Source organism: Janthinobacterium sp. GW823-FHT01H08 (genome assembly GCF_058797855.1).
Genome location: NZ_CM179504.1, coordinates 4,322,878 through 4,379,660 on the forward strand (window position 1 = coordinate 4,322,878; position 56,783 = coordinate 4,379,660).

52 protein-coding genes and 7 tRNA genes (2 of these 59 only partly in view) are annotated in these 56,783 nt (G+C 62.2%); 15 read left to right on the top strand and 44 right to left on the bottom strand.

Annotation, left to right across the window (positions count from 1 at the left end):
* From fur to AC3RCG_RS19345, 7 genes are all read left to right on the top strand, one after another.
* On the top strand, positions 1-399 hold the 3' portion of the coding sequence (fur, locus tag AC3RCG_RS19315) for a ferric iron uptake transcriptional regulator (protein ID WP_034756687.1). Its footprint begins 42 nt before the window's first position; only the last 399 of its 441 coding nucleotides appear in the window; the start codon falls outside the window, past its left edge; the stop codon is at positions 397-399.
* A 74-nt stretch (positions 400-473) separates the two neighbouring features.
* Positions 474-836 carry a MerR family transcriptional regulator gene (locus tag AC3RCG_RS19320; RefSeq protein ID WP_070222296.1) on the top strand — a complete coding sequence of 121 codons (363 nt, stop codon included), beginning with the start codon at positions 474-476 and terminating at the stop codon, positions 834-836.
* Between the two features lie 73 nt (positions 837-909).
* Complete coding sequence (locus tag AC3RCG_RS19325; RefSeq protein WP_205602263.1) at positions 910-1,500, top strand: NAD(P)H-dependent oxidoreductase; 591 nt, start codon at positions 910-912, stop codon at positions 1,498-1,500.
* A 240-nt stretch (positions 1,501-1,740) separates the two neighbouring features.
* Positions 1,741-2,898 carry a SpoIIE family protein phosphatase gene (locus AC3RCG_RS19330; protein ID WP_492403303.1) on the top strand — a complete coding sequence of 386 codons (1,158 nt, stop codon included), beginning with the start codon at positions 1,741-1,743 and terminating at the stop codon, positions 2,896-2,898.
* 65 nt (positions 2,899-2,963) lie between these two features.
* Positions 2,964-3,521 carry a SiaB family protein kinase gene (locus tag AC3RCG_RS19335; protein WP_070222302.1) on the top strand — a complete coding sequence of 186 codons (558 nt, stop codon included), beginning with the start codon at positions 2,964-2,966 and terminating at the stop codon, positions 3,519-3,521.
* A 22-nt stretch (positions 3,522-3,543) separates the two neighbouring features.
* On the top strand, positions 3,544-3,942 hold the full coding sequence (locus AC3RCG_RS19340; RefSeq protein WP_070222304.1) for a DUF1987 domain-containing protein: 399 nt from the start codon (positions 3,544-3,546) through the stop codon (positions 3,940-3,942).
* A gap of 3 nt (positions 3,943-3,945) precedes the next feature.
* Positions 3,946-4,686 carry a GGDEF domain-containing protein gene (locus AC3RCG_RS19345; protein ID WP_070222307.1) on the top strand — a complete coding sequence of 247 codons (741 nt, stop codon included), beginning with the start codon at positions 3,946-3,948 and terminating at the stop codon, positions 4,684-4,686.
* A 14-nt stretch (positions 4,687-4,700) separates the two neighbouring features.
* Here the strand turns inward: AC3RCG_RS19345 and AC3RCG_RS19350 are convergent, their stop codons facing one another.
* The 9 genes from AC3RCG_RS19350 to AC3RCG_RS19390 all read right to left on the bottom strand — a co-directional run bounded on the left by AC3RCG_RS19350 (position 4,701) and on the right by AC3RCG_RS19390 (position 17,399).
* Complete coding sequence (locus AC3RCG_RS19350; RefSeq protein WP_230491961.1) at positions 4,701-5,411, bottom strand: substrate-binding periplasmic protein; 711 nt, start codon at positions 5,409-5,411, stop codon at positions 4,701-4,703.
* A 171-nt stretch (positions 5,412-5,582) separates the two neighbouring features.
* Positions 5,583-5,678: transfer RNA gene (locus AC3RCG_RS19355), tRNA-Sec, on the bottom strand.
* Complete coding sequence (selB, locus tag AC3RCG_RS19360) at positions 5,657-7,642, bottom strand: selenocysteine-specific translation elongation factor (RefSeq protein ID WP_492403040.1); 1,986 nt, start codon at positions 7,640-7,642, stop codon at positions 5,657-5,659. The genes AC3RCG_RS19355 and selB overlap by 22 nt, the downstream gene beginning before the upstream one ends.
* Positions 7,639-9,060, bottom strand: coding sequence for an L-seryl-tRNA(Sec) selenium transferase (gene selA, locus AC3RCG_RS19365; RefSeq protein WP_492403042.1), 1,422 nt, complete (start codon positions 9,058-9,060; stop codon positions 7,639-7,641). The genes selB and selA overlap by 4 nt, the downstream gene beginning before the upstream one ends.
* On the bottom strand, positions 9,057-10,112 hold the full coding sequence (gene fdhE, locus AC3RCG_RS19370; RefSeq protein ID WP_070313214.1) for a formate dehydrogenase accessory protein FdhE: 1,056 nt from the start codon (positions 10,110-10,112) through the stop codon (positions 9,057-9,059). The genes selA and fdhE overlap by 4 nt, the downstream gene beginning before the upstream one ends.
* Before the next feature lie 185 nt (positions 10,113-10,297).
* The gene (locus AC3RCG_RS19375; RefSeq protein ID WP_070313215.1) at positions 10,298-10,969 is read right to left on the bottom strand and encodes a formate dehydrogenase subunit gamma; all 672 of its coding nucleotides are present in this window, start codon (positions 10,967-10,969) and stop codon (positions 10,298-10,300) included.
* Positions 10,959-11,879 carry a formate dehydrogenase subunit beta gene (gene fdxH, locus AC3RCG_RS19380; RefSeq protein WP_070313216.1) on the bottom strand — a complete coding sequence of 307 codons (921 nt, stop codon included), beginning with the start codon at positions 11,877-11,879 and terminating at the stop codon, positions 10,959-10,961. Before fdxH ends, AC3RCG_RS19375 begins: the two co-directional genes overlap by 11 nt.
* Before the next feature lie 13 nt (positions 11,880-11,892).
* Positions 11,893-14,964 (bottom strand): formate dehydrogenase-N subunit alpha, encoded by a 3,072-nt coding sequence (gene fdnG / locus AC3RCG_RS19385; RefSeq protein WP_492403045.1) that lies wholly within the window; start codon positions 14,962-14,964, stop codon positions 11,893-11,895.
* Positions 14,965-15,248: 284 nt separating this feature from the next.
* Positions 15,249-17,399, bottom strand: coding sequence for a TonB-dependent receptor (locus tag AC3RCG_RS19390; protein ID WP_492403047.1), 2,151 nt, complete (start codon positions 17,397-17,399; stop codon positions 15,249-15,251).
* Between the two features lie 382 nt (positions 17,400-17,781).
* On the opposite strand from AC3RCG_RS19390, the gene AC3RCG_RS19395 reads away from it, so the two are divergent.
* Positions 17,782-19,488, top strand: a complete 1,707-nt coding sequence (locus AC3RCG_RS19395; protein WP_070222325.1) for a methyl-accepting chemotaxis protein — start codon at positions 17,782-17,784, stop codon at positions 19,486-19,488.
* A 25-nt stretch (positions 19,489-19,513) separates the two neighbouring features.
* Here AC3RCG_RS19395 and AC3RCG_RS19400 read toward each other — a convergent pair whose 3' ends face one another.
* Together AC3RCG_RS19400 and AC3RCG_RS19405 are read right to left on the bottom strand one after the other, a co-directional pair.
* The gene (locus AC3RCG_RS19400; RefSeq protein WP_070222327.1) at positions 19,514-19,966 is read right to left on the bottom strand and encodes a hypothetical protein; all 453 of its coding nucleotides are present in this window, start codon (positions 19,964-19,966) and stop codon (positions 19,514-19,516) included.
* Between the two features lie 69 nt (positions 19,967-20,035).
* Positions 20,036-21,523: a SulP family inorganic anion transporter gene (locus AC3RCG_RS19405; RefSeq protein WP_492403050.1), complete on the bottom strand. Its 1,488-nt coding sequence runs from the start codon at positions 21,521-21,523 to the stop codon at positions 20,036-20,038.
* A gap of 444 nt (positions 21,524-21,967) precedes the next feature.
* Between AC3RCG_RS19405 and AC3RCG_RS19410 the strand changes: the two genes are divergently transcribed.
* Entirely contained in the window at positions 21,968-22,522 is a 555-nt protein-coding gene (locus AC3RCG_RS19410) for an inclusion body family protein (protein ID WP_070222332.1), read from the top strand.
* A 130-nt stretch (positions 22,523-22,652) separates the two neighbouring features.
* On the opposite strand, the gene AC3RCG_RS19415 is transcribed toward AC3RCG_RS19410, so the two are convergent.
* The 28 genes from AC3RCG_RS19415 to AC3RCG_RS19550 all read right to left on the bottom strand — a co-directional run bounded on the left by AC3RCG_RS19415 (position 22,653) and on the right by AC3RCG_RS19550 (position 43,845).
* A tRNA-Cys gene (locus AC3RCG_RS19415) sits at positions 22,653-22,726 on the bottom strand.
* 42 nt (positions 22,727-22,768) lie between these two features.
* Positions 22,769-22,844: transfer RNA gene (locus AC3RCG_RS19420), tRNA-Gly, on the bottom strand.
* An 89-nt stretch (positions 22,845-22,933) separates the two neighbouring features.
* Positions 22,934-23,009, bottom strand: a tRNA-Gly gene (locus AC3RCG_RS19425).
* Positions 23,010-23,065: 56 nt separating this feature from the next.
* Positions 23,066-23,141 (bottom strand) — tRNA-Gly (locus AC3RCG_RS19430).
* A 71-nt stretch (positions 23,142-23,212) separates the two neighbouring features.
* A tRNA-Gly gene (locus AC3RCG_RS19435) sits at positions 23,213-23,288 on the bottom strand.
* 92 nt (positions 23,289-23,380) lie between these two features.
* A tRNA-Gly gene (locus AC3RCG_RS19440) sits at positions 23,381-23,456 on the bottom strand.
* Between the two features lie 162 nt (positions 23,457-23,618).
* Positions 23,619-24,203: a CDP-diacylglycerol--glycerol-3-phosphate 3-phosphatidyltransferase gene (gene pgsA / locus AC3RCG_RS19445; protein WP_034749601.1), complete on the bottom strand. Its 585-nt coding sequence runs from the start codon at positions 24,201-24,203 to the stop codon at positions 23,619-23,621.
* Between the two features lie 126 nt (positions 24,204-24,329).
* Positions 24,330-26,210: an excinuclease ABC subunit UvrC gene (gene uvrC, locus AC3RCG_RS19450; RefSeq protein ID WP_099411204.1), complete on the bottom strand. Its 1,881-nt coding sequence runs from the start codon at positions 26,208-26,210 to the stop codon at positions 24,330-24,332.
* Positions 26,211-26,303: 93 nt separating this feature from the next.
* The gene (gene acpS, locus AC3RCG_RS19455) at positions 26,304-26,699 is read right to left on the bottom strand and encodes a holo-ACP synthase (RefSeq protein ID WP_070223854.1); all 396 of its coding nucleotides are present in this window, start codon (positions 26,697-26,699) and stop codon (positions 26,304-26,306) included.
* A gap of 14 nt (positions 26,700-26,713) precedes the next feature.
* On the bottom strand, positions 26,714-27,475 hold the full coding sequence (pdxJ, locus tag AC3RCG_RS19460) for a pyridoxine 5'-phosphate synthase (protein ID WP_409028274.1): 762 nt from the start codon (positions 27,473-27,475) through the stop codon (positions 26,714-26,716).
* A gap of 35 nt (positions 27,476-27,510) precedes the next feature.
* On the bottom strand, positions 27,511-28,347 hold the full coding sequence (gene recO / locus AC3RCG_RS19465; RefSeq protein ID WP_070223858.1) for a DNA repair protein RecO: 837 nt from the start codon (positions 28,345-28,347) through the stop codon (positions 27,511-27,513).
* 28 nt (positions 28,348-28,375) lie between these two features.
* Complete coding sequence (era, locus tag AC3RCG_RS19470; RefSeq protein WP_034749612.1) at positions 28,376-29,278, bottom strand: GTPase Era; 903 nt, start codon at positions 29,276-29,278, stop codon at positions 28,376-28,378.
* Between the two features lies 1 nt (position 29,279).
* Positions 29,280-30,095 (bottom strand): ribonuclease III, encoded by an 816-nt coding sequence (rnc, locus tag AC3RCG_RS19475; protein ID WP_070223860.1) that lies wholly within the window; start codon positions 30,093-30,095, stop codon positions 29,280-29,282.
* 92 nt (positions 30,096-30,187) lie between these two features.
* Positions 30,188-31,108, bottom strand: coding sequence for a signal peptidase I (lepB, locus tag AC3RCG_RS19480; protein WP_070288654.1), 921 nt, complete (start codon positions 31,106-31,108; stop codon positions 30,188-30,190).
* 3 nt (positions 31,109-31,111) lie between these two features.
* Entirely contained in the window at positions 31,112-32,902 is a 1,791-nt protein-coding gene (gene lepA / locus AC3RCG_RS19485) for a translation elongation factor 4 (protein WP_070223864.1), read from the bottom strand.
* 317 nt (positions 32,903-33,219) lie between these two features.
* Positions 33,220-33,465 carry a glutaredoxin family protein gene (locus AC3RCG_RS19490; protein WP_070223866.1) on the bottom strand — a complete coding sequence of 82 codons (246 nt, stop codon included), beginning with the start codon at positions 33,463-33,465 and terminating at the stop codon, positions 33,220-33,222.
* Between the two features lie 54 nt (positions 33,466-33,519).
* The gene (locus AC3RCG_RS19495) at positions 33,520-35,016 is read right to left on the bottom strand and encodes a DegQ family serine endoprotease (protein WP_492403057.1); all 1,497 of its coding nucleotides are present in this window, start codon (positions 35,014-35,016) and stop codon (positions 33,520-33,522) included.
* Positions 35,017-35,250: 234 nt separating this feature from the next.
* Positions 35,251-35,574, bottom strand: a complete 324-nt coding sequence (locus AC3RCG_RS19500) for a sigma-E factor negative regulatory protein (protein WP_070288657.1) — start codon at positions 35,572-35,574, stop codon at positions 35,251-35,253.
* 72 nt (positions 35,575-35,646) lie between these two features.
* Positions 35,647-36,270: an RNA polymerase sigma factor RpoE gene (gene rpoE / locus AC3RCG_RS19505; protein WP_070223871.1), complete on the bottom strand. Its 624-nt coding sequence runs from the start codon at positions 36,268-36,270 to the stop codon at positions 35,647-35,649.
* Positions 36,271-36,336: 66 nt separating this feature from the next.
* Entirely contained in the window at positions 36,337-36,867 is a 531-nt protein-coding gene (locus AC3RCG_RS19510; protein WP_492403060.1) for a hypothetical protein, read from the bottom strand.
* A 121-nt stretch (positions 36,868-36,988) separates the two neighbouring features.
* On the bottom strand, positions 36,989-38,239 hold the full coding sequence (fabF, locus tag AC3RCG_RS19515; protein WP_070223875.1) for a beta-ketoacyl-ACP synthase II: 1,251 nt from the start codon (positions 38,237-38,239) through the stop codon (positions 36,989-36,991).
* A 29-nt stretch (positions 38,240-38,268) separates the two neighbouring features.
* Positions 38,269-38,508, bottom strand: a complete 240-nt coding sequence (gene acpP / locus AC3RCG_RS19520) for an acyl carrier protein (protein ID WP_008449912.1) — start codon at positions 38,506-38,508, stop codon at positions 38,269-38,271.
* Positions 38,509-38,686: 178 nt separating this feature from the next.
* Positions 38,687-39,430, bottom strand: a complete 744-nt coding sequence (fabG, locus tag AC3RCG_RS19525; protein ID WP_070223877.1) for a 3-oxoacyl-ACP reductase FabG — start codon at positions 39,428-39,430, stop codon at positions 38,687-38,689.
* A 49-nt stretch (positions 39,431-39,479) separates the two neighbouring features.
* Positions 39,480-40,421, bottom strand: coding sequence for an ACP S-malonyltransferase (gene fabD / locus AC3RCG_RS19530; RefSeq protein ID WP_070223879.1), 942 nt, complete (start codon positions 40,419-40,421; stop codon positions 39,480-39,482).
* Positions 40,422-40,558: 137 nt separating this feature from the next.
* Positions 40,559-41,557 (bottom strand): beta-ketoacyl-ACP synthase III, encoded by a 999-nt coding sequence (locus AC3RCG_RS19535; RefSeq protein ID WP_492403066.1) that lies wholly within the window; start codon positions 41,555-41,557, stop codon positions 40,559-40,561.
* A 15-nt stretch (positions 41,558-41,572) separates the two neighbouring features.
* Positions 41,573-42,640 (bottom strand): phosphate acyltransferase PlsX, encoded by a 1,068-nt coding sequence (gene plsX / locus AC3RCG_RS19540; protein WP_035820253.1) that lies wholly within the window; start codon positions 42,638-42,640, stop codon positions 41,573-41,575.
* Positions 42,641-42,850: 210 nt separating this feature from the next.
* A complete protein-coding gene (gene rpmF / locus AC3RCG_RS19545) occupies positions 42,851-43,033 on the bottom strand; it encodes a 50S ribosomal protein L32 (protein WP_034749653.1) in 183 nt (60 codons plus the stop codon).
* 314 nt (positions 43,034-43,347) lie between these two features.
* On the bottom strand, positions 43,348-43,845 hold the full coding sequence (locus AC3RCG_RS19550; RefSeq protein ID WP_070311438.1) for a YceD family protein: 498 nt from the start codon (positions 43,843-43,845) through the stop codon (positions 43,348-43,350).
* A gap of 223 nt (positions 43,846-44,068) precedes the next feature.
* On the opposite strand from AC3RCG_RS19550, the gene AC3RCG_RS19555 reads away from it, so the two are divergent.
* Both AC3RCG_RS19555 and AC3RCG_RS19560 read left to right on the top strand, forming a co-directional pair.
* Positions 44,069-44,677 carry a Maf-like protein gene (locus tag AC3RCG_RS19555; RefSeq protein WP_070224171.1) on the top strand — a complete coding sequence of 203 codons (609 nt, stop codon included), beginning with the start codon at positions 44,069-44,071 and terminating at the stop codon, positions 44,675-44,677.
* A 91-nt stretch (positions 44,678-44,768) separates the two neighbouring features.
* Positions 44,769-45,518, top strand: a complete 750-nt coding sequence (locus tag AC3RCG_RS19560; RefSeq protein ID WP_492403069.1) for an SAM-dependent methyltransferase — start codon at positions 44,769-44,771, stop codon at positions 45,516-45,518.
* A 61-nt stretch (positions 45,519-45,579) separates the two neighbouring features.
* Here AC3RCG_RS19560 and AC3RCG_RS19565 read toward each other — a convergent pair whose 3' ends face one another.
* Positions 45,580-46,497, bottom strand: a complete 918-nt coding sequence (locus AC3RCG_RS19565; RefSeq protein WP_070288661.1) for a 23S rRNA (adenine(2030)-N(6))-methyltransferase RlmJ — start codon at positions 46,495-46,497, stop codon at positions 45,580-45,582.
* Positions 46,498-46,773: 276 nt separating this feature from the next.
* On the opposite strand from AC3RCG_RS19565, the gene AC3RCG_RS19570 reads away from it, so the two are divergent.
* Entirely contained in the window at positions 46,774-47,202 is a 429-nt protein-coding gene (locus tag AC3RCG_RS19570) for a thioredoxin family protein (RefSeq protein WP_492403070.1), read from the top strand.
* Between the two features lie 6 nt (positions 47,203-47,208).
* On the opposite strand, the gene AC3RCG_RS19575 is transcribed toward AC3RCG_RS19570, so the two are convergent.
* Positions 47,209-49,482: a xanthine dehydrogenase family protein molybdopterin-binding subunit gene (locus AC3RCG_RS19575; protein WP_492403072.1), complete on the bottom strand. Its 2,274-nt coding sequence runs from the start codon at positions 49,480-49,482 to the stop codon at positions 47,209-47,211.
* A 10-nt stretch (positions 49,483-49,492) separates the two neighbouring features.
* On the bottom strand, positions 49,493-52,618 hold the full coding sequence (locus tag AC3RCG_RS19580) for a bifunctional diguanylate cyclase/phosphodiesterase (protein ID WP_409028268.1): 3,126 nt from the start codon (positions 52,616-52,618) through the stop codon (positions 49,493-49,495).
* Positions 52,619-52,879: 261 nt separating this feature from the next.
* On the opposite strand from AC3RCG_RS19580, the gene AC3RCG_RS19585 reads away from it, so the two are divergent.
* Complete coding sequence (locus AC3RCG_RS19585; protein WP_034779265.1) at positions 52,880-53,386, top strand: DUF1993 domain-containing protein; 507 nt, start codon at positions 52,880-52,882, stop codon at positions 53,384-53,386.
* Between the two features lie 104 nt (positions 53,387-53,490).
* On the opposite strand, the gene AC3RCG_RS19590 is transcribed toward AC3RCG_RS19585, so the two are convergent.
* Positions 53,491-53,685, bottom strand: a complete 195-nt coding sequence (locus tag AC3RCG_RS19590; RefSeq protein WP_034749680.1) for a DUF1289 domain-containing protein — start codon at positions 53,683-53,685, stop codon at positions 53,491-53,493.
* Positions 53,685-54,257 carry a DUF1415 domain-containing protein gene (locus AC3RCG_RS19595; protein WP_070311434.1) on the bottom strand — a complete coding sequence of 191 codons (573 nt, stop codon included), beginning with the start codon at positions 54,255-54,257 and terminating at the stop codon, positions 53,685-53,687. The genes AC3RCG_RS19590 and AC3RCG_RS19595 overlap by 1 nt, the downstream gene beginning before the upstream one ends.
* Positions 54,258-54,584: 327 nt before the next feature.
* On the opposite strand from AC3RCG_RS19595, the gene AC3RCG_RS19600 reads away from it, so the two are divergent.
* Together AC3RCG_RS19600 and fabI are read left to right on the top strand one after the other, a co-directional pair.
* Positions 54,585-55,997 carry a transglycosylase SLT domain-containing protein gene (locus tag AC3RCG_RS19600; RefSeq protein ID WP_070288666.1) on the top strand — a complete coding sequence of 471 codons (1,413 nt, stop codon included), beginning with the start codon at positions 54,585-54,587 and terminating at the stop codon, positions 55,995-55,997.
* 99 nt (positions 55,998-56,096) lie between these two features.
* On the top strand, positions 56,097-56,783 hold the 5' portion of the coding sequence (gene fabI / locus AC3RCG_RS19605) for an enoyl-ACP reductase FabI (protein WP_070223906.1). 102 nt of this gene lie beyond the right edge of the window; only the first 687 of its 789 coding nucleotides appear in the window; it begins with the start codon at positions 56,097-56,099; its stop codon lies off the right edge, out of view.

Below are 56,783 nucleotides of genomic sequence, written 5' to 3' on the forward strand. Positions count from 1 at the left end.
ACCATCCCCCGCTTGCGGATTCTGCAGCTGTTCCAGGAAGGCACGATCAAGCACCTGAGTGCGGACGATGTCTACAAACTCTTGCTGGCTGAAAAGATCGACGTGGGCCTGGCCACCATCTACCGCGTACTGATGCAGTTTGCCGAGGCCGGCATTCTGTTTCGCCGGCACTTCGAATCGGGCCACGCCGTGTTCGAACTCAATGAAGGCCAGCACCACGACCACCTGGTCTGCACGGGTTGCGGCAAGGTCGATGAATTCGTCGACGAAGGCATCGAACTGCGCCAGAACGAGATCGCCGCCGAACGGGGCTTCGTGCTGCACGAGCACGCGCTGTCGCTGTACGGCACCTGCGCCGAGTGCACGGCGAAGAAAGTCCCGCCGCGCAAAGCCTCCTGAGGCAGCGCGGAAGGTAGCGCCTGGCAAGCCACCTGCGCTACACTGCGTGCGCCGCAGCTCAACAAGGGACAAGCATGTACATCGGAGAAATCGCCCGCCTGGCGGGCACCTCGCCCAAGGCCTTGCGCCACTATGAAGCGCTGGGCTTGCTGGGCGACGTGCGCCGTTCCGGCGCCTATCGCGTCTACACGCAGCAAGACCTGGCGCAGGTCAAACTGATACGCCAGGCGCAGGTCCTGGGCTTCCGCCTGGCCGAACTGCTGCCCGTCCTGGCCGGCGACGATACGGACTGGGCCGCCCTGTCGCGACACATCGACGCCAAGCGCGCGCAGGTGCGGCAGGATATCGCCCGCCTGCGCCAGCTCGACGCGCAGCTGGCCGACATCGATACGGAAATCCGCGACTGCCTGGCGCGCCAGCAACTGCAGGCAGCCTGACACTGCGCGCTTGACTCTGCCCCCAGGGGCAGGCTTTAGCATGCAAGCTCTTCTTTAACGGAAAGCCTGCAGCATGAGCAAAATTACACCGAAGCGCATTTTAATTCTCCTCGGCCACCCGTCCAGCGACAGTTTCTGCGCCGCCCTGGCCGAGGCCTACGCCGCCACGGCCCGCAGCGCAGGCCATACCGTGCGCGAACTGCGCCTGGGCCAGCTGGACTTCGACCAGAACCTGCATGAAGGCTACCGCCAGGTGCAGCCGCTGGAGCCAGACTTGCTGGCCGCGCAGGAAGCCATCAGCTGGGCCGAACACCTGGTGTTCGCCTACCCGATCTGGTGGGGCGGCGCGCCGGCCCTGCTGAAAGGTTTTGTCGACCGTATCTTCCTGCCCGGCTTTGCCTTCAAATACCGCCCGGGCAAGGCCTTTCCCGCCCAGCTGCTGAAGGGCCGCACGGCGCAGCTGCTGGTGGCGATGGACACGCCGCCCTGGTATTTCCGCTGGGTCTACCACATGCCCGGCATTCACCAGCTGCGCAAGACGACCCTGGAATTTTGCGGCGTCAAGCCGGTCAAGGTGGCCTGCTTCGGCCCCATGATCGATTCCACCGGCACGCAGCGCGCGCGCTGGCTGGAGCAGGCACAGGCGCTGGCCAGGCGTCTGTAAGCCCGGCAACGGATTGCCATGCAGCCATCTTGCATACGGTTTTGACAAGCCGGTAATCAAGCCGTCATATTCAGCGGCTACCATGATGATATTGCCTGTTTGTCAGTCGCCTTGCTCTCGCGACAACAAAGGTCCGATCGTCATGTAAAGGTAGCCGCTGTGGAGTTCAACGCTTCTCGATTGCATCTTCCCCGTTATCGCACGTCCGTGGCGCTTGATCTGTGCGTTCCCACGGAATCCGTGCAGGCCGACGCCAGCAACTTCGCCGTGCTGGAATTGTTCACGGAACGGCGTGACATGATGAGCCTGCCCGTCACGGAGCAGCAGAAGCCGATCGGCTTAATCAGCCGCAATATCTTCATGTCGCAGATGTCCAAGCCCTTTTATCACGAGGTGTACGGCAAGAAGAGCTGCATCGCCTTCATGGACAAGGAACCGCTGATCGTCGATGGCGCCATGAGCATCGAAGACCTCACCTTCCGCGCCGTGGAAGCGGGAGAGAAGGCGCTGGCCGACGGCTTCATCATCACCGAGGATGGCGCGCTGGCCGGCGTGGGCTTCGGCCTGCAGCTGATGAACGTGGTGGCCACCATGCAGGCGGAAAAGAACCGGCAGATCATGCACAGCATCGATTACGCCAGCGTGATCCAGCGCGCGCTGCTGCGCACCTCCGATGCGGAATTGCGCGCCACCCTGCCCGACGCGCACCTGGAATGGCAGCCGCGCGACGTCGTCGGCGGCGACTTCTACTTTTTCGAACGCCACGAAGGGGGCTGGTTCGCCGCCATCGCCGACTGCACGGGCCACGGCGTGCCCGGCGCCTTCATGACCCTGATCGCCTCGTCGGCCCTGAGCCAGTCCTTGCGCGAACGGGGGCCGCGCGATCCGGCCGCTCTGATCGGCGCCGTCAGCCGCGCCATCAAGACCCTGCTGGGCCAGGACGGCGCCGACAGCGGCGCGGCCACCGGCCACGCCGGCTCGAACGACGGCATGGATTGCGCCTTTTTATGCTACGACACGGCCAGCGCCAGCCTGCGTTTCGCAGGGGCGAAACTGGCGCTCTACGTGGTGGCGCCGGGCGAAGAAGCCGTGCGCGCCATCGATGGCGCGCGCATGGGCGTGGGCTACGTTGACACGCCGGCCGGCTACTGCTGGCACAACGAGACACCCGACATTCCCGCCGGCAGCCTGCTGTTCCTCACCACCGACGGCTTGCTCGACCAGATCGGCGGCGCGCGCGACATCGCCTACGGCAAGCGGCGCATGCGCGAACAGCTGCTGGCGCGGCGCGACGCGCCGGCCGGCGACGTGGCGGCGGCCCTGCTGCAGGACAGCGCCGCCTGGCAGGGAAAACAGCCACGCCGCGACGACCTGACCTTTTTCTGTTTCCGCCTGTAGTCTGGGCGCCATCGAGCCACCTTATCAACAAGACACCGGGTCACCGGCTAGCCAGGAGCACGCACGTGCTGTACGAAGAATTCAACGAGTTTTGGGATGTGGCCCGCAAGCGCAACATCATCTTTTTTTACGTGGGCTATTTCTCGCAGCACGTGGTGAGCGCCATTTCCGAAACCATCAAGGCGCGCCTCGATACGGCCGGCGCGGCCGGGCCCACCCGGCGGCGCATCTTTTCCTCGTTCATCGAGATGTCGCAAAACATCATGCATTATTCGGCCGACAGCCTGACGCCCGATGCGCAGCTGGACCAGCAGATGCGGCGCGGCTCGTTTTGCATCGGCACGCGCGGCGACAGCTTTTTTCTGCTGTGCGCCAACCCCGTCTCGACCGACAACGTGGCGCAGATCCGCGCCCGCCTGGAACCGCTGCACACGATGACGATGGAAGAAATCCGCCTCGCCTACAAGAAGGCCCTGCGCGAGGAAGCGCCATCGGACAGCAAGGGCGCGGGCCTGGGTTTTCTCACCATGGCGCGCGACGCCAGCGAGCCGCTGGAATTCGAATTCGTCCAGGACCCACAGGAACCTGGCCACACCATCTTCTGCATCAAAGCCATCATTTGAAAGAGCCGACTCAGGAAAGCATATGCAATTACCGTCACCACTGTTCATCGCCGCGACCCCGAGTTCGCCCGAAATCGACTTCCGTTTCGAGCAGCACACCCTGTCGATCAAGGGCGAGTCGTATCCGGAAAACGCGGCCGCCTTCTATGGTCCGCTGATCGCCGCCGTGCGCGCCTATCTGGAAGGCTGCCGCGAAGCTGCCATCACCGTCAACGTCTCGCTGGCCTACTTCAACAGCTCCAGCACGAAGATGCTGTTTACCCTGTTCGACACCCTGAACCAGGCGGCCGTGGACGGCAACCAGGTGCGCCTGAACTGGTATCACGACGAGGACGACGACACCATCCTGGAATTCGGCCAGGAGCTGCAGCAGGATTTTACGGCCCTCGACTTCCACGACCATCCCGTGCAGGGCAGCTAGGGCATGCGCGCCGCCATCTCCGAGTCCGGCCTGGAACCCGACCTGTTCACCGTGGAAGCGGCAGCGCTGGCCGCCGCGCGCCGCATGCACGCCGACGCCAACGCCTCGGGCGCGGAACAACGGCGCGTGCTCGGTGAACTGATCGTTCACTACGAGCGGCTGATGCGCGAGACGCGCCGCCTGATCGGCCGCAGCGACCGCGCCGAGCGCGACATGCATCTGCTGAACCGGCAATTGCAAACCCTGGCCGGCCAGCTCGAATACCGCGCCACGCACGACCCGCTGACGGGGGCCCTGAACCGCGGCGCCGTGATCGACCATGCCTCGCGCTGCCTGGCGCAGGGTGACATGGCGCTGATCGTGCTCGATATCGACCTGTTCAAGCAGGTCAACGACGACTTCGGCCACCCGGCCGGCGACGGCGTGATCCAGGCCGTGGTCGACTGTTTGAAAGGGTTACTGGGACAGGAGACGGCCATCGGCCGGGTCGGCGGCGAAGAGTTTTCCGTCGTCTGGCCCACCTCCTCGCGCGACGAGGCGGCGCAAGTGGCGCAGCGCATCTGCGAGACGGTCGGCCGCCAGCGCCATGCGGCGCCCATCACGCGCGCCATCACCATCAGCGTGGGCCTGAGCTGGAACCGCGCCGGCACGCCGTTCGAAACGGCCTACAGCCATGCGGACCAGGCCCTGTACCAGGCCAAGCGCGAAGGACGCAACTGCGTGCGCCAGTGGCTGGAGAGTTAAGTCGATGCGCTGAATCAGCGCAGCTGTTCGCGCGCCATGCTGCCGTCGCGGCGCATAGCCGCTGCCGCGCGCTGCATCGCCGCCACCTGCGCCTCGGGCACCTTGAGGTTGCAGGCCAGGTAAGTCTGCACGCGGTTGAAAGTCAGCAGGGGCACCACCTTGCCTTCCCATTCCTTGCCGACGAAAGGCTTGCTGCCCACCGCCAGGCCGACTGCCCACAGGTCGATGCGCCCGAGCAGCAGCTTTTGCGGATTGATCCACTCCTGCGTGACAGGCGCCACGTTCATGCCGTGCTGGCGCAGGTAGTCGTCGCGCGCGTCGCCCAGCACCGTGCCGATCACCAGGCCGCGCGCATCGGCCAGGGTGCGCAGCGCCAGATGCCGCTCGGCCAGGCCATACAATATCCATTCCGCTTCGTTGAGGGGGCCGATCCAGCGAAATTGCGCTTCGCGCTCTTGCGTGCGCGTGGTGGAAAAGATGCAGGTGTCAGGCTCGCGCAGCGCCTGCGCATACGCGCGTTTCCACGGCAGCAGTTCCATCGTATAGCCGATGCCGGCGCGCGCCATGATGTCGCGCACCTTCAGCGTTTCGCGTCCCACGACGACATTGCCTTCCATCATGCTCGACGGCGGCAAATGCTCGCCGACGATGCGCAGGCCCGCCGCCCCGGCCGCCGCCGGCAGCAACAGCGCCGCCAGCAGCCATGCCATGCTTGCTTGTTTCATGCTTGCCTTCTTCTACCACAGGGGATACGCAGCCCTGCACCTGCAGGATGGTACCATCGGCCCCCGCCGGCCATGGCCAAAGGTTGCCAGTTAAACCATTATTTTTCCGTAACGTGGCTCAGGGCCAACGCCGGGATCATCATGCGAGGGGAGGATGGCGGGAAAAACAAGTGGCGGAAAACAGTAGGAGTCGAACCTACGGGAGAACGTCTGACGCCCTCCACCGGGTTTGAAGCCCGGCCACATCACCGGATGAGTGTGCTTTCCGCGGTGCCTGAGCTAGCTGTTGGGGCTGCGGTGTAGGACCACAACGCCTGCGGGCGCAATAGATGCCCATTGCCAACACGGCGAGTATAACCGACGCGGTCGAAGAATTCCAAGACCTGGATCGCCCGCTTGCGGCCCAAGCCGCTGGCGTCGCGGAAAGTGGCCGCGCCCACAGCGCCGGAACCGGGCGCCAGACTTTCGTCCAGCTCCGCTTTTCCGGCCAGGGTGCGCACCAGTTGCGCCAGCCCGGCCAGCGCCGCCTGGTGATAGAACAGGTCATGCACGACCTGGCTGATCTGCCCCGCCTTGGCAAGCTTGCGCAACAGCCGGCGCGTTTCGTCCTCGGCCAGGCCGAAACCGCGCGCCAGGTCGCGCGTCCACGGCGGATCGGCACGCCCCTGCTCCAGCGCGGCCAGCAAGGGCTCGGCCATCGCCTGCTCCTGCGACGTCAGTTCCACGCTGTGCGTCGGCAAGTGCAGGCTGGCGCCGCGCGCCAGGATGCCGCCCTGCGCCAGCAAGCCTTCGACCAGGTGGCTCCACAAGGCGTCTTCCATCTCCGCGTCGACGATGCGTTTCAGGCGCCACAGCTCCGGCCCCGCCTCGTCGGGCGCGCGCGCATGGAAGACGGCCAGCGCGGCCAGCACCCGCTCTTGCAGCGCCAGCAACGCCGCCGGCGCCAGCAGCAGGGCGTCGCCGCCGCGCAGGGCGATGCGCCGCGTGTCGGGCGGCAGCGCCAGGGCATGCGCCGGCAGCAGGGACAGGCGCACCAGCAGCGACTCGCGCAGCCCCAGCGGGCTTTGCGCCAGCAGGGCCGCATAGTCGCCGTGCGCGACAAACGCCGCCAGCGCATCGAGCCACGCCAGCCTGGCCGGGCTGCGCCGCTTGCGCGCCGGGCCGAACGGATCGAGCACCATGCCGCCGCCCACCGTCTGCGTCGCCTGCGCATTGCGCACGACGAAGCGGTCGCCCGGCACGCCATGCATGGGAGCGTCGAACACCAGTTGCACCCTGCCCGTCTGGCCCGGCGACAGGGTTTCGCCATCGAGCATGACGACGCGCGCCAGCTGGTGCGCCGCCCCCAGATGCACGTGCAGCGGCGACCAGGCTTTCAGCTGCACGCCGGCGTCGGGCAGCAGGGTCAGTTCCACGTCCAGGCGCTCGGAACACTGCGCCAGCTCGGGCGCGACGATCCAGTTGCCCCTTTCGATGCGCTCGCGGTCGATGCCGGCGAGGTTCAGCGCCAGACGCTGCCCCGCCATGCCCGTCTCGGCCGCGCGGTTCTGCGCATGGATGCTGCGCACGCGCGCAGGCGCGCCGCCGGGCGCCAGCTGCAGCATGTCGCCCACCTGCGCGCGTCCCGCCAGCGCCGTGCCGGTGACGATGGTGCCCTGCCCCGACAAGGTGAACACGCGGTCCACGCCCAGGCGGAACAGCCGGCGCTCGTCGCGTTGCGGCAAGCTGCGCGCCACCTGCGTCAGGTGCGCCAGCAAGGCGGCCACGCCCGCATCGTTGTCGCGATGGGCGGCGGTGGGGAAGACCGGGCTGCCCGCCAGCGGCGTGCCGGCCAGCAGCGCCTCGATGTCCGCTTCCACCTGCGCCACGCGGGCGCTGTCTGCGCGGTCGATCTTGGTCAATGCCACGGCGCCGCGCGTCACGCCCAGCAGCTGCAAGATGGCCAGGTGCTCGTGCGTCTGCGGCATGACGCCGTCGTCGGCCGCCACCACGAGCAGGGCGAAGTCGATGCCCGTCACGCCGGACGCCATGGTGCGGATGAATTTTTCGTGGCCTGGCACGTCGATCACGCCCAGCACCGTGCCGTCGGCCAGCGGCAGATAGGCGTAACCGAGTTCAATCGAGATGCCGCGCGCCTGCTCTTCCTTGAGGCGGTCCGTGTGCACACCGGTCAATGCGCGCGTGAGTGTCGTCTTGCCATGGTCGATATGGCCTGCGGTGCCGACGATCATGCGGACAACTCGGCGAGCTGCGCGATGAAAGCCGTCTCGTGCACCGCTTCCAGGCAGCGCAAATCGAGCCACAACGTGTCCTGGCCGATGCGGCCAATGACGGGACGCGGCAAGGCGCGCAAACGCTGTTCCAGCGCGCCCAGCGGATTGCTCAGGCGCGAACCGGGGGCGCTGCGGACGGCCAGGCCAAAGCTGGGCAGCTGGTCGACGGGCAAGGCGCCGCTGCCGATCTGGCTGGTCACGGTTTCGGCGCTGACCACATAGGCGGCACCGAGTACGCTTTGCAGCAGCGGCAGCAGGGTTTGCGCCTGCGCGCGCATGGCGCAAGCGGGACGCGTCAGCAGGCGCAAGGAGGTCAGGCGTTCGGCCAGCAAGTCCGGTGCGCGGTACAGCTGCAGCACGGGGGCCAGGGCCGCCAGGGTGAGTTTGCCCACGCGCAGCGCGCGTTTCAGAGGATTGCGCTTGATCTTCGCGATCAAATCGGCACGCCCGACGATGACGCCGCATTGCGGGCCACCCAGCAATTTATCGCCGCTGAAGGTCACCAGGTCGGCGCCCGCCGCTATCGTCTCGCGCACCGTCGTTTCATGCGGCAGCCCGTATTGCGCCAGGTCGACCAGGGTACCGCTGCCCAGGTCCACGGCCGTGGGAATCGCGTGTTGCGCCGCCAGCGGCACCAGTTCGTCGAGCTCCACGCTTTTCGTGAAACCGGTGATCGCGTAATTGCTGCAATGGACCTTCATCAGCAGGCTTGTCTGCGCGTTGATCGCGTCCGCATAATCGGCCAGGTGCGTGCGGTTGGTGCTGCCCACTTCGCGCAGCACGGCGCCTGCGCGCGTCATCACGTCGGGAATGCGGAAGGCGCCGCCGATTTCCACCAGCTCGCCGCGCGAGACGACGACCTCTTTATTCTGCGCCAGGGTGTTGAGCATCAGCAGCACGGCGGCCGCATTGTTGTTGACGATGGTGGCCGCTTCGGCCCCCGTCAGTTCGCGCAGCAGTTCCTCGACCAGGTCGTCGCGGTCGCCGCGCTTGCCCGTTTCCAGGTCAAATTCCAGGTTCATCGGCCACTGCAGCGCTTCCACCACGGCTTGCACGGCGGCGTCGGGCAGCAAGGCGCGGCCCAGGTTCGTGTGCAGCACGGTGCCCGTCAGGTTGAACACGGGGCGCAGCCGCGGGTGCGCTTGCGATTGCAGCCGTTCGTCCACTTGCGCGACAATGGCGGCGATCGACGCGCCCTCTTCGCCGAAGTTACCAAAACCCGCACCGGCCAGCATGGCGGTGCGCAGTTCGGCCAGCACGGCGCGCGCGCAGGCCAGGGTCTGCACGCGGCCGTAGTGCGCAATCAGGGCCAGGCAAGCCGCGTCGCCCAGGATGCGGTCTACCGATGGCAGGCGCACGGTCTGCCCCGTCGTCATGCTGGCTGGCCCTCGCCGCTTTCGCTCTTCCCCAGCCACAGCAGCGGATTGCCGCTGGCGCGCTGGTAGCCCGCTTCGCCCACCAGCAGGTCGAGCATCAGGCTGGCCAGGTCGTCGGCCAGGGGCTCGACGTTGTAATCGTGTTCCTGGTTGAAGACTTTTCGATAGGTATGGCAATCGTCGCAGGTTTCCGCGCGCGCCACCTTTTTCGGGTCATTCGCCTTGTTCGGCAATTTGTCGTCCTTCGCCGTCACGGGGTCGAACGGGGCGGCATCGGCCGCATCGAGGCCCTGGTAGGCGATCTTGCCGTTCTGTTCGCAGGTCGAGCATTTCACGCGCACCATATGCCATTCGCTTTCGCAGATGCCGCAATGCAGGTAGCGGTAGCCCTGCGACTGGCCGCCGATGCGGATCACGCTGGCGACCGGGTGCGAACCGCAGACGGGGCACAGGGTGCCCGTTTCCAGGTCCGGCACGCGCGCGGCGCGCAATTCGCTGGCCGATACCGACCACAGGATTTGCAGGGCGGCCGCGACGAACGGCGCGTGCATGGGATTGAGGTTGTCGCCGTTTTCATCGAGCACGGCATCGGCGCAGGCGTCCAGCGCTGTCGCGTCGAGCGCGCGCAGCTGGGCCAGCACCTGCGTCAGGCCGCCGGACAGGGCCGGCTGGCGTGCCGCCGTGGCGGCCAGTTCATCGAGCAGGCTGGCAAAGATGTCGCGCCAGACGGGCGGACGGGCGCCGCTGACGGGCAGCACTGGCATGCGGTGCTGGATCGCGCGGCGCAGTGCGTCGGGGTCGGCGGCAGGCACGGCGCCGGGCGCCAGTTTTCCCACCACGGCGGCCTGCGCATCGGCCAGCGCGGCCATCAGCACCAGGTAGCCCTGCATGCCCGCGTCGACGGGGATGCCCTTGATATTGCCCTGCGCCAGTTCGCGCAAGCGCTGTGCGCGCGCCGTAAACAGGCTGACTGGCTGCGGCAGCAGCAGGCGCGGAATCGCGTTATGGTCCAGGCCTTCGATTTCGCCTGGCTGGAGTATGCGTTGTACCAATGGAGTTTTCCCATCAAAAAAAGCACAACACGGCCAGCGGAGTTGGCTGTGCTGTAAAAGTATTTTAATCGATAAAAAGAAAGGGGCCAGTCCTGGGGGACTGGCCCTGGCTGTCGCTGGCAGAGAAAAACGCCGGCGGCGGAGCGGGTCGGCTTACGCGAAGCTAAGCCGACCTACCCTTCTGCCTACTTTTCCGTATGACGGATCACGGCCTCAAACCACTTCGGATGGTGCTTGCGCGCCCAGCCGTAGGTGACGGTGCCGCGCACCATGGCGCCGATCGAGCCCTTGACCCACAAGGCCGCATAGATGTGCACGATGATGGCGCAGATGATGCCAAACGCGCAACCGGCATGCAGCAAAGCGGCAAAGCGCACGATGTCGATCGGGAAGTAGAACGCGAAGTACGCGCGCCAGATCACGATGCCCGACAACAGCAAGCCCACCATGCAGAACAGCAGCACGAAGAACAGGATCTTCTGGCCGGCATTGTATTTGCCGATCTTCGGAAGCTTGTCTTCGCGGTTGTTGAGCACGTCGTCCATCTGTTTCAGCCACTGCTTGTCGCCGTCCTCGAACTTGTTGTGGTGCCAGAAGCGCACCACGAGGATGGCGAACGAGACGAACATCACCAGGCCGGCAAACGGATGCAAAATGCGCGTCCATTGCCCGCCGCCGAACAGGTTCGCCAGCCACGCCATCGAGGGATGGAACATGGCCAGCCCGGACAAGGCCAGCATGACGAAGGTGATGGCCGTGACCCAGTGATTCGTGCGCTCATTGGGGTTGTAGCGCTCGATCAAGGGATTGCCATCCTTGTCGCGCAGCTTGCCATCGTGAAGGTCACTATGCTTCATGCTGTTCCTCCCGGATGCGCTTGGCCTCTTCCAGCGCCTCGTGCTCTTCGTCCTTGCTCACTTCGTTCGGGCCGACACGCGTGTAATGGAAGAAGCCTGCCAGTGCCGTGGCGGCCATGCCGGCCACCGCCAGCGGCTTGGACCAGCCCTTCCAGAAGCCCACCATCGGGCTGATGCGCGGGCGTTCCGGCAAGTTCGAATACAGCTTCGGCTTGTCGGCATGGTGCAGCACGTACATCACGTGCGTGCCGCCCACGCCCAGCGGATCGTACAGGCCCGCATTCTCGAAACCGCGCGACTTCAGGTCGACGATGCGCTCTTCCGCATGCACCTTCATGTCTTCCTTGGTGCCGAAGACGATGGCGCCCGTCGGGCAGGTCTTCACGCAGGCCGGTTCCTGGCCCACGGCCACGCGGTCCGAGCACAAGGTGCACTTGTAGGCGCGGTCGTCCTTTTTCGAAATGCGGGGCACGTCGAAAGGACAGCCGGCCACGCAGTAACCGCAGCCGATGCAGTTTTCCTGGTGGAAATCCACGATGCCGTTCGTGTATTGCACGATGGCGCCCGGCGCCGGACAGGCTTTCAAACAGCCCGGGTCCTCGCAGTGCATGCAGCCATCCTTGCGGATCAGCCACTCGAGGTTGCCGTCGTTGTTTTCGTGTTCGGCAAAACGCATCACCGTCCACGATTGCGGCGTCAGGTCCGTCGGATTGTCATAGGTGCCATGGTTTTCGCCGACTTCGTCACGCAAGTCGTTCCATTCCATGCACGCCGTCTGGCAAGCCTTGCAGCCGATGCATTTCGACACATCGATCAGCTTGGCCACGGTGCCCGTCACCGGGCTGCGCCCTTGCGGCGGCGTTACCGTGGTCGCCGACAGGCGCCGGATATCTAAGGATTGCAATGCCATTATTGAGCTCCCATCATGCTTTTTCCACCTTCACGAGGAAGGACTTGAATTCCGGCGTTTGCGAATTCGCATCCCCCACGCCCGGCGTCAGGGTATTGATCAGATACCCCGGCTTGGCCACGCCCGTAAAGCCCCAGTGCAGCGGCAGGCCCACGGTATGCACCGGCTTGCCTTCGATCATCAAAGCCTTGATGCGCTTGGTGACGACGGCCTTGGCGATGATGTGCCCGCGCTTGGAACTGACGCGCACTTCGCCGCCAGCCACCACGCCGATGCTCTTGGCCAGCTCTTCGCCGATTTCAACGAATTGCTGCGGCTGGATGATGGCATTCAGGCGCGCATGCTTGGTCCAGTAATGGAAATGCTCGGTCAAACGGTAACTGGTCGCCACATGCGGATATTCCTCGTGCGTGCCGAACATTTTCCGGTCATCGGCAAACACGCGCGCGGCCGGATTGCTGGTCGCCTGCGGGTTTTTCGGATGCATGGGGTTGTAGCCCAGCGGATTTTCGAACGGCTCGTAATGCTCGGGGAACGGTCCTTCGGCCATGGCGCCGCGCGCAAAGAAGCGCGCCACACCCTCGCCCAGCATGATGAACGGCCCCATGCCGTTTTCCGGCGGTTCGTCGACCTTGAAGTCGGGAATGTCGGCCCCGCTCCAGTTCGTGCCATTCCATTCGATCAACTTGCGGGTCGGATCGAAGGCCTTGCCCTTCAAGTCGCACGAGGCGCGGTTGTACAGCACGCGGCGGTTCGCCGGCCACGCCCAGGCCCAGCCCAGAGTCTGGCCGATGCCGGTCGGGTCGCTGTTGTCGCGCCGTCCCATCTGGTTGCCCGCCTGCGTCCAGCTGCCGGCGAAGATCCAGCAACCGCTGGTGGTCGTGCCATCGTCGCGCAATTGCGCAAACGAGGCCAGCTGCTCGCCCTTTTTCACCAGCAGCTTGGTCGGATCTTTCGGATCGTACAAGTCGGCCAGCGCCTTGCCGTTGAATTCGCGGGCGATTTCTTCCGGCTGCGGGTTATGCGGCTGCGCATAATTCCACGTCAGGTTGACGATAGGATCGGGGAACTTGCCGCCCTCTTTCTTGTACATGTTGCGCATGCGCAAGAACAGGCCCGACATGATCTCCAGGTCGCTGCGCGCCTGGCCCGGCGGTTCGGCTGCCTGCCAGTGCCACTGCAGCACACGCGAGGAACTGACCAGCGAACCGCGTTCTTCGGCGAAGCAGCTGGTCGGCAAGCGGAACACTTCCGTCATGATCTTGGTGGGATCGACTTCGTGGTATTGCCCGTGGGCCTTCCAGAATTCGCCCGTTTCCACGGCCAGCGGGTCCATGATGACGAGGAACTTCAGCTTGGCCAGCGCTTCCGTGACCTTCTGCTTGTTCGGCGCGGACGCCAGCACATTGAAGCCCTGGCAGATATAGCCCGTCATCTTGCCTTGGTGCATGTTCTCGATGGCTTGCATCAAGTCATACGGCTTGTCCAGCTTCGGCAGGTAGTCGAAGGCGTAGTTGTTGTCCGCAGTGGCAAAGTCGCCCCACCACGTCTTCATGAAGCTGACGTGGAATTTGCGGTAATTGCTCCAGTAGCTGAGCTGGTTCGGCCGCAGCGGCTTGGTGGCGCGCGCGGCGATGTAACCGTCGAAATCCTGCTCGGCTTCGTTCGGCAAGGTCATGTAACCTGGCAACAGGTTCGACATCAGGCCCAGGTCGGTCAGACCCTGGATGTTCGAGTGGCCGCGCAAGGCGTTCATGCCACCGCCCGCGATACCCATGTTACCCAGCAGCAACTGCACCATGGCGCCCGTGCGGATGGTCTGCGCGCCCGTCGAGTGGTGCGTCCAGCCCAGCGCGTACAGGATGGTACCGGCGCGCCCAGGCACGGCGGTCGAAGCCAAAGCTTCCGCCACCTTGTGGAACTTGTCGGCCGACACGCCGCACGTCCGCTCGACCATCTCGGTCGTGTAGCGCGCGTAGTGCTTCTTCATCATCTGGTAGACGCAGCGCGGGTGTTCCAGGGTCGGGTCGACCTTGGCGTAGCCGTCGTCGCCGATCTCGTAATCCCAGGTGGCCTTGTCGGTGTACTTGCCTTTTTCCTTGTCGAAACCCGAGAACAGGCCGTCCTCGAACGCATAGTCTTCGCGCACGATGAAAGGCATGTCCGTGTAGTTGCGCACGTACTCATGCTGGATCTTGTCGTTCGTCAGCAGATAATTGATGATCGCGCCGAGGAAGACGATGTCCGTGCCGGTACGCGTGGCGCAGTAGTAATCTGCCACGGATGCGGTACGGGTAAAACGCGGATCGACAACGATCAGCTTGGCCTTGTTATGCGCCTTCGCTTCCGTGACCCATTTGAATCCGCAAGGATGTGCTTCTGCTGCATTGCCGCCCATGACCAGGATCACGTCGGCATTCTTGATATCGACCCAATGATTCGTCATCGCGCCACGGCCAAACGTCGGGGCAAGACCTGCCACCGTCGGTCCGTGTCATACACGCGCCTGATTATCAAAGGTCAGCATCCCCATGCTGCGCACTGTCTTGTGGGTCAGATACCCGACCTCGTTGCTGCCGGCAGAGGCGGCAAGCATGCCGGTGGAGAGCCAGCGGTTGACGGTCTTGCCGTCGGCATTCTTTTCGATCAGGTTGGCGTCGCGGTCATCCTTCATCAGGCGCGCGATCTTGTCGAGCGCCACATCCCAGGAGATCGGTTGCCATTCCGTGCCGCCCGGTGCGCGGTATTCGGGCACTTTCAGGCGGTTCGGGCTGTGGATGAAGTCGACCAGGCTGGCGCCTTTCGGGCACAGCGTGCCGCGGTTCACCGGGTGATCGGCATCGCCTTCCACGTGGATGATGCTGGAGACGGCATTTTTCGCGCCATCGCCCAGGCCATACAGCAGGACGCCGCAGCCAACGGAACAGTAAGGACAGGTATTGCGGGTCTCGGTCGTGCGAGCCAGCTTGTATTGCCGTACCTCTGCCAACGCCTGCCCCGGCGCGAAACCGAGCAAGGCGAGGCTGGAGCCAGCAATCGTGGCGCCAGTGACCCGAAGGAACTGGCGCCTGGATATCTGAACCATATCAGACCTCTATGATGTGAGTAAATAAAAAGTCATACGGCGTCATGACAGTGTCATATCCATAAGATATAAGCACCATGCCTGTGCCGTATGAGGCGTATTTTACCCCTCAAAGGCAATCAAGGCTCAGTCCGCCGGAAAAAATTGCACATAGTCAACATTATTTTATCGGTACCGAATAGTTCCTCTAAACAATACCAGCCTGCCCATGCAGCGCCCCCCATGAAAAAAAACCCGCTCAGTGAGCGGGTTTTTTATGGATGGGACCGAACTTGCAAGCGAATTTACAGGCTGTAACGCAAGGTCAACGCCACGTTGCGCGGCGCGCCCGGCAAGCTCAGGTTCGGGCTGGAACCATGGCCTGACACGATGTAGCGCGTGTCGCCGATATTGTTGATGTTCAGCTGCACTTCATAGCGGCCCGTGCGGTAGGCAGCCATGGCGTCGGCCGTCACGTAGCCCGGCAGCACGACCGTGTTGCCCGGATTGGCGAAGCGGCTGCCGACGGCATTTGCGCCGCCGCCCACCGTGAAGCCGTGGCCCAGGTCTTTCGTCAGCCACAGATTGGCCGTGTTGCGCGCCGTCAAAGTGGCGCGCTTGCCCTTGATGGCCACCGAACTGGCCGTCGTCGTGCCCGGCGCATTCACGCTACGGTCGACGGCGATGGAATCGGTGATGGTGGCGTCCAGGTAAGCATAACCGGCCATCATTTTCCAGCCGTCATGCAAGTCCGCGTTGAAGGTCAGTTCCAAACCATCCGTGCGCTGCGTGCCGACGGGCACGATGCGGTTCGTGATCGGGTCGCTGGTCTTGATGTTGTCGCGCTCCAGGCGGAACAGCGACACGGTGGCGTTGGCGCGGCCGCCCCACAGGTCGTACTTGGCGCCCACTTCCGTGTTGCGCGTGGTTTCCGGCGCCAGGTCGGCATTGTTGGCGGCCAGGGCGAAATTCTCGCCGCTGGGCTGGAACGAGCGGCTCCACGAGGCGTAGTACGATTGCGCCGCGCCCGGTTGCCAGACGAGGCCGGCGCGGGGGCTGTAGGCCGAATCCGTGCGCGACAGGTTGGCCGTCGTTACGCCAAGCGCATTGGCCAGGCGCGACTGCTGCTTGTAGCGGTCATAGCGCAAGCCGGCCAGCGCCTTCCACTCGTCGCTGAAGCTGATGGCGTCCTGCACGTAGGCGGCGGCCGTGTCGTAGGTGCCGAAGGTATCGCCGCGCGCGCCCAGCTTGCTGCGGTTGACCACAGGCAGGACGGGATGGGAGATCGAGACATTCGTCGCCACCACGGTCGAGGCCCAGCTCGACGCATCCTTGTTTTGCTTGCCGAACTCGGCGCCGTACAGCACTTCGTGGCGCAGGCCGCCCGTGACCAGCTTTTGCGTCAGTTCCGTCTGGTTGAACCAGCCGCTCTCGTCGCGGTTGAGCTTGGCATGACCGAGGCTCATCGTGCCTTTGACTTCGTTGACGTTGCCGGAAATATTCGTGTTGTTGCGGTCCAGGTGGTAATCGTAATAGCGGAAGGCATTGCGCAGCGACAAGGTATCGCTGAACTTGTGCGTCAGGGTGGCGGCCGTGGAGACCACGCGCGACTGGCTGAAATCCGCATCGCGGGCATTCGCGGCGCCATAATAAGTGCCCGCATCGACGGCGACGGGGCGGCCCTGGTAGGACGGGATGCCGAAGTCCGTCAGGCGGCGGTCTTCCAGGTAGTCGCCCTGCAGCAGCAGTTTCGTCGCGTTTGAGAGGCGGATGGCCACGGATGGCGCCAGCGCCGTGCGGTTGATGAATTGCTGCTCGCGGTAGCTGTCCGACAATTCGCGCGCGCCCGTGAAGCGCCAGTCCACCGTCTCGCCGACACGGCCCACGTCGACTTCGCCGCGGCGCCCTGCCGTATTGGTCAGGCTCAGGGCCACGTCCGTGATATCGATGCCGGGCTTCTTGGTGATGCGGTTCACCAGGCCGCCCGAGGAACCGCGGCCGTACAGCACGGCGGCCGGTCCCTTGATCACTTCCAGGCGCTCGACGTTCGACAGGTCGCGGAAATACAGCGCGTCATCGCGGAAGCCGTCGACGAACTGGTCGCCGATGGCCGTGAAGCCGCGGATGAATACCTGGTCGCGCTGGCCGTCGCCCGTGGACAGGCCCACGCCAGGGATGTTCTTCATGATGTCCTGGATCGACATGGCGTTCTGGTCGCGGATGACGGCGGCCGGCACCACGTTGATCGTTTGCGGCACGTCGCGCAGGGCCATTTCCGTCTTGGTGCCGCTGGCGGAGGTGGCGGCGACATAGCCGTCCTTGTCCTTCGATGCCGTCACGGTGACGGCGGGCAAGCTTTCCTGTGCCCAGGCCGCCAATGGCGTGGCGCCCAAGGTCAAGGCGCCCAGTACGGCGATGGTGATCGGTTTACATCCTGGCTTGCGACGTTGCTGCATACAATTCCCTGGTCGATGTTTTAATACGAATGATTATCATTAGTATTTTATCAGGCGAACATGCATAAAGTAAGCGTTTCTGTAAGTGATAGTACTTATGGACTAGGTACTTGATGTAAAAACACAACAGGAAATCAATATCAAAAAATAATTAAAATTGCCGTAAAAAACTATTTCTCTGTGTCAATGCTATACTTGCGGCTTGCTGGGCAACGGTCAGCCTGACCGGCATGCCCCCTGTTTCACCTCCAACGCCACGCTCAGCGCGGCGCGCCGCACAGCCATCACGCGGCACCCGAAGACCCCGATCCCCTGCGCCTCGCGGCGCCTGTCCGCCCCTGCTGGCGGCGGCGATCATGACTATTAAACTGTTAGGAATTACATGAAAAACCTGAACATCGGCAGCCGCCTTGGCGTCGGCTTTGCTGTCGTATTGCTGTTGCTTGCCGCCTTGACCATCACCGCCCTCGTGCGCATGCAAACGGCCAGCGACCTGACTTACCGCCTGATCAATACCAGCATCAAGAACCAGCGCATGGTGGCCGAATGGTCGAAGATCATTGAACTCAACAGCGTGCGCGGCGTCGCCTCGTTCGAAATCACCGATCCTGTCGTGCGCGCCAAGATCGAGGACGACTTGAAAGTCGATGCGGAGCGTTCCAGCAAGCTGCAGGACGACATCGTCGCGTCCCTGCTCAACCCTGCCGTGATCGAGCAATTCAAGGTCGTGCGCAAGGTACGCACCGATTACGTGACGACGCGCGCGCGCGCCTTCAAGATGAAGGCCGACGGCGACATGGCAGGCGCCAAGATCGTGTTCGACAAGGAAGTCGCGCCCATCACCGTGGCCTATCTGGCCGAAGTGAAGCGCTTCGCCAACATGCAGATCAAGGCGGCCGACGGCGTCGGCGCCAGCATCATCGAAGCCTACAGCAGCACGCGCATCTTCCTGATCACCATGGGCGTGCTGGCCGTGCTGATGGGCATCGGTTTTGCGTGGTGGATCACGCGCTCGATCACCGGCCCCATCCGCGACGCCGTGAAAGTGGCGGAAACCGTGGCAGCAGGCGACCTGAGCAGCACCATTACGGCACAGGGCCGCGATGAAACGGCCCAGCTGATGCATGCGCTGAAAACCATGAACGACAGCCTCGTCGGCATCGTGGGCCAGGTGCGCAGCGGCACCGACACCATCGCCACTGCATCGGCGGAAATCGCCGCCGGCAACCAGGACCTGTCGTCGCGCACGGAACAGCAAGCCAGTTCGCTGGAAGAAACCGCCTCGTCAATGGAAGAACTGACGTCGACCGTGAAACAGAATGCCGACAACGCGCGCCAGGCGAATAAGCTGGCCGGCGACGCGGCCGGCATCGCCAGCCGCGGCGGCGCCGTGGTGGCCGAAGTGGTCGCCACCATGGGCGAGATCAATACCTCGTCGAAGAAAATCGTCGACATCATCTCCGTCATCGACGGCATCGCCTTCCAGACCAACATCCTGGCCTTGAACGCGGCCGTGGAAGCGGCGCGCGCCGGCGAACAGGGACGCGGCTTCGCCGTTGTGGCAACCGAAGTGCGCAACCTGGCGCAGCGCTCGGCAGCGGCAGCGAAAGAGATCAAGGGTCTGATCGACGATTCCGTGCAAAAGGTCGACGTGGGCACGGACCTGGTCGACAAGGCCGGCAAGACGATGGAAGAAATCGTGCAAAGCATCGGCTTCGTCACGTCCATCATGAGCGAGATCAGCAATGCCAGCGAAGAGCAAAGCGCAGGCATCGAGCAAGTCAACCAGGCCATTTCGGAAATGGACCAGGTAACCCAGCAAAATGCGGCGCTGGTGGAAGAAGCGTCGGCAGCGGCCGAAGCGATGCAGGAACAGGCGAGCGAACTGGCGCAGGTGGTCAGCGTGTTCCGCCTCGATGCAAACGCTGCGGCCACCGACCGTTTCAGCGCCAAGGCGGCGCAGCGCAGCGCGCCGGCAACCCCGGCAGCGCCGGTCCGCAAGGCCTCCATCCCTGCCCTGCGCCTGCCCGCGACGCGCGCCAGCAGCAAGGCGAGCGCACCTGCCGAAGGCGAGTGGGAAGAGTTTTAAATCTGCTGCAGCAAGCCGCGCGCCATCAAGCCGCGCGCGCTTGCGCTGTGGCGATCAGTGCCGCCAGTTCGCGCGGCGCGGATTGCCCCAGAAATTCCAGGGCCAGCGCCTCCGGATCGATGGCGGCATCCATCGGCAAGCCATGCTCGAAACCGCCCACCATGGTGCGGCAGAAATGCGGCGATTCGGCCCGCGTTTCCACATACCAGCAACCCGCATGACCCTGCACGAAGTATTCGCCGATAAAGTAGCCGAGCATGGTTTTCACCCATTGCCAGCTCTCGTCGCGGATGACGATGGTGCGCATGGCCGCATCGATGTACGGCAGGTACTCGGCCGCGTTCGTCAGCACTTCGTGCGCGGGCTGGATGCCCAGGCGCTCGACAAAATTCACCAGCGACGCGCCCAGCGCGTCATAGTAGGCATCAAAAGCCGTTTGGCTTTGCTGCAATAATTGTTCTTGTTCGTACGACAGCATTCACACTCCACAGACATTCAACAATTCCGCCCATCCCGAGAAATCGGGCGGAGCAGACTTTCCCCTATTTTACGCCACGCTCACATCGACGCCCGCGCGCTGCAGCAAGGCCTGGTTGCGGGCGGACAGATGCTTCACCTGCAGGTGCTTGCCCGCCTTGTCGTAGCGCTCGTACAAGGCTTCGATGGCCGCGACGGCCGAGTGGTCGGCCATGTGCAGATGCCGGCAATCGAGGATGACGCGGACCGGATCACCGGCCGGCTGGAACAGTTCCAGGAAATGCGTGGTCGAGGCGAAAAACAGGGTGCCGTGCGGCAGGTACACGCGCACGCCCGAGCTGCCATCATCGATGTCGGCGCGCATGTCGCGCGCATGTTGCCAGGCAAAATTCAAGGCGGCAATCACGATGCCGCACAGCACGGCCATCGCCAGGTCCGTGAACACGGTGATCACCGTCACGGCGACGATCACCAGCGCATCCTGCAACGGCACCTTGCCCAGCACGCGCAAGGAACCCCAGGCAAACGTCTGCTGCGCCACGACGAACATCACGCCGACCAGCGCAGCCAGCGGGATGCGCTCGATCAGCGGTGACAGGAACAGGATGAACAATAAAATCATCACGCCGGCCGTCACGCCCGACAGGCGCGAGCGGCCGCCCGAGCTCAGGTTGATCATCGTCTGCCCGATCATGGCGCAGCCGCCCATGCCGCCAAACAGCCCCGACACGACGTTCGAAGCGCCGAGCGCGATGCATTCGCGGTTCGGCTGGCCCCGCGTTTCCGTTATCTCATCGGTGAGATTAAAGGTGAGCAAGGTTTCCAGCAAGCCCACCATGGCCATCAGCGCCGCATACGGGAAGATGATGTGCAAGGTCGCCATATCCAGCGGTACGGCGGGCCAATGCAAGGCCGGCAAGCCACCGGCGATGTGCGCGAGGTCGCCCAGGGTGCGCGTGGGCAGATGCAGGAAATGGCTGAGCACGCCCACGCCCAGGATGGCCACCAGCGCGGGCGGCACGGCTTTTGTCAGGCGCGGCAACACGTAGACGATGGCCATGGTAAGCAGCACCAGCGCGCCCATCACATACAAGGGCGTGCCTTGCAGCCAGGCCTCGCCCTGCGGCGTGGCCTGGCGAAAGTGTTCGAGCTGGGCCATGGCGATGACGATGGCCAGGCCATTCACAAAGCCCAGCATTACGGGATGGGGCACCATGCGGATCAGCTTACCCAGGCGCAAGAGGCCAAACAGCGCCATGATGATGCCGCTCAGCACCACAGTCGCCAGCAGATATTGCACGCCATGCTGGGCCACCAGTGCCACGATGACGACGGCCATGGAACCGGCCGCGCCCGAAATCATGCCGGGACGCCCGCCAAAGATGGCCGTCAATGCGCAGATGATGAAGGCGCCATACAGGCCCATCAGGGGATTCAACTGTGCCACCAGGGCAAAGGCGATGCATTCGGGCACCAGGGCGAACGAGGTGGTCAGGCCCGCCAGGACATTTTTTTGTATGTTCGAGAACCACTCTTCCCGAAAACTTGCGTTGATCATTGATTCACATCCAGGGTCGGAACAGGGAAATGCGCGTCCAATGGACAGCGCAGCCATGCAGGCAGGCTTCGCGGGGAAGCCGCGACTAGCTTTAACGGAGAGGGAAATCGTCAGCGACTACATGGGGATGGCGAAAAGGGAAAGATTCATCAGCGCACCATGGGGTGCGGCTGAGCCTGCAGACATTATACAAGATGCGGCCGGGCCGGATGGTCGGGACCGCGGCACGCAGACGCGGGCAGGAAAATAATGTTTCCAGCAGCTGTATTTACAAAATAAAAATAATTTAAATGGAATATTTTTAAATAATACTGCTGTTTCAATTGGATAGTATCTATGCAATTTTCTCCATTATTCTACACAGCAGCGGTGGAGACTGCTTACCACATTAAAAAACGGGGCGTATCCGAAAAGCCAGACGAGTAGGAAAACCGAGGAGGAATCATGACCGACGCGCAATTATATGCCAGCAATATTACAATCAACATTCTCGTTGTAATAGACACCGATCTGATTATGGCTCAGCATCCGCGTCAGACCGCCCCTGATCAGAGCAAGCCCGTGGGCCTGGCGCATACCAGCCAGTACATGATTGCCACCGACCCACGCGGCATCAATAGCGGACAAGGCTCTGCCGACCTGAGTTTCAGGGCCAACGTGGGCGACTATGTCTCGTTCACCGGCGCTTCCATCTATGACAACGCCGATTCGGCCGTCATTGTGTATGGCATCAATTACTGGAATGGCGACAAGGTCTTCAATACCTTTGTCTCCAATACCATTACCCGCAGAAATGCGGTCATGCCGAATTCGGATTCCTCGAACGGTTTGCCGGCAATACAGCAACCGCGCAATTTTTCTAATTTCACGGCGCAGGTATCCAAATCCGGCACGGAAAATTTCTATGTCTATATTGCCGTATATAGCCTGAATGACGATGGCCAGACGCAAAGCCTGTATGGTTATTTTTATTGGGATCCACAGATTACTGTCGGTTAGTCATTTCCCGGAAATCAAATAAACTGAAGCCCTGTATTTAATTGCAGCCGACGCCGTTCAGCCGCATAGGCAAAAAAAAAGCCCACCGAAGTGGGCTTTTTTATCTGCGCGTCAATCACTGCGCTGCATCTGGAGGCGAGGACGGGAATCGAACCCGTCTAAACGGCTTTGCAGGCCGCTGCATAACCTCTTTGCTACCTCGCCAGAGGAACTGCTTGGATGCGCCTTGCGGCCCACCTTGAAAACTGGAGCGGGAGAAGAGTCTCGAACTCTCGACCTCAACCTTGGCAAGGTTGCGCTCTACCAACTGAGCTACTCCCGCATTGGAGCTTGTTTACCGCTTAATCACGCCGCATGACTGCGTTGCGGCGGATAAAAAAAGGAAGCCAGCTTAGCTTCCCTTTAGAATTCTGGAGCGGGAGAAGAGTCTCGAACTCTCGACCTCAACCTTGGCAAGGTTGCGCTCTACCAACTGAGCTACTCCCGCATTGGAGCTTCTATTTTCTGCTACTGCCATTCTTGCTATGCTGCTTCAGCTTTCGCTGGAGCGGGAGAAGAGTCTCGAACTCTCGACCTCAACCTTGGCAAGGTTGCGCTCTACCAACTGAGCTACTCCCGCATACGAACCGCTATTTTACTGCTTTTTGCTACCGTTTACCAGTGCTGCTTTACTGCTGACCCAGTGTTCACTGGAGCGGGAGAAGAGTCTCGAACTCTCGACCTCAACCTTGGCAAGGTTGCGCTCTACCAACTGAGCTACTCCCGCAGTGGACAACATTGTATCAGAAGCTCTACTACATCGCCAGTACTACTTTTTACTGCATTTGCTGTTTTTACCTATGACACGATCCAGAAAACTGGAGCGGGAGAAGAGTCTCGAACTCTCGACCTCAACCTTGGCAAGGTTGCGCTCTACCAACTGAGCTACTCCCGCGTCATCAACAACAGGCCAGCATTATAGAGGGATTACAGGGGCTGTCAACGGGCAATATCTGGTCTTTTGCAAAATATTTGGGGTCAGACCCTTTGGGTCTGACCCCAGCTCTTGCGTTTGGGTTAAAAAGACGCCAGCCCAATGCTATCGGCGTCCATCACCTCAATGCAGATTGCCCGCTTTTTCCTTGATGAGCGGCCATGCCAGGCGCAGGTAATAGAACATCGACCACACCGTCAGCACGCAGGCGATCCACAGCAGCTTCTCGCCCCACACATGGGTGTCGATCGCGCCGAAGATCACTTCGTGGTACAGCAGCAAGGGAATGGCCGTCATCTGCGCGGCCGTCTTGATCTTGCCGATCGAGCTGACGGCCACCGATTTCGACGCGCCGATCTGCGCCATCCATTCGCGCAAGGCGGAAATCGTGATTTCACGGCCGATGATGATGAAGGCCAGCACGGCATTGACACGGTCCAGCTGCACCAGCACCAGCAAGGCGCCCGCCACCATCAGCTTGTCGGCGACCGGGTCGAGGAAGGCGCCGAAGGCGGACGTCTGGTTCCAGCGCCGCGCAAGGAAACCATCGAACCAGTCGGTCACGGCCGCAACGATGAAGACCAGGGTGGCAACGAGGTTCTGGTCGCCATGCAGCAGCATCGACGGCGGCAGGTAAAACACGCCGACGACGAGCGGGATCAGGGCCACGCGCAGCCAGGTCAAAAGGATGGGAATATTAAAAGGCATAAGAGAGCAATCGGCCGACGGGTAAATTGAACATGAAGAAAGCGTGAAGAAAGCGCCACTAGTCTACATGGCCCGGCAACATTAGCCTAGTCCGGTTGCCGCAGCGCCGGACCAGGCCCCCATCCATTAATGCAGCTGCTTGTAGATCTCTTCCGCCAGTTGCGTGGAAATCCCCTCCACCGACATCAGATCCTCGACGCTGGCGTCGACCACGCCGCGCAAGCCGCCAAAGCGCGACAGCAGTTTCTGGCGGCGCTTGGCGCCGATGCCTTCGATTTCTTCCAGGCGTGACGTCTGGCGCGTCTTGGCCCGCTTGGCGCGCATGCCGGTAATGGCGAAGCGGTGCGCCTCGTCGCGGATTTGCGCGATCAGCATCAGGGCCGCCGATTCCTTGCCCAGTTCCTGCGCCGCGCGGCCATCGACGAACAGCAGGGTTTCCAGGCCCACCTTGCGCCCTTCCCCCTTGGCCACGCCGACAATCAAGCTGATATCGAGTCCCAGCTCGGCGAACACCTGGCGCGCCATTTCGATCTGGCCCTTGCCGCCGTCGATCAGCACCACGTCAGGCATCACGCCGTCGCCATTGGCCACCTTCTCGTAGCGGCGCATCAAGACCTGGCGCATGGCCGCGTAATCGTCGCCGGGCGTGATGTCGTTGATGTTGTAGCGCCGGTATTCGCCGTTCTGCATGGCGTGGTGGTGGAATACGACGCACGAGGCCTGCGTCGCTTCGCCCTGCGTGTGGCTGATGTCGAAACATTCCACGCGCAGGCTGTCCAGGTCTTCCGTTTCCAGGCGCAGCGCCTCGGCCAGCGCGCGCGTGCGCGACTGCTGCGAGCCCTGCTCGGACAACAATCGCGCCAGCGAAATCCCGGCGCCCTTCTGCGCCATTTCCAGCCACTGGCGACGCTGACCCTGCGGCTGGAAGATCAGGTTGATGCGGTGGCCGCACTGCTCCATCAACGCCACCATCAGGGCCGGCTGGTCGAATTCGATATTCAGGATCAAGGTGCCGGGAATGAATTTTTCCGTGTAGTGCTGGGCCAGGAAGGCGGCCAGCACTTCCACCTCGATCGGCTCTTCGGCAATCGCCGCCGCATCGCTGAGCTGGCTGGGGAAATAGGCGCGGTCGCCCAGGTGGCGCCCGCCCCGTACCATGGCCAGGTTGACGCAGGCGCGCCCGCCCTGCACCAGCACGGCGATGATGTCGACGTCGGCGTCGCCCGTCGTTTCCATGCTCTGCTGGTGCAGCACGCGCGACAGCGAGGCGATCTGGTTGCGCACCACCACGGCTTGCTCGAATTTCAGCTCGGCGGCAAACGCGTGCATCTTCTTTTCCAGGTCGGCCATCACTTCGCTCTGGCGCCCGCGCAGGAAGCGCGCCGCGTTTTCCACGTCGTTCTTGTAGTCTTCCTTGCTGATCAGGTCCACGCAGGGCGCGCTGCAGCGGCCGATCTGGTGCAGCAGGCAGGGCCGCGTGCGGTTGGCGTACACGCTGTCCTCGCAGGTGCGGATGAGAAAAACCTTTTGCAGGATCTGCATCGATTCCTTGACGGCCCAGGAACTGGGGAACGGCCCGAAATACTGGTTTTTCTTGTCCACCGCGCCCCGGTAATACACCATGCGCGGCGCATCGCCATTGGTGATTTTCAGATACGGATACGATTTATCATCGCGGAACAGGATGTTGTAGCGCGGCTGCAGCGCCTTGATCAGGTTGTTTTCCAGGATCAGCGCTTCCGCCTCGCTGTGCGTGACCGTCGTTTCCAGGCGCGCGATGCGCTCGACCATCATGGCGATGCGGGGGCTGGCCAGGTTTTTCTGGAAATAGCTGGACACGCGTTTTTTCAGGTCGCGCGCCTTGCCGACGTACAGCACCTTGTCGGCGGCGTCGAAATAGCGGTACACGCCGGGCAGGTTCGGCAGCTTGGCGACGGTGGCCAGCACCTGCGCGCGCGGGTCGGGCGGCGTTTCCGTGGAATTGAGGTCGGGTATTGCTTCGGTCATTGCTGGCTCTTAAATGGGGTCAGACCCGCCGGGGGAATACGTCCCAGTGGGACGCATTCCGATCGAAAAGACTGACCCCAGCAGTCGTCTGCATTACGGCGCTTGCTCCACAATCACAAACGCCACGGCATACTCTTCTTCATCGCTGATCGTCACTTGCGCGCTCAGGCGATTCTTTTCCATGAAGTCGGCCAGCACGCCGCTGCAGACGATCATCGGCTTGCCGCTGGGGTGGTTCAGCATTTGCGCGGCGGGCCACGTCATCGGCATGCGCAGGCCCAGGCCGATGGCCTTGGAAAACGCTTCCTTGGCCGCAAAACGGGTGGCGAGAAAACGCACGCCGCGCACGGCGTTCTTGGCGCTGCGGGCGCGGAACTTGTCCAGCTCCTGCGGTCCCAGTATCTTTTTGGCGAAACGCTCGCCGTGGCGCGCCAGGGCCGCCTCGATGCGGGGAATCTTGCAGATATCGGTGCCGATGCCGTAAATCATGACGAGCTCCTTTGTCAGGCCCTGTGGCCCAGGCGCGTGGCCACCATGATGGCCTTCATTTCGCGCACGGCGTTTTCCCAGCCGACAAACACGGCATGGGCGACGATGGCGTGGCCGATGTTCAGTTCGGCAATATCGGGAATCGCGGCGATCGCCTGCACATTGGTGTAATGCAAGCCGTGGCCCGCATTGACCTTCAAGCCGCGGCCCACGCCGAACAGCACGCCCGCCTTGATGCGTTCCAGCTCCGCCAGCTGTTCCGCGCCTTGCGTATCGGCGTAGCGCCCCGTGTGCAGTTCGATCACGGGCGCACCCAGTTCGGCGGCGGCGGCGATCTGCTGTTCGTCCGCGTCAATGAACAGGCTCACGCGGATGCCCTCGCCCTGCAATTGCTTGACGGCAGCCTGCACTTCCTTGAAGTAGCGCACCACGTCCAGGCCCCCTTCCGTCGTCACTTCCGTGCGTTTTTCCGGCACCAGGCACACGTCGGCCGGGCGGATGCCGCAGGCGAAGTCGATCATTTCCTGCGTCACGGCCGCTTCCAGGTTCATGCGCGTGAGCAACTGCGGCGCGATGGCGATCACGTCCGCATCCTTGATGTGACGGCGGTCTTCGCGCAGGTGCAGGGTGATGGCGTCGGCGCCCGCCTGTTCGGCCAGCAAGGCCGCGCGGATCGGGTCCGGATACGCGGTGCCGCGCGCATTGCGCAAGGTGGCCACGTGGTCGATATTGACGCCCAGGTCGATGACGGGGCCGGCAGGCTGCAAAAAGCTCATAGTGATGGTATCCGTAAAGTGCTGTAGCGCAACCGCTACAACTGCATTAAATCGATCAGTATCTGGCGCGTGTTCAAGGTGGCGCCCCCCAGTTGATGGGCCAGCAAAAATCGCATCAGCAGCTTGCTTTGCGCCTGCGTGGCCACGTCAAGGTAATCTTCGCGCTCCATGTCGAGCAGGGTCTTGCCCGTGATCTTGGGCCAGGCGTCGGCGGCGCGCGCCGGGCGCGGCCCCCGTTCCGGGTCGACCACGTACACCTGCCCCGCTTCGACGGCCTGGCGCGTGCCCGTGCAGCGCGTCAGGTCGGCCGCCACGCCCGTTTCCTTGAGCAGCGCGCGCTCGAACTTGCGCAGCACGATGGGCGGCGGCTCATTGTGCGCCAGTTGATTCAAGGTGGCAACGTAGTGGTCGAACAGCACGGGATGCGGATCGTCGCGCGCCAGCAATTTGACGAGCAATTCGTTCAGGTAAAAGCCGCACAGCAGGGCGGTCTTTTCAAGCGGCAGCATGCCGCCCACCCATTCCGCGCCCGTCAGGATGCGCAGCTCGGACTTGCCCGTCCAGCCCGCCTGCAGCGGCTGGAACGTCTGCAGCACGCCGCGCAACTGCGAATGGGGCCGCTTGGCGCCCTTGGCGACGAGCGCGATGCGGCCGTATTCGCGCGTAAACACGTCGACGATGAGGCTGGTTTCTTTATGCGGATAGCTGTGCAGCACGAAGGCTGGCTGGCCCGTGATGCGGCCGTCGCGCGCGGGCGGACGGCTGCGCCGGGGTGCTGCGGAAGGTGCGGCCGGCGGCGCGATGGCCGCCGGCGCGGGGACAACGGGTGAGGCTGGCGCGGGATCGTGCAGCGCTGGCGTGGTGGTGCTCATGCGTGTGGTGTCGCCCCCGGGTTGCGGATTACTCGTAGCCGTAGGCGCGCAAGCCCGCCTCGTTGTCGGCCCAGCCCGACTTGACCTTGACCCAGATTTCCAGGTACACGGGGCCGCCGAACAGTTTTTCCATATCCAGGCGGGCCTGGGTGGAGACTTCCTTCAGGCGCGCGCCCTTGTTGCCGATGATCATGGATTTATGCGTATCGCGCTCGACCAGGATGGCGGCGAACACGCGGCGCAAATCGCCTTCCTGCTCGAATTTCTCGATCAGCACGGTGCTCGTGTACGGCAATTCGTCGCCGACGAAGCGGAACAGTTTTTCGCGCACGATTTCCGAGGCGAGGAATTTCTCGCTGCGGTCCGTGATGTCGTCCGGGCCAAAGATGGGCTGGTTTTCCGGCAAGAAGCGCTTGATCTCGTTCTGCAAGCCTTCCAGCTGGAAATGCAGCTTGGCGGACACAGGAACGATGGCGGCGAAGTCGCGCATGGCGGCGATCTTTTGCGCGAACGGCAGCAGCACGGCCTTGTCCTTGACCCTGTCCGATTTATTGATGACGAGGATGCACGGCACTTCCTTCGGCAGCAGGTCCATCACTTGCTGGTCGGCCGGGCCGAACGTGCCCGCCTCGATCACGTACAGGATGACGTCCGAGGAAATCAGGGTGTTCGTGACGGTCTTGTTCAGCGTCTTGTTCAGCGCGTTCGAGTGGCGCGTCTGGAAGCCGGGCGTGTCGACGTAGATGAATTGCGCGTCCGGCACCGTCTGGATGCCCGTGATGCGGTGGCGCGTGGTTTGCGCCTTGCGCGAAGTGATGCTGACCTTCGCGCCGATCAGCACGTTCATCAGGGTCGATTTGCCCACGTTGGGGCGGCCCACGATGGCGATATAGCCACAGCGGAAGTTGTCGGGCATTTTGGTGGCAGTCATGCTAGTGTCGATTCTGTTTAGTGTGAGCGGCGATCGCCGGGGCAGCCGGGGCTGGCGCGTCGTCGCTCTGGATGGTGGCAATGCCGGCCAGCTTGAGCTGAGCGGCGCGCGGTTTGGGCTTGCGGCTGGCGGCAGGCGACTTCAACAGCGCCTGCTCGGCCACGTCCAGCGCCAGTTTGGCGGCGGCTTGCTCACCGGCGCGGCGGCTTCCGCCACGGCCGTAAACCTGGATGTTCAATTTCGGCACCAGGCATTCGATCTCGAATTCCTGGCTGTGGGCGGCGCCATGGGTAGCCACCACGTTGTACTGTGGCAGCGAAATTTTCTTACTTTGCAAAAACTCCTGCAGCAGGGTCTTGGCATCCTTGCCCAGGGTTTGCGGATCGACCGAGTCGAGGATGGGAATGTAGAAGGCGCGGATCACCGTGCTGGCGGCGTCGAAACCCGTGTCGAGGAAGATGGCGCCCAGCAAGGCTTCCAGCGTGTCGGCGAGGATCGACGGACGGCGGAAGCCGCCCGATTTGAGCTCGCCTTCGCCCAGGCGCAAAAATTGCGACAATTCCAGCTTTTGCGCGATTTCATACAGCGACTGCTGCTTGACCAGGTTGGCACGCAGGCGCGACAGGTCGCCCTCGTCGATGGTCTTGAAACGTTCGTACAGGATGGAAGCGACCACGCAGTTGAGGATGGAGTCGCCGAGGAATTCCAGCCGCTCGTTATGCAAACTGCTGTGGCTACGGTGCGTCAAGGCTTGCTGCAACAGGCCAGCATCCTGGAACGTATAGCCTAAACGGGTTTGCAATAGCTGAAGATTCATTGTTGTTTCTGTGTCATCTGAGTAATTCGGCTGGCCGCCGCGCGGGGAGTCGGCGCGGCAGCCATGATTGGTCCATTACAGACCAGGCCGGCTTAGTGTATGCCGCCCACGCGTTTCGGATTGCTGAAGTTCATCCACACCAGGAAAGCCTTGCCGACGATGTTTTCGTTCGGCACGAAGCCCCAGTAGCGGCTGTCCGCGCTATTGTCGCGGTTATCGCCCATCATGAAGTAATTGCCTTGTGGCACCACACACGTGAAGCCGTCTTCGTTGTAGTTGCACGCCTCCTTGTGCGGGAAATCCTTCACTTCGCGCAAGTTCAACGTGGGAGCGGGCTCGTCGTTGAGGATGCGGTGGCTCACGCCCGTCAGGTTTTCTTCCAGCTGCTTGTGGTAGACCGTGCTTTCGTCATCGAGGTAGTCGTCCAGCGGGGTGTACGCCACTTCCTTGCCGTTGACCGTCAAGCGCTTGTTTTCATAGGTGATTTTATCACCGGGCACCCCGATCACGCGCTTGATATAGTCTTGCGACATATCTTTCGGATACTTGAACACCATCACGTCGCCGCGCTGCGGATCATTGACTTCAATGATGCGCTTGTTGACGATCGGCAAACGAATGCCATAGGTGAACTTGTTTACCAGGATCAAATCGCCGACCAGCAAGGTCGGCACCATCGAGCTCGACGGGATCTTGAACGGCTCGTACAGGAACGAACGCAGGCAAAACACGAGGGCGATGACGGGAAAGAAGCTGCCCGAATACTCGACCCAGGTCGGCTGGCGCAACAGATCTGCCTCGATGGCGGCGCGGCGGCTGCTGCTACCATCGGACTTGATGCCTTCAGCCAACGACTTCGCTTGACGCTCATCGAACTCGGCCAGGGCACGGTCGGCCGCCTTGCGGCGCTGCTTGGAGAGATAAAACACATCCAGGCACCAGACCAGGCCCGTCAACACCATCAGCACGAACAGGATTAAAGCGAAATTTCCTAAAATCACTTGCAGGTTCATTGATTAACCATCCACTTGTAAAATTGCCAGGAATGCCTCTTGCGGGATCTCCACGGAACCCACTTGCTTCATGCGTTTCTTACCCGCCTTTTGTTTTTCCAGCAATTTTTTCTTGCGGCTGATGTCGCCGCCGTAGCACTTGGCCAGGACGTTCTTGCGCAAGGCTTTTACGTTCTCGCGCGAAATGATGTTCGCGCCGATGGTCGCCTGGATGGCCACGTCGAACATCTGGCGCGGAATCAGTTCGCGCATCTTGGCAGCCACCTGGCGGCCACGGTACTGGCTGTTCGAACGGTGAACGATGATGGCCAGCGCATCGACTTTTTCGCTGTTGATCAGCATGTCGACCTTGACCACGTCGGCCGCGCGGTATTCCTTGAACTCGTAATCCATCGAGGCATAGCCGCGCGACGTCGATTTCAGGCGGTCGAAGAAGTCCAGCACGATCTCGGCCATCGGCATTTCATACACGAGCTTGACCTGGCGGCCGTGGTAGCTCATGTCCATCTGGATGCCGCGCTTGCCGATACACAGGGTGATCACGGAGCCCACGTATTCCTGCGGCATGTACAGATTGACCGTGACGATAGGCTCGCGCACTTCCTCGATGCGCGACGGATCGGGCATCTTCGACGGATTGTCGACGTTGATCATGGTGCCGTCGCGCTGGATCACTTCGTACACGACGGTCGGCGCCGTGGTGATCAGGTCCATGTCGAATTCGCGTTCGAGGCGCTCCTGCACGATTTCCATGTGCAGCAAGCCCAGGAAGCCGCAGCGGAAGCCGAAGCCCAGCGCCTGTGACACTTCCGGCTCGTACATCAGGGCCGCATCGTTCAGTTTCAGCTTTTCCAGCGAGTCGCGCAACGCGTCGTACTGGTTCGCTTCCACGGGGAACAGGCCGGCGAACACTTGCGGCTGCACTTCCTTGAAGCCAGGCAATGGCGCGGCGGCAGGACGGTTGGCCAGGGTGACGGTATCGCCCACTTTCGCCGCTTTCAATTCCTTGATGCCGGCAATGATGAAGCCCACCTGGCCTGCTGACAACTGCGGCAAGGATTGCGAACGGGGCGAGAACACGCCGATGTCTTCCACCAGCTGCACCGAATCGGTGGCCATCAGACGGATCTTGTCTTTCGGTTTCAGGGTACCGTTGATCACGCGTACCAGCATGACCACGCCCACATAGGCGTCATACCAGGAGTCGACGATCAGCGCCTGCAGCGGTGCATCGGGGTCGCCCTTCGGTGGCGGCACCTTGACGATCAGCTGCTCGAGCACGTCCAGCACGCCGAAGCCCGTCTTGGCCGAGCAATGCACGGCGTCGGCCGCGTCGATGCCGATCACGTCTTCGATCTCGGCAATCGCGCTCGGCGGATCCGCGTTCGGCAAATCGATCTTGTTCAGGACGGGCACCACTTCCACGCCCAGATCCAGCGCCGTGTAGCAGTTGGCGACCGTTTGCGCTTCCACGCCTTGCGATGCATCCACCACCAGCAGCGCGCCTTCGCACGCCGACAGCGAGCGCGACACTTCATAGCTGAAGTCGACGTGGCCGGGCGTATCGATCAGGTTCAGGTTGTAGATCTGGCCATCGCGCGCCTTGTAGTGCAGGGCCGCCGTTTGCGCCTTGATGGTAATGCCGCGCTCGCGCTCCAGATCCATCGAATCGAGCACCTGCGCCTCCATCTCGCGGTCGGACAAGCCGCCGCACAATTGAATGATGCGGTCAGCCAGGGTCGATTTACCGTGGTCAATATGGGCGATGATGGAGAAGTTGCGTATGTTGTTCATTAACTAATATAAGTGCGAAGTTGACGACACTGCTTTAACAGGAATCAGGGGGATCATGTCCGGGCCAAACAGGGCCAAAACCAGGCGCCCCACTCATGATGAAAAAAGCGCTCCGAGCAGGACATCTGCATGCCCAGGCGAGCGCTTTTGAAGCGACAGAAGCTGCTGCCTCGGACAGTAGCTTTTTCGACCTCCCCATTTTACCGGATTTCAGAGTAGAAAGCCCGTCTTATGAGGCCGGCACCGGGGCAAGCCGACATTTTCGGCTGTTTTCAGCACCAGAATGGTGCAATGCAGTGTCAATATTGACAGTTAAGCTACATCAGGCAGCGCCGCACGGCCGCCTCGTCGAGAAAATAATGGCAGAGCTCGGGCTGCGCCAGGTCGCCGAACAGCACCGGCACCAGCTCGTCAAAACGGGCCAGCAGCGAGGCGTCGGGCGAGGCGTCGATGTCGATCACGTCCACCGTGAACGGTTTGCCGGGCGGCTGCAGCAGGAGCAAGGCGTCGAGCATGTCCTGGCAAAGGTGGCAATAACTGCGGGAATAGAGCGTGAAGTGCATGGAAAAGAGAAAAAGGCATCCCGGCCACAGCCGGGATGCGGGTGAATCAGAACCTTACTTCGCCGACGGGCGCAGCGAAACGAATTGCGCTACGTCGCCACGGCGCACCAGCACGGCCGACGTCTTTTTCGGATCGAGCTTGGCCACGAGGGCGTTGAACTGCTTGGCGTCTTTCACGGCAACGTTATTCAGCTGCAAGATCACATCGCCAGGCTGCAGGCCGGCCAGAGCCGCCACGCCATCGGCCTCGTCAACCTGCACGCCGGCGTCGATCTTCAATTCCTGTTTCTTCGCGGCCGGCACGTCGCTGACCTTCAGCCCCAGTGCATTGACGGCTTGCGCTTCCGGCTCCCTGGCGCCCTTCTTCGCCGTTTTCTCGCTTTCCAGTTCGACGACGGTGACGGGAATGTCCTGCTGCGCACCCTTGCGCCAGACGGTGAGCGTGGACTTGCCGTTGACGGGAGCGCCGCCCACCAGACGCGGCAGGTCCGACGAACGCTCGATCGGCGCGCCGTTGAATTTCAGGATGATGTCACCCGGCTTGATGCCCGCCTTGTCGGCCGGACCGCCCGGCTCCACCATCGACACTTGCGCGCCCTTGGCATTCGGCAAGCCCAGCGATCCCGCCACGTCCTTGCTCACTTCGCCGATCTGCACACCGATGCGGCCGCGCACGACCTTGCCCGTCTTTTTCAGCTGCTCGCCTACGCGCATGGCTTCATCGATGGGCACGGCAAATGAAATGCCGTTGTAGGCGCCGGACAGGGTGGCGATCTGCGAATTGATGCCGATCACTTCGCCGCGCATATTGATCAGGGGACCGCCCGAGTTGCCGGGATTGACGGCAACATCGCTCTGGATCAACGGCAGGTAGTCGCCCGTGTCGCGCGACTTGGCGGAAATAATGCCGGCCGTCACCGTGTTTTCCAGGTTGAACGGCGAGCCGATGGCGATCACCCATTCGCCCACGCGGATCTTGTTCGAATCGCCGATAGTCAGGCGCGGCAGGTTGCCGCCCTCGATTTTCAGCAGGGCCACGTCGGTGCGCGCATCGGCGCCGATCACCTTGGCCTTGAATTCGCGCTTGTCCGTCAGCGTCACGTAAACCTCGTCGGCGCCATCGACCACGTGGGCATTGCTCAGCACGTAGCCATCGGCCGAGATGATGAAGCCGGAACCGACACCGCGCTGCACTTCCTGTTCCTGCGGCACGGCGCGGCGGCCGCCACGCGGCGCCTGCTGGCGCGGCGTCGGCATGGCGCCGCCGAAGAAGCGGCGCAGGAATTCCTGCATTTCCTGCTCATCCTGACTGCCGGCGCCGGCGCCGCCCATTCTCAGGCGTTCGGTGGTGCGGATATTCACCACGGCCGGGCCCACGGCGTCGACCAGGTCCGAGAAATCAGGCAGTTTCACTGCCGGCACGGCGGCCTGCGCCTGTGGCGCCAGGCCCAGCATGGTGGGAGCCAGAAACACGCCAGCGGTACCGAACAATAAGGCGGAAAGCGTCTTTACTGAAAACGACTTGCTGGCGGCACACATGTTTTTTTTCATGGAAAGGATCTCTTCGAATATATAAACGGATCAAAACGCGAATCAGGCAATTGCCTGCGTGCACGATTGGCCGTCATGACGGCGCCCCCGAGGCAAACCCATCCGGTAGCGCGCATGGCAGCAACAATATATCGCAAAAGCAAGATATTGCCTGCACACAGTGTCAATCGTACCGAAGGCCAGTGTCAAGAGGGCGACAGGAACGTTAAGCCTGGCATAAGATGGCGAAACGCCCTAGCGCTGCGCCAGCGGCCCCGCCTCCAGCGGCTCGGCTGCACCCGGCGGCACGATGGCGGCGGACAGGGGCAGCAGCGGTTCCGCATGGGCAGGCGCCGACTCGGCGGCCAGGCGGCTGGCCAGACGCGCATCGAACTGGGCGCTCAGTGCATGGCCGCACTGCTCCGAGCGCAGCACGTCACCGATATGGCGATAGACATTCCAGGCTTGCCTCCCCTCATCCGTGTCGAGGGCGGCAAAAGCCAGTTCGAGTTCGCTCGCCGCCAGCTCGCCATCGGCCAGGGCGGAAATAGTCTCGTGCAATCGTGTGTGCGTATCCATGATGGGTCCTGCCATTTCAAGAGGATCGGTGCGAAAACCGGGCGCAGCCATGCCAACCTCATACTCTTCAGATTACCAGCGCTTGTCAATTGGCATGTCCAGCAACGGTTTCAATTTTTCCGCAATCACTTCGCGCGCGCGAAAAATCCGGCTGCGCACGGTGCCGATGGGGCACGCCATGATCTCCGATATTTCTTCATAGCTCAGGCCCTCGATCTCGCGCAGCACGATGGCCGTGCGCAATTCGATGGGCAGCACATCCATGGCCGCATTGACGGTGGCCGCAATCTGCTTGCTCGCCAGCACCGATTCCGGTGTATTGTTGTCACGCAATTTATTGCCATCATCGAAGGACTCGGCCTGCTCGGCGTCGGCATCGCTGGACGTGGCGGCGCGCCTCCCCTGCGTGACGAGATAATTCTTGGCCGTATTGATGCCGATGCGGTACAGCCAGGTATAAAAGGCGGCATCGCCGCGAAAATGGCGCAGCGCCCGGTATGCCTTGATAAAGGTTTCCTGCACCACATCTTCGGCCTCCGCCGGGTCGTGCACCAGGCGCGACACGAGGCGCATCAAGCGGCGCTGGTATTTCGATACCAGCACATCGAATGCCCGTTTGTCGCCAGCCTGCACCCGCTCGACCAGTAACTGATCATACTCGCGCTCTGTCCTCACGCCCAATGTCCCTGTAGTCATGCAGCGTGGGCGCCTGTATGGATATAGAGTTGGCCCGCTGCAAGAAGTTCAGTGTTCGCCCCACTTTTATTCGTCCCCACTCCGCGCCGCAATGGCCCGGCACGCCACGGCCAGCGGGCGGAAGGCGGGGCAGCCGCCGCCGCGCTGCACCAGCACCTGCGTGCGCCGCCCCGCGGCATCGGTCAGGCACAGCACCAGCAGCGACGGCCACAGGGTCGAGCCCGGCAACAGGCGCAGTCCTGACGGCGGCGACGGCCCCGGGCCGGGCGGCGCCGCCACCCCGCCGGCATCCGCCCCTGGCGCTCCGCCATGCTCCAGATATACCGCCAGCCGCAATTGGCCAACCGGCGAAATATCAAGCGTCTGCGGCTTTCTGCGCCTGCGCAGCAAAGCGAGCAACAACACGCCGCCAGCCGTGCTCAGCAACGCGCCGGGCCAGCCCAGCGCATAGCCGCCCACCAGTTGGCCAGGCACCGCCGCAGCGCGCCACGCACCGCTCAGGGGCCAGGCGGCCAGCAAGGCACACAGTCCCAGCGCCGCTTGCAACAGACGCAAACAGACAGGCGTGCGAATGACAGCCGCTACTGCGATTGACATACTTCATGGGAAAAAAAAGGCGCGCCGGCAACATGCCGGGCAAATTCAGGCGCCAACGAACGTTGGCGCCGAATCAGCGCTCACTACGATTTGACCGTAGCGAGCGCTTGAAAGTTCCTGCTTATTTCGCTTTACCGAAAATCAGTGTGCCATTCGTGCCGCCGAAGCCGAACGAATTCTTCACTGCATAATCGATCTTCATATCCCGCGCCGTGTTGGCACAGAAATCGAGATCGCAAGCCGGATCCTGGTTGAAGATGTTGATGGTCGGTGGCGACACCTGATGGTGCAATGCCAGGACCGTAAACACCGCTTCCAGACCGCCCGCGCCGCCCAGCAAATGGCCCGTCATCGACTTGGTCGAGTTGACAACCAGATTCTTGGCGTGCTCGCCGAAGGTGCGTTTGATGCCCATCACTTCCGCCACGTCGCCTTGCGGGGTCGACGTGCCGTGCGCGTTCAGGTACTGAATCTGATCCGCGTTCAAGCCGGCGTTGTTGAGGGCCGCGATCACCGATTTGCTGCCGCCGCTGCCATCTTCCAGCGGCGAGGTCATGTGATAAGCATCTGCGCTCATCCCGAAACCATGCACTTCAGCATAGATCTTGGCACCACGGGCCACCGCGTGCTCGTAGTCTTCCAGCACCATGACGCCAGCGCCCTCGCCCAGCACGAAGCCGTCGCGGTCGGTATCCCACGGACGCGATGCCGTTGCCGGATCGTCGTTGCGGGTCGACAAGGCGCGCGCCGAGGCGAAACCGCCCAGGCCCAGCGGCGACACGGTCGATTCAGCGCCACCGGCGATCATGACGTCGGCATCGCCGTACTCGATCATGCGCGCTGCGGCACCGATGCTGTGCAAACCGGTGGTACACGCCGTCACGATCGCCAGATTCGGGCCCTTCAGACCATATTTGATCGAAAGGTTGCCAGAGATCATGTTAATGATCGAGGCAGGCACGAAAAAGGGCGAGATACGGCGCGGACCGCGCTTTTCGTACTCGGACTTGGTTTCCTCGATCAGCGGCAAGCCGCCGATACCGGAACCGATGATCACGCCGATGCGCTCGGCGTTTTCTTCGGTCACTTCCAGGCCGGAGTCCTGCATCGCCTGGATGCCGGCAGCCATGCCGTAATGGATAAAGGTATCCATGTGGCGTGCTTCCTTACCGGAGATATACTCTTCGATATTGAAGCCTTTGACTTCACCGGCAAAATGCGTGGTGAATGGCTGTGCATCAAACTTGGTAATCGTGGCAATGCCGGATTTACCTTCAATGATTGCGCCCCACGCCTCGGCAATAGTATTGCCGACAGGTGAAACGCAGCCCAGGCCGGTGACAACAACACGACGGTTTTTAGAACGGCTCAAGCGATTCTCCTGAAGTCGGTCAGACAGGCTTAGGCCTTGACGTGTGCGGTGGCGTAGTCGATCGCCTGTTGCACGGTGGTGATTTTTTCAGCTTGTTCGTCAGGGATTTCCATTTCGAATTCGTCTTCCAGGGCCATGACCAGTTCCACGGTGTCCAGGGAATCGGCGCCGAGATCGTCGACGAAGGAGGATTCGATTTTGATGTCTGCTTCTGCAACGCCCAGTTGCTCAGCGACGATTTTCTTAACGCGTTGTTCGATATCCGACATGTTATGGCTCCAAAGTGTGTGTTACGGAAAGTGCGCGCATTTTATCAGGTTTGCGCGTCCGAATACTAATTTCGGTGTCTGCTGCTAATTCGACCGAAGCTGCTGCTAAAAGATGCGATTATAGACAAAAACGGCCATTGAATGATGCCACAAACGCCCGCCCCGTCTAGCTTTCACATCAATTCATGTACATACCGCCGTTCACGTGCAGGGTGGTGCCCGTGATGTAGGCCGCTTGCGGCGAGGCCAAAAAGGCCACCGCCGCCGCCACGTCTTCCGGTTTGCCCAGGCGGGACAGGGGAATTTGCGTCAACAGGGCCGCGTGCTGCTCTTCGCTCAGGGCCTTGGTCATGTCGGTATCGATGAAGCCAGGGGCGATGCAGTTCACGGTAATGTTGCGGCTGCCGATTTCGCGCGCCAGGGCGCGGCTCATGCCTTCCACGCCGGCCTTGGCCGCCGCGTAATTCATTTGCCCCGGATTGCCCGACGACGCCACCACCGACGTGATATTAATGATACGCCCAGTTTTGGCTTTCATCATCCCGCGCAGTACGGCGCGCGACAGGCGGCCGACGGCCGACAGGTTCGTGGAAATCACGCTGTCCCACTCTTCATCCTTCATGCGCATGGCCAGCTGGTCTTGCGTAATGCCCGCATTGTTGACGAGGATGGACAGGCTGCCGTAGGCTTTCTGCACTTCATCGACGACGGCTGCGCAGCGCGCCGCATCGGTCACGTTCAGGACCAGGCCCTTGCCCGTGACGCCTTCGGCGGCCAGGTAATCGGTGATCGCTTGCGCACCGCTTTCCGAGGTGGCGGTGCCAACCACGGTAGCACCCTGTTTGCCCAGTTCGGTGGCGATGGCGCGGCCGATGCCGCGCGAGGCGCCCGTGACCAGCACGACTTGATTTGCTAAATTCATGAGTATCCTTAAAAGCAAGCGCGGCAGGCAGGCTGCCGCGATCTGATGTTTATTTGAGCTGCGTCAAAATGCGTTCCAGCGAAGCCTGGTCGACGATGGCGTCGCCCACCAGCACGGGATCGATGCGCTTGGCCAGGCCCATCAGGACCTTGCCCGGGCCGCATTCGATCACTTGCGTGATGCCGTCTGCCGCCACTTTTTGCATGGTTTCCACCCAGCGCACGGGACTGGCTGCCTGGCGCACGAGCGCATCCTTGATGCCGGCGACGTCGTTGACGATGGCCACGTCGACGTTGTTGATCAGGGCGATCTGCGGCGCGGCGAACGTCAGGCCGGCCATGTACTCGCGCAAGCGGTCCGATGCCGGTTTCAGCAGCGACGAGTGGAATGGCGCGGAAACGGGCAGCTTCATGGCGCGTTTGGCGCCCTTGGCCTTGGCCAGTTCGCAGGCGCGCTCAACGGCCGCCGTGTGGCCGGCGATGACGACTTGCGCCGGCGCATTGAAATTGACAGGCTCGACCACCAGGGCCGGGTTTTCCGCCGCCGCTTCCGCACAGGCGGCGCGCACGTCATCATCCGACAGGCCCAGCACGACAGCCATCGTGCCCTGCCCTACCGGTACGGCTTCCTGCATGGCTTGCGCGCGGAAACGCACGAGCGGCACGGCATCCTTGAACGAGATCACGCCGGCGGCGACCAGCGCCGAATATTCACCGAGGCTGTGACCGGCCACGACCGTCGGCACGGGGCCGCCCGCTGCCAGCCAGGCGCGATAGAAGGCCACGGCCGCCGTCAGCATCACCGGTTGCGTATTGGTGGTCAGGTCCAGCTCTTCCTTCGGACCTTCGGCGATCAGCTTGCCCAGGTCGCATTGCAGGGCATCCGACGCTTCGGCGACGGTTTGCGCAACCACGGGGTTGCCGGCGAAACCATCGAGCATCGCAATCGCTTGCGAGCCTTGGCCTGGGAAAACAAATGCAAATTGTGTCATGTCGACTCCGTTTTTTTACTATTTAGAGAATCAGAGACCTAAAGGCAACTGCTGGGGTACGTCCCTGCGGGATCGGAATGCATTCCATTGGAATGTATTCCCCCGACGGGTCGGACCCCAAAGTCAGCCTTCGGCTATCACATCCTTGCCAGCACGGCGCCCCAGGTAAAGCCGCCGCCCACGCCTTCCATCATGACGTTGTCGCCCTTCTTGACCCGGCCGTCGCGCACGGCGATGTCGAGCGCCAGCGGGATCGAGGCGGCCGAAGTGTTGCCATGCTGGTCGACGGTGACGACCATCTTGTCCAGCGGCAAGCCGAGTTTCTTCGCCGTGCTGTTCATGATGCGGATATTTGCCTGGTGCGGGATCAGCCAGTCGATCTGGTCCGACGTCATGTTGGCGTGTTCGAGGGCTTCGTGCGCGACCTTTTCCAACACGGACACGGCCAGCTTGAAGACGGCGGGGCCATCCATGTACAGGAAGGCGCTGCCGTCCAGCGCGCCGCCAGCCAGGCTGCCCGGCACGCTGAGGATGTTCGAGTGGCGGCCGTCCGCGTGCAGCTTGGTGGCCAGAATGCCGGGGTCTTTCGACGCCGTCATGACGATGGCGCCGGCGCCGTCGCCGAACAGCACGCAAGTGCCGCGATCGTCGAAATTGAGGATGCGCGAAAACACTTCGGCGCCGATCACCAGCACGTTTTTATGCATGCCCGACTGAATAAAACTGTCGGCCGTGGCCACCGCATACACGAAACCGCTGCAGACGGCTTGCACGTCGACGGCGGCGCAATTGTTCGTGATGCCCAGCTTGTTTTGCACGATGCAGGCGGTGCTGGGGAAGCTGCCGAAGAAGTCGGGGGTCGAGCTGGCGACGATGATGAGGTCCAGGTCGTTGCCGTTCAGGCCGGCCATGTCCAGGGCCTTTTTGGCCGCTTCCACGCCCAGGTCCGAGGAGTTTTGCGTTGGCGCCGCGTAGTGGCGCGCCGAGATGCCGCTGCGCGACACGATCCATTCATCCGACGTCTCGATGCCCTTGGCGGCCAGCTGTTCGGTCAAGTCCTGGTTGGTGACGCGCTTCTCCGGCAGGTAGCTGCCGGTACCGATAATTTTGCTGTAAGTTTTGCTAAAAACAGTCATGCAAGTACCCGTCCACTAAATGGTAGAGCTTGTTGATGTAGGTTCATCCGGAACTGGCGTGCGCGGCATCAACTCGGCGATCAGGCTGGCCAAGTGCGCTTGCACGTCATTTTTTGCCGCATCAAAGGCGCGGCGCAAGGCCCATTCGAAGGAATAGGCATCGGCGCTGCCATGGCTCTTGAAGACGAGGCCACGCAAGCCCAGCAGGCTGGCGCCGTTGTAACGCGAAGGATTCAAACGGTTGCCGATGGCTTTCAGGGCCCCGCGGGCGATCAGCGCGCCCAGCATGGTAATCGGATTGCGCTTGAATTCGGAAGTGAGCACGTCTTTCATGAAGCGCGCCAGGCCTTCGATGGCTTTCAGGGTGACATTGCCGACGAAACCGTCGCAGACGACGATATCGGTCGTGCCTTTGAAGATATCGTTGCCTTCCACGTTGCCGTAGAAGTTCAGCGCGCCACGCTCGTGGTCGGCCTGCAGCAGCTTCGAGGTGAGTTTCACCACTTCATTGCCCTTGATATCTTCCGTGCCCACGTTCAGCAAGCCGATCGTGGGACGTTCGATACCCTCCATGGCGGACACGAGCACGGAGCCCATGATGGCGAACTGGTGCAAGTGATGCGGTTCGCAATCGACGTTGGCGCCCAGGTCCAGCATATAGGTCGGGCCGTTCTTTTGATTCGGCAAGATGCTGCAGATGGCCGGGCGGTCGACGCCGGACATGGTTTTCAATACGTAGCGCGACACGGCCATCAAGGCTGCCGTATTACCGGCGGAAACGGAGGCTTGCGCCACACCGCTCTTGACCTGTTCGATGGCCACGCGCATGGAGGAATCCTTCTTGCGGCGCAGGGCCACTTCCAGGGGATCGTCCATGGTAACTTGTTCGGAGGCATGCAATACCGACAGGCGCGGATGCGTGTCGGCTTTATGTTTCTTCAGTTCGGCACGAATCACGTCTTCCAATCCAACAAGGATCAGTTCGGCTTCAGGCTCATGTTTTACGAAGGAAATTGCTGCGGGGATAGTGACTGAGGGACCGTGATCTCCGCCCATGCAGTCGATAGAAATTTTGATTGTCATTTGTGTTGATTCAATACCGCTGCGGGCGTGCGGCAAGATGTGAATCGGACTGGAGCATATGCAGGGCGCAGCATGTCATGCACAGGCCTGGACAGCGTGATTCAAAATGACGGGTGTGCAAGATGAATTGCAGCCGATAAAAAAGAAGAAGCGGCGCCACGCCGAATAACCACGCAACACCGCTTTCATCTTACCCAACAAAAACGTCGATTACTCGTCGTTTTTGGTCTTCAACACTTTACGGCCACGATAGAAGCCGTTAGGGCTGATATGGTGACGCATGTGTGTTTCGCCGGTAACTGGCTCGACGCTCAATTGCGGCGCGACCAGGAAGTCGTGCGAACGGTGCATGCCGCGCTTGGAAGGGGTTTTCTTGTTCTGTTGAACTGCCATGATGACTCCTAATACATAAGTTCTAAAATTTTAGCACAATCGATTGGCAAATACATGCGAATCGAGTATCCCAGCGGCAAAGACTACCCGAAAATAGCCCGGACCGACATCGTTTATTACAATTACATTTCACTACACTTGCCATACTCGATTACTACACGCGTTTGACACGTTCTTTACAGGAAGCATAAAAAACCTACTGCGCTTCCCGCTATCGCCTCGGCGTTGCTCAGCGTACCTTCGTACGCTTGCGCTACTCAAGACGATATCGGGCCGCTCGCTACGGTTTTTTAAGGCTTCCTTTCTTACACTACTTATTCTGGCTTCAAGTCTTTCAGTGCCGCAAACGGCGACTTCTTTTCAGTCTTGAGAGCATCGAGCTGCGCCGTATCGGGGCAGACGTCGTGTTTGGGTACCTGCGGCAGGGCCAGCAAGGCTTCATCTTCGATCAGGGCCGCGGCATCCATGCTGCGGCTGCCGACGATCACGTCGATCGATTCATCGTTGATGATTTCTTCGATCTCGTCTGCGTGCTCGTCATCCTTGCCCAGCATCAGAGTGGTCGTCGAATCAATTGCGTAAGCATACGGAGTCAGGCAGCGCTGGCAAACCAGCTGAACGGTGCCGTTGACCGACAAGGTCAGTTGTGGGTAGCCCAGCTTGCTGGTGCCGCCGACGATCTTCCAGGCGATCTCGCCGGAATTATCTGCACAATCCTTGGTCAACCGGGTCATTTCAGCGACAGGAGTTACACCCTCGCGGCTCCCGCTGATACGACAAAAATCAAAGGCGTCGATCACAAAAGCATTCATTGGTAGAAAATTTCCCCGGAAAACCTGCGATAATAACAGGGTTTTTAGCACGGAGTCAAAGGCTAAGCATCTTTTTTGACGCAATCATTGCCATCAACATGACAACTTCATCAACACCGTCATGCCGCATGGAGCCTCAGTTATGGGCTCTGCGCCCTGGAATTTGCGTGAAATCCCACTGACATCGACCTGCGCGGCCATGCCGGCCGCCATCCACTACCGAATGATACCAACTTCCGCCCCATTGCGCTTGATTCTTGCATCGAGCTCGACCTACCGCAAGGAATTGCTGCAACGCCTGCGCCTGCCTTTCGAGGTGGCCGTTCCCGATCTCGACGAAAGCCCCCTGCCAGGCGAAAGCCCCAGCGCCACGGCCTTGCGCCTGGCGCAGGCCAAGGCGCAGGCCGTGCTCGACCGCTATCCTGGCAGTCTCGTCATCGGCTCCGACCAGGTCGCCACCCTGGACGGCGCGCAGATCGGCAAGCCCGGCAACCATGACTATGCCCTGCGCCAACTGCAAACCATGCGCGGGCGCCAGACCGTGTTCCACACGGCCCTGTGCCTGCTCGACGGGCGCCACACTCCGGCCGTGGCCCAGGTGGAAGATATCCAGACCCTCGTCACCGTGCGCGACTTGCCCGACGCGGAACTGGACGCCTACCTGCGCATCGAGCAGCCGTACGACTGCGCCGGCAGCGCCAAGAACGAAGGCCTGGGCATCGCCCTGCTCGAACGCATCGACAGCACCGACCCGACCGCCCTCACCGGCTTGCCGCTGATCGCCCTCACCGGCATGCTGCGCAAGGCGGGCGTGGCGTTTTTTAAAATTTAAAATACCCCTAACGGCAACATCTGGGGTCAGACCCGACGGGTCTGACCCCGGCAGTTTGACGTTGGGGTACTAACATGACTGACTAAAATCCATGACCGGCACCCTGTACCTGATCCCCAACCACCTCGGCCTGTCCGATGGCGCCATCGACCCGCTGGCCCGCATCATTCCCGAGCAGGTGCGGCAGATCACCTCGCAACTCGATTATTTCGTCGCGGAAAACGCCAAGACGGCGCGCGCCTTCCTGAAATTGATCGGCAACCAGCATCCGCTGGCCAAGCCGCTGCAGGAAATCACGATTTCCGAACTCAACGTCAATACCCCGGCGCAAGCGCTGGCCGGCTTGCTGGCACCGCTGCTAGCGGGACGCGATGCGGGCCTCGTGTCGGAAGCGGGCGTGCCCGCCGTGGCCGACCCCGGCGCCGACCTGGTACGCCTGGCGCATCAGCACGGCATTAAAGTGCGTCCGCTGGTGGGCCCGTCGTCGATCCTGCTGGCCGTGATGGCCAGCGGCTTGAACGGCCAGAGCTTCGCCTTCAACGGCTACCTGCCCACGGACGCGGCCCTGCGCGCCAAGCGCATCAAGGAACTGGAAAGCCGTTCGCGCAATGAAAAGCAAACTCAGCTGTTCATCGAAACGCCATACCGCAACGCCGCCATGCTCGAAGCCCTCGTGACGCAATGCGCGCCGTCAACCCTGATCTGCGTCGCCACCGACCTGAGCCTGGACTCGGAAAACGTGCAGACGTGGAATGGCGGACAGTGGAAGAAACAATTGGCCGCCGGCAAGGCACCTGACTTCCACAAGAAACCGACCGTGTTCTTACTGTTGGGGCAGTAAACGACAAACGCCACGGGCAATTACCCGTGGCGTTTTTTATTGCAGCACGAACCGAGGACGACTATACGCGCCGTGTACCGGTGTTCTTTTGACCGCCCTTGCCCGTCTCCAGCACAAACTTGGCGCCATCGTCGCGGCCCAGTACCTTGACCAGATACGGCATGACTTCGCGCAGCATCGGCTCCAGGGTGTACGGCGGGTTCAAGATGAACATGCCGCTGCTGTGCAAGCCGAAGCCGTCCGGCGACGGCGTGTTGACGGTCAGGGTCACGTGCAGCCAGTCCGAGCTGGGCAATTGCTTGAGCTTGTCGGCGAACTGGCGCGATTCCATGCGCTGCAGCACCGGGTACCAGACGGCGTAGATGCCGGACGGGAAGCGCACGAGGGCGTCGGCCAGGGTGTCCTTGACCTTGCGGTAATCCATCTTGTCTTCGTATGGCGGGTCGATCAGCACCAGCGCGCGGCGCGATGGCGGCGGCAGCAGGGCTTTCAGGCTCTGGAAACCGTCGGCCTTGGTGATGAGCACGCGCTTGCCGCGCACGGTCGGACGCTCGCCCTGGGCCAGCGCATGCGCCTCGACCTTGCGGAAGTTGTCAGCCAGAATCTTGGCATCGGCAGGATGCAGTTCGAACAGGCGCAGACGGTCTTGCTCGCGGCTGACCTTGTCGGCGCAGTACGGCGAACCCGGGTAGTAGCGCATCTTGCCGCTCGGATTCATTTCCTTGATCAGCTTCATGTACTCGGCCAGCGAGGCCGGCCAGTCCGTACGGTCCCACAGGGGAGCGATGCCCGTTTCGTACTCGGCATTTTTCGAGGCATAACCGCCGTCGAGCGCATACACGCCCGCGCCGGAATGGGTATCGATATAACTATAGGCGGTATCTTTTTGATTCAGGTATTGCAATAACTGAATCTGCACATAATGTTTCAACACATCGGCGTGATTACCCGCGTGAAAGGCGTGGCGGTAACTCAACATAAGCTGGCTAATTCCATAATAAAAATAAACAAAGGCGGGAGCGCTGACACCGGGCAGGGCATGAAAACAGACTGGAGGGGGTCAGGCTGCGGGGCCAGGAAACAGCATGGACCAGCGTAATCAGCGCGCAATTATCAGCATTATCCACCAGAAAGGTGTATTGCATCAAAAAACACCCATAAACAAGCTCATGCATTCTCGGGACTGAGGGGGCCGGGCGCGGTAGAATACGCGCATCGGGCGCCCGTGCCCATCAGCCTACTAATATATACAGCCATGTACAGCCTGACCCTCACGACCGATAACCGCGCCGACGTCGCGGCAGCCCTGGCCGGCCCGCGCTGGACGGTGGCCTGCCTGTGCGCGCTGTGGTGCGGCACTTGCGGCAGCTACCGCGCCACGTTCGAGGAACTGGCCGCGCGCCATCCGGACACCGTCTTCGTCTGGATCGACATCGAAGACCAGGCCGACGTGGTGGGCGACCTCGACATCGACAACTTCCCCACCCTGCTGATCCAGCACGAAGACAACGTGGCCTTCTTCGGCACCGTGCTGCCCGACGGCGGCCTGGCGCACCGCATGGTGCAGGCGCAGCAGGCGCTCAGCGTCGAGGAACTGGCGGCGCTGGCCACCAGCACGCAGGAACGGCGCGACTGGCAGCGCGACTGCAATCTGCGCCATTTACTGGCTACCACGCTGGCCTGATCCGCATCAAGCCAGGCGCAGCGGCAAGCTGCGCAGGCGTTTGCCCGTCAGACTGAACACGGCGTTGGCCACGGCCGGCGCGATCGGCGGCGTGCCCGGTTCGCCCACGCCTTCCGGATGCTCGGCGCTGGCGATGATGATGGTTTCAACCTCGGGCGTTTGCCCCATGCGCAGCACGGGATAGTCGTGGAAGTTGCCTTGCTCGACCTTCCCTTCCTGGAACGTGATCTCGCCGCCCAGCGCCGCCGACAGGCCGAACAGCACGGCTGACTCCATCTGCTGGGCGATGATGTTCGGATTGACGGCGATGCCGCAATCGATGGCGCACACGACGCGCTGCACGCGGATCTCGCCGTTTTCCACGGACACTTGCGCCACTTGCGCGACGATGCTGCCGAACGACTGGTGCAGGGCCACGCCATGCGCATGGCCGGGCGGAGCACTGCCCGCCCTGGCGACGGCCGCATCGAGCACGGCCAGGTGGCGCGGATGCTGCGTCAGCATGGCGCGGCGGAAGGCGATGCCGTCCTGCCCCGCCGCATGCGCGAGTTCGTCGATAAAGCTTTCCTTGAAGAATGCATTATGCGAATGCCCGACGGAGCGCCAGTAGCCGACCGGCACGGCACTGTCGGCGATCACGTGGGCGATGCGCTGGTTGGCGATTTCATACGGCATGTCGAATTCGCCTTCCGCCGTGGTCTTGTCCGGCCCCGCGCCGGGCAGGCCGAAATTGCGCTGCAGGTACTGGTGCGTGATGGAGCCGCTGACGGATTTATTGTCCCAGGAAGCGATGCGGCCATGCTCGTCGAGCCGGGCCGCAAAGCGGGCCAGCGCGGCGGGACGGTACATATCGTGCTTGGTGTCCTGTTCGCGCGTCCACACCAGCTGCACGGGCGCGCCATCGCACTGCAGCGCGATGGCCACGGCCTGCGCCACCATGTCCAATTCCAGGCGGCGGCCGAAACCGCCGCCGAGCAGCAGCACTTCGATGCTGACATCCCGCGCATCGACGCCGGCCACTTTCGCCGCCACGTCGACGGCGATGCCGGGCGCCTGCGTCGACACCCACAGCATCACCTTGCCATTTTTCACCTGCGCGGTGCAGTTGACGGGTTCCATGGCGGCATGCGCGAGGAACGGCGCGCGGTATTCGGCCTTGACGCTGCGCAAGCCTTGCACGGCTTTACTTTCCACCTCGCCGCTGGCGTGGTAGGCGTAACCGGCTTCGCTGTCCAGCAGGCGGGCAAATTCCGCATACACGCCCGCGCTGGACAAGTTCGCCTGCGGGCCGGCCTTCCACTGCGTCGGCAAGGCGGCCGCCGCCTGTCTGGCGCGCCACCAGGTGTCGGCCACCACGGCCGCGCAAGACACGCTGCGCTGGGCCAGCTGCGGCGTCAGGTCCACCACCTTTTTAACGCCGGGCATGGCCAGGATGGGCGCCGCATCGAACGCGGACAAGGTATCGCCCAGGCGCGGCGGCAGATGCAGGGCCGCGTACAGCATGCCGGGCGGACGCGCATCGATGCCGAAACGCGCGCTGCCGTTGACTTTGGACGGCGTGTCGCGGCGCGGCGCCGGCTGGCCGATCAGTTTGAAATCCTTGGGCAGTTTCAGCACGGGCGTGCCCGGATCGATGGCGGCGGCGCGCTGCGCCAGGCTGGCGTAGCTGGCGCGCCGGCCATCGGGGTGGAGCACGTCGCCATTTTCCGTGCGGCATTGCGCGGCCGGCACCTGCCACAACGCGGCGGCGGCTTGCAGCAGCATGGCGCGCGCGGACGCCCCCGCCTCGCGCATCGGACCCCAGCCATCCTTCACGCTCGACGAGCCGCCAGTGACGATTACGCCCAGTTCGCGCGCCGCCTTGGCCACCGTCCACTGGGCCAGCGCTTTGACGCGGCCCTGGTCATCGGGATGGAACGGCAGGCTATCCTTGAGCATGGCGACGTTGCCGAAGATTTTATCCATGGGCGCCTGGATCAGCTTGACGCTGGCCAGCGGCACGTCGAGTTCCTCGGCCACCAGCATGGGCAAGGCCGTGTGCACGCCCTGCCCCATCTCGCTGCGCGGCATGGCCAGGGTCACCGTGCCATCCGTGCCTATGGCCAGCCAGCCGTTCAAGGCCACGGCGCCATCCTGGAGCGGCAGCGGCGCACTGCCATGCAGGCGCTGGCGCGGCGGCAGCACGCCCCATCCCAGCACCAGGGCGCCCACGCCGGCCACGCCGAGGCCAAGGCCGCCGAGCAGGAAACGACGGCGCGACGGGGAGGATTGTGCGGCCATGGGCTGTCCTTTATAGTAGTGAGTGATCGATCCAGCGCTCCAGCATATCCTGTGCCAGCACCGGACGGCTATAAAAATAACCTTGCGCCAGCTTGCAGCCATGGCGCAGCAGGAAGGCGGCCTGCTCTTCCGTCTCCACGCCTTCGGCGATCACGGACAATTGCATGCTCTTGCCCAGCTGGATGATGGCAATCGCAATCGCTTCGTCATTGACGTCCGTCGAGATATCCTTGATGAAGGAGCGGTCGATCTTCAAGGTCTGCACGGGCAGCTGTTTCAGATACGCGAGCGAGGAATAGCCGGTGCCGAAATCGTCGATGGCCAGGCCCACGCCGATGGCGTGCAAGTCATTGATGAAACCGAGGGCGTCGCCCGTGTTCATGATGACGGATTCCGTCACTTCCAGCTGCAGCCGCTGCGGCTCGAGACCCGTTTCCTGCAAGATGGCGGCCACCATGCCGGCGATGCTGCCCCGTTCGAACTGCTTGACGGACAGGTTGACGGCCATCTTCGGCACGTGCAAGCCCTGCGCCTGCCAGCGCATCATCTGGCGGCACGCTTCGTCGAGCACCCATTTTCCCAACTGGTTGATGAAACCGCTGTCTTCGGCCAGCGGAATGAAACGCGCGGGCGGCACCAGGCCCAGTTCCGGGTGGTTCCAGCGCACCAGCGCCTCGACGCCGACCAGGCGGCCCGTGTCGATTTCCACCTGCGGCTGGTAATTGAGGAACATCTCGTTCTTCTCGATCGAGCGGCGCAAAAAGGTTTCCAGGCGCAGGCGCTCGACGCCCTCGCCCGTCATCGACGGCGCATAGAAGCGGTAGCCGTTGCGCCCGCGCGCCTTGGCCTGGTACATGGCCACGTCGGCATTACGTATCAGCATGTTCAAGTCCAGCGCATCGTCTGGATACAGGCTGATGCCCACGCTGCAGGTGACGAACAGTTCGTGGTCGGCCACCGTGAACGGCTGGTCGAACATGGTCATCAGCTTTTCCGCCACCTGCGTCGCGCCGTACTCGCCGTCGATACCCTCGAGCAGCACGATGAACTCGTCGCCGCCCAGGCGCGCCAGGGTGTCGCCTTCGCGCAGGCGGGCCGCCAGCTGGCCGGCCACCTTCTGCAGCAATTCGTCGCCCACGTGGTGGCCCAGGGTGTCGTTGACGTTCTTGAAGCGGTCCAGGTCGATGAACAGCACGGCCAGCTGCTCCTGGTCGCGCGCGGCGCGCAGCAGCGCGTGCTGCAGGCGGTCGTGGAACAGCAGGCGGTTCGGCAGCGCCGTCAGCGGATCGTGGTGGGCCATGTGGTCGAGCTTTTCCTGCGACTCCTTGACCAGCGTGATATCGCTGAACACGCCCACGTAATGCGTGGTGCCGGCGCGCGCGTCGCGCACGGCGCTGATGGTCAGCCACTCCAGATACAGCTCGCCGTTCTTGCGCTGGTGCCAGATCTCGCCACGCCAGAAACCGCTGGCCTTCAATTCGTCCCACATGGCCTGGTAGAACGCAGAGTCGTGGCGCGCCGAGCGTGTCAGCGAGGAATGCTGGCCCACCGCCTCGGCTTCGGTATAGCCGGTGATCTGCGTGAAGGCGGGATTGACGGTGACGATGATGCCGCCCGCATCGACCACCATCACGCCGTCGGCGATATGTTCGAGCACGGTGGCCGACAGGCGCAGCTTTTCCTCGGCTTCCTTGCGCGCCGTGATATCGGCATACACCCAGATACTGCCCTCGTTGGGGCGCAGGGGATCGAGCGCGCAACCGCTGACCAGCGCCCAGAACAGACTGCCGTCGCGGCGCTTGTACTGGCGCTCCTCGCTGAAATCGCCGCCCGCGGCCATTGCCGGATACTGGCGCTCGCCCGCCTCCTCGAAGTCATATGAGGTCATGAACACGATGGCGGTGGAACTGCCCGTCATCTCGGCATGGCCGTAGCCGAACAGTTCCTCGCAGCGGCGATTGACGGAAATGATGCGGCGGTGGCGCACGAACATCACGCCGAACATCACGTTGTCGAGGATCGCGCTCTGCTCCGTGAGCAGCGCCTCGATGCGCATCTCGTGGTGCTTGCGCTGGCTGATGTCGGCAATGATGCCATCGATCCAGATGACGCCCTGCTCGCCCGCCTGCGGCTGGCCATTCTCGGCCACCCAGCGCTCGATGCCGAAAGCGTCGATGATGCGGTATTCGAGCGCATACGGCCGTTCGTCGGCCACGGCCTGGCGCACGGCGCGGCGGTGCTCGCGCCGGTCTTCCGGACAGATCAGGTCGGCCCAGGCATGCGTGGTGCCGCGCATGAACTGATGCGCCGAATAGCCGGCGATCTCTTCGATGGCGTCGCTGACGAAATCGATGGGCCCATCGGGCCGGTAGCGGAAAACGGCACCCGGCACCTGCGTGACGATGGTGCGGAAACGCTCTTCGCGCTGACCCACATCCTCGAACAGCTGGCCGATGGCCGCGCGCATTTGCTCGAGCTGGGCCGTCAGGCGACCCAGTTCATCATTGCTGTGCGACGTCAGCGGCGTGTCGAAATCGCCGTGCGACAGGCGGTCGGAAAAGCGCGTCAGGCGGCGCAGGGGTTTGAGCAGGCGGCGGTTCAGGAACAGCACGATCAGCGCCATCGACACGGCCAGCTGGGCGCCCAGCACGAAAATATAGGACATCTGCTTTTCGCGCAGCTCCTGCTGGCTGCGCGCGTCGTCCATCTCGACGACGATGTGGCCGATGCGTTCGCCGCGCACGAGGATGTCGCGTTCGGCGCGGTACAGATTGCCCACGGGCCGCTGCGGCGCCTGCAGACGGATGAATTCCGTGTCGCCCTGCCCCAGCACCTTCACCAGCAGCACGGCGCGGTCGCGCATCACCGATTCGACCAGCGAATGGGCCGATTCCGCATTCATGTTCCACAGCGACTCCTGCATGCCCAGCGCCAGGATGTCGGCATTGCGCTGCAAGGCCTCGTTCAGGCTGGTGCGCGCCGACTGGCGCTCATGCACGCCGACCAGCACATAGCTGCCGAAAATGGCGGGCACGACCAGGCCGCCGAATACCACCAGCAGCAGGGCGCCATAGATCGATGAGCCGTACAGCACGCGCAGGCTGGCGCGCAGGCGCTGGTAAGGTGAATTAAACATGCGGCAACAGGGCAACAGGGATCAGGCGGGCGATCATCGAACTTTACAGGGGAATTCAGGTGACAAGGCGGGAAGAAACTTTTTCAAAAGCAATTATGCATGGAAAAAGCGGGAAAAGTCACCAATAAACACGTGTCAGCATCCAGGTCATGCTATATAGACAGGCTTGAAAAACCACACGTGGGCCGGCGCGCCCGGGCGACGCCAGCAAAAAAGCGCGCGGCTTGCTATCATCGCGCCACTTTACCTAGAGGAACCACCATGACCTTCTCCATCTACTCCGCTTCGATCCCCGTCTTCAAACAGATCCTGGGCAGCCTGGCCGCCATCCTGGACAAGGCGGAAACGCACGCGCAAGACAAGAAAATCGACCCGAACGCCCTGCTGCAATTCCGCTTGTTCCCGGACATGCTGCCGTTCGTGCGCCAGATCCAGATCGCCACCGACTTCGCCAAGGGCTGCGGCGCGCGTCTGGCCGGCGTGGCCGTGCCGCCGTATGAAGACAGCGAACAGAGCTTTGCAGAGCTGAAAGCGCGCATCGTGAAAACCATCGCCTTCCTGGAAAGCCTGCCGCAAGCGGACATCGACGGCAGCGAAACGCGCGCCATCACCACCGGCAGCGGCGAAAAGACCAAGCACTTCACGGGCCAGACCTATCTGTTCCACTATGCGCTGCCGCACTTCTTCTTCCACGCGACGACGGCGTACGACATCCTGCGCCACAATGGCATCGAAGTGGGCAAGAAGGATTTTATCGGTAGTTATTGATCGTTAGCGTCAACAGTACCGGGGTCAGACCCTCAATGCCGCTCACACAAAAGTCATCGCCGGCATGTGAGGGGGTCTGACCCCAGCAGTTGCCTTTGGGTTAGCTAAGTATTCCTGCGCGGATACCCCTGCGCCAGGATGCGCACCCACACCACTTCCTTCTCTTCGTCCGTCATCGACACCCAGTGGGCCACTTCCACCACTGTGCGGCCGCAGCCGCGGCAGATTTCATCGAATGTCGTCGAGCACACGGCCACGCAAGGCGTGTCTGGACGCGGCGGCAATTCCTTGTCAGCCATCAGGATACCTTCGGCAAGCCGAGCTTTTCCCAGCCTTCGACGCCCAGCGCTTCCAGGGTGGCGATATTCTTGTCGAAGATTTCCGATGCTTCCGGGAACGCCTCGACGGCGCGCTCGATGCTGTCTTCGCGCAGCAGGTGCAGGGTCGGGTACGGCGAGCGGTTGGTGTAGTTGCTGATGTCGTCCTCGAACGTCTCGGCAAACTGGTAGTGCGGGTGGAAACTGGCCACTTGCAGTTCGCCGGCCAGGTGCATGTCTTCCACGGCCGCGTCGGCCACATCGAGGAACTCGTTGTAGTCGAGGAAATCGTTCAGGGTGTACGGGTGGATCAGCAAGGTCGTGTCGATCTGTTCCGGGTCCGTGTCGGCCAGGGTTTGCAGCTCGTCCATCAGCATCGCCAGCAAATCTTCCGGGTTCTCCGACTCGCATACCACATAGCGGATCTGCTTCTTGACGTGCACGGCCTTGGCGAACGGGCACAGGTTCAGGCCGATAACGGCCTTTTCCAGCCAGGCAACGGTATTGGCGATGATGACGGCGTTGTCGTCGTCGTGGCGCGGCGGGGTGTTCATATACTTGACTCTCTATCAATAAGGCGGCCGGCAGCCAATGGCCGGCCAAAGCCAAATTGTACGCACTCTTTGCGCAGTCTCATACCGGACGGGCGCCAAGCTTGCGCCAGCCTCCCCGCCATGTATGCTATAACAGCGGCCGAATCGCACATCTGGCAAATTAAATTTGTAATAATTGCATTATTAGCGACTGGAAACATCGCTATTGACGCCTATGTGCTGTCATCATGCTGACATAATTCTTGACTCCGGCATGTGGATATACGTACACTCGCAGCTTGATCATGGGCCTGTCCGATGTTTCTCCGACGACAACAATGGAACACTATGCACGAAAACTCCTTTAAATCTACCGTCCTGGCGGCGTTGGCCCTGGCGCTTGCGCCCGCCCTCAGCCAGGCGTACGAAGCCGGTGTTGAGAGCGATAACGCGCCAGTCGCCGCCGCCGCACCTGCCCTGATCCCGATGACCGCCCAGGTCACGGCGAAACTCCCCACCCTCGACAACCGCCTGCAAAAGACCGACCGTCTGCTGAAAAACCTCAGCGACAATTCCGATCCGCTGCGCGAAGCCGACGTCTGGGGCCGCATCCGCAGCGGCTATGCGATTCCCGACATCAACAACCAGCTGGTGGCGAATCACGTCAACTGGTACGCCACCCGCCCCGACTACATCGCCCGCACCACAGCACGCGCCTCGCGCTACATCTTCCACGTGGTGCAGGAACTGGAAAAGCGCGGCATGCCGACGGAACTGGCCTTGCTGCCGTTCATCGAGTCCGCCTTCAACCCGCAGGCATTCTCCAGCGCCAACGCGGCCGGCATGTGGCAATTCGTGCCCGCCACCGGGCGCGATTTCAACCTCAAGCAAAACATGTTCAAGGACGAGCGCCGCGGCGTGCTGGCCTCGACCGATGCGGCCCTGACATACCTGCAGCGCCTGTATGACATGTTTGGCGACTGGCAACTGGCCCTGGCTGCCTACAACTGGGGCGAAGGTTCGGTGCAGCGCGCCATCAAGAAAAATCAGGCACTGGGCAAGCCGACCGATTTCGAAAGCCTGGCCGACCTGATGCCGGCCGAAACGCGCAACTACGTGCCGAAACTGCAAGCTGTCAAAAACATCATCGCCAATCCGGCCCAGTTCGGCCTGACCCTGCCGGTGGTTGACAACCAGCCGTATTTCACGGCCATCGACAAGACCAGCGACATCGACATCACCGTCGCCGCCCAGCTGGCCGAACTGTCGATGGATGAATTCAAGGCCTTGAATCCGCAATTTAACCGCCCCGTCATCATCGGCGGCGAAAAGACGAAGATTCTGCTGCCGCAGGAAAACGCCGCCAAGTTCACCACCAACCTGGCGCAATGGGGCCATGCCTTGTCGAGCTGGACCACGCACAAGATCACCAATGCGCGCGAACGCATCGAAACCCTGGCGTCGAAATTCGGCACCACGGCCGACGTGCTGCGCCAGGCCAACAACATTCCCCAGCGCACCAGCCTGCGCGCCGGTTCCACCATCCTCGTGCCGAAAACCTCGGCCACGATGAACAGCGACATCACCCAGGAAATCGCCGACAGCGCCACCATGCTGCTGGAAGCGGACCGTCCTGAACGGGCCGCCAAAGCGCTGCGCCGCGTCGCCAAGGGCGGCAAGGCGCAAACGGCACCGATCTCGCTGGTGAAGCCGCGCATTCAGCGCGGCGGCGGTAACAGTCGGGCAAAAGCGCGTCACTGATCGCCTGAGTTGTATTGACGCACTTCACCGGCCGCCACAGCTTTGCTGTCGCGGCCGGTTGTACATTCGGCCGACCCACCACCCCAGACAGGAGTCGTCATGGCTTTCTTGCAAGGCAAAAAAATCCTCATCACGGGCTTGCTGTCGAACCGCTCCATCGCCTATGGCATCGCCAAGGCTTGCCACCGCGAAGGCGCCACCCTCGCCTTCACCTATGTGGGCGAACGCTTCAAGGAGCGCATCACGGAATTTGCGGCGGAATTCGGCAGCGAACTGGTGTTCGACTGCGACGTGTCCAGCGATGAACAGATCGCCGCCGTCTTCCGCGACCTGGCACGCCACTGGGATCAATTGGACGGCCTCGTGCACGCCATCGGCTTCGCGCCGCGCGAAGCGATCGCGGGCGACTTCCTCGACGGCCTGTCGCGCGACAGCTTCCGCATCGCCCACGACATTTCCGCCTACAGTTTTCCCGCCATGGCCAAGGCGGCCCTGCCCCTGCTGCATCCGGGCGCGTCGGTCCTGACCCTGACCTACCTGGGCGCCGTGCGCGCCGTGCCCTACTACAACACCATGGGCCTGGCCAAGGCGTCGCTGGAAGCATCCGTGCGCTACCTGGCCGAATCGCTGGGCCCGCGCGGCATCCGCGCCAACGGCATCTCGGCCGGCCCCATCAAGACCCTGGCCGCTTCCGGCATCAAGGATTTCAGCAAGTTGCTGGGCTTCGTGGCCGAGCACGCCCCGCTGCGCCGCAACGTCACCATCGAAGAGGTCGGCAACACGGCC

Bases quoted from the DNA above. Each gene is read 5' to 3' on its own strand.
- AC3RCG_RS19325 (WP_205602263.1), top strand. From the start codon at position 910: ATGAGCAAAATTACACCGAAGCGCATTTTAATTCTCCTCGGCCACCCG.
- AC3RCG_RS19345 (WP_070222307.1), top strand. From the start codon at position 3,946: ATGCGCGCCGCCATCTCCGAGTCCGGCCTGGAACCCGACCTGTTCACC.
- AC3RCG_RS19590 (WP_034749680.1), bottom strand. From the start codon at position 53,685: ATGGCTGACAAGGAATTGCCGCCGCGTCCAGACACGCCTTGCGTGGCC.
- AC3RCG_RS19565 (WP_070288661.1), bottom strand. From the start codon at position 46,497: ATGTTGAGTTACCGCCACGCCTTTCACGCGGGTAATCACGCCGATGTG.
- AC3RCG_RS19560 (WP_492403069.1), top strand. From the start codon at position 44,769: ATGACCGGCACCCTGTACCTGATCCCCAACCACCTCGGCCTGTCCGAT.
- plsX (WP_035820253.1), bottom strand. From the start codon at position 42,640: ATGACAATCAAAATTTCTATCGACTGCATGGGCGGAGATCACGGTCCC.
- AC3RCG_RS19550 (WP_070311438.1), bottom strand. From the start codon at position 43,845: ATGAATGCTTTTGTGATCGACGCCTTTGATTTTTGTCGTATCAGCGGG.
- selA (WP_492403042.1), bottom strand. From the start codon at position 9,060: ATGACGACGGGGCAGACCGTGCGCCTGCCATCGGTAGACCGCATCCTG.
- AC3RCG_RS19495 (WP_492403057.1), bottom strand. From the start codon at position 35,016: ATGAAAAAAAACATGTGTGCCGCCAGCAAGTCGTTTTCAGTAAAGACG.
- AC3RCG_RS19555 (WP_070224171.1), top strand. From the start codon at position 44,069: ATGATACCAACTTCCGCCCCATTGCGCTTGATTCTTGCATCGAGCTCG.
- lepA (WP_070223864.1), bottom strand. From the start codon at position 32,902: ATGAACAACATACGCAACTTCTCCATCATCGCCCATATTGACCACGGT.
- AC3RCG_RS19390 (WP_492403047.1), bottom strand. From the start codon at position 17,399: ATGCAGCAACGTCGCAAGCCAGGATGTAAACCGATCACCATCGCCGTA.
- AC3RCG_RS19405 (WP_492403050.1), bottom strand. From the start codon at position 21,523: ATGATCAACGCAAGTTTTCGGGAAGAGTGGTTCTCGAACATACAAAAA.
- pgsA (WP_034749601.1), bottom strand. From the start codon at position 24,203: ATGCCTTTTAATATTCCCATCCTTTTGACCTGGCTGCGCGTGGCCCTG.
- fabD (WP_070223879.1), bottom strand. From the start codon at position 40,421: ATGACACAATTTGCATTTGTTTTCCCAGGCCAAGGCTCGCAAGCGATT.
- AC3RCG_RS19570 (WP_492403070.1), top strand. From the start codon at position 46,774: ATGTACAGCCTGACCCTCACGACCGATAACCGCGCCGACGTCGCGGCA.
- AC3RCG_RS19535 (WP_492403066.1), bottom strand. From the start codon at position 41,557: ATGACTGTTTTTAGCAAAACTTACAGCAAAATTATCGGTACCGGCAGC.
- AC3RCG_RS19340 (WP_070222304.1), top strand. From the start codon at position 3,544: ATGCAATTACCGTCACCACTGTTCATCGCCGCGACCCCGAGTTCGCCC.
- AC3RCG_RS19575 (WP_492403072.1), bottom strand. From the start codon at position 49,482: ATGGCCGCACAATCCTCCCCGTCGCGCCGTCGTTTCCTGCTCGGCGGC.
- AC3RCG_RS19395 (WP_070222325.1), top strand. From the start codon at position 17,782: ATGAAAAACCTGAACATCGGCAGCCGCCTTGGCGTCGGCTTTGCTGTC.
- selB (WP_492403040.1), bottom strand. From the start codon at position 7,642: ATGATCGTCGGCACCGCAGGCCATATCGACCATGGCAAGACGACACTC.
- AC3RCG_RS19320 (WP_070222296.1), top strand. From the start codon at position 474: ATGTACATCGGAGAAATCGCCCGCCTGGCGGGCACCTCGCCCAAGGCC.
- fdxH (WP_070313216.1), bottom strand. From the start codon at position 11,879: ATGGCATTGCAATCCTTAGATATCCGGCGCCTGTCGGCGACCACGGTA.
- AC3RCG_RS19600 (WP_070288666.1), top strand. From the start codon at position 54,585: ATGCACGAAAACTCCTTTAAATCTACCGTCCTGGCGGCGTTGGCCCTG.
- recO (WP_070223858.1), bottom strand. From the start codon at position 28,347: ATGAGCACCACCACGCCAGCGCTGCACGATCCCGCGCCAGCCTCACCC.
- uvrC (WP_099411204.1), bottom strand. From the start codon at position 26,210: ATGACCGAAGCAATACCCGACCTCAATTCCACGGAAACGCCGCCCGAC.
- AC3RCG_RS19595 (WP_070311434.1), bottom strand. From the start codon at position 54,257: ATGAACACCCCGCCGCGCCACGACGACGACAACGCCGTCATCATCGCC.
- acpS (WP_070223854.1), bottom strand. From the start codon at position 26,699: ATGATTTACGGCATCGGCACCGATATCTGCAAGATTCCCCGCATCGAG.
- AC3RCG_RS19500 (WP_070288657.1), bottom strand. From the start codon at position 35,574: ATGGATACGCACACACGATTGCACGAGACTATTTCCGCCCTGGCCGAT.
- AC3RCG_RS19490 (WP_070223866.1), bottom strand. From the start codon at position 33,465: ATGCACTTCACGCTCTATTCCCGCAGTTATTGCCACCTTTGCCAGGAC.
- era (WP_034749612.1), bottom strand. From the start codon at position 29,278: ATGACTGCCACCAAAATGCCCGACAACTTCCGCTGTGGCTATATCGCC.
- AC3RCG_RS19585 (WP_034779265.1), top strand. From the start codon at position 52,880: ATGACCTTCTCCATCTACTCCGCTTCGATCCCCGTCTTCAAACAGATC.
- rpmF (WP_034749653.1), bottom strand. From the start codon at position 43,033: ATGGCAGTTCAACAGAACAAGAAAACCCCTTCCAAGCGCGGCATGCAC.
- AC3RCG_RS19350 (WP_230491961.1), bottom strand. From the start codon at position 5,411: ATGAAACAAGCAAGCATGGCATGGCTGCTGGCGGCGCTGTTGCTGCCG.
- AC3RCG_RS19400 (WP_070222327.1), bottom strand. From the start codon at position 19,966: ATGCTGTCGTACGAACAAGAACAATTATTGCAGCAAAGCCAAACGGCT.
- AC3RCG_RS19510 (WP_492403060.1), bottom strand. From the start codon at position 36,867: ATGTCAATCGCAGTAGCGGCTGTCATTCGCACGCCTGTCTGTTTGCGT.
- lepB (WP_070288654.1), bottom strand. From the start codon at position 31,108: ATGAACCTGCAAGTGATTTTAGGAAATTTCGCTTTAATCCTGTTCGTG.
- pdxJ (WP_409028274.1), bottom strand. From the start codon at position 27,475: ATGAGCTTTTTGCAGCCTGCCGGCCCCGTCATCGACCTGGGCGTCAAT.
- rpoE (WP_070223871.1), bottom strand. From the start codon at position 36,270: ATGACTACAGGGACATTGGGCGTGAGGACAGAGCGCGAGTATGATCAG.
- acpP (WP_008449912.1), bottom strand. From the start codon at position 38,508: ATGTCGGATATCGAACAACGCGTTAAGAAAATCGTCGCTGAGCAACTG.
- AC3RCG_RS19375 (WP_070313215.1), bottom strand. From the start codon at position 10,969: ATGAAGCATAGTGACCTTCACGATGGCAAGCTGCGCGACAAGGATGGC.
- rnc (WP_070223860.1), bottom strand. From the start codon at position 30,095: ATGAATCTTCAGCTATTGCAAACCCGTTTAGGCTATACGTTCCAGGAT.
- fabG (WP_070223877.1), bottom strand. From the start codon at position 39,430: ATGAATTTAGCAAATCAAGTCGTGCTGGTCACGGGCGCCTCGCGCGGC.
- AC3RCG_RS19580 (WP_409028268.1), bottom strand. From the start codon at position 52,618: ATGTTTAATTCACCTTACCAGCGCCTGCGCGCCAGCCTGCGCGTGCTG.
- AC3RCG_RS19410 (WP_070222332.1), top strand. From the start codon at position 21,968: ATGACCGACGCGCAATTATATGCCAGCAATATTACAATCAACATTCTC.